The following is a 57,671-nucleotide window of genomic DNA, read 5'->3' as shown; positions in this document are numbered from 1 at the left end:
ATTGAATGAGATAAGAATGATTTTAGGACATGCACTACGTAACGCATTAATCCCTGTTGTTACTACTTCAGGATTGATGATTGCCGGGCTTTTAGGTGGGCTTGTTATTACGGAATCCATTTTCTCGATTCCCGGATTTGGGAGGCTGATTGTGGAGTCTGTTTTCAAACGGGATTACGTAACTGTACAAGGTGCGATACTGGTATCTGCTGTATTGGTTGTGGCGGTCAACTTATTGGTTGATTTACTGTATGCAGTCATTGACCCTCGTATTAAGGCGGGCAAGGGGGTAGAAGGATAATGAAAAAAGTGAAGCTGTTCATGCGTTCGGGTCTTGGTGTAATGGGAGCTATGATCATTTTAGCGTTGATGATCTGTGCCGTTTTTTCAGGAGTTATTGCTCCATTTGATCCTAACGCACAGGATTATGAACAAATTCTCGTACAACCAAATGCCCAGCATTGGTTTGGAACAGATGATCTTGGTCGTGATATATTCTCCCGTATTATCTATGGGGCACAAATTTCAATAAAAGCAGCGATTGTCTCAGTAGGAATCGCCATGCTAATAGGGGTGCCTATTGGATTATTTACAGGCTATTATCGTGGCTTTTGGGACGAATGGATTGTAATGCGTGTGGTAGATGCTATGCAAGCTTTCCCATTTTTGATTTTAGCTCTAGCGATTTCTGCTGTGCTTGGAGCAGGTTTTGGAAATGCGATGCTAGCCATTGGAATTGGATTTGCACCAGCTTTTATTCGTATTACACGAGGGCAGGTTCTCTCTCTGCGAAATATGGAGTATGTACATGCAGCTAAATCCGTTGGCGTAAAAGATAGTCGAATTATTTTTGCACATATTTTACCTAATGCATTAAGCCCCATTATTATTCAGGCTACGCTCGCTATGGCATCGGGCATTCTGGCGGAAGCGTCTCTTTCTTATCTAGGTTTAGGTGTTCAGCCACCGACGCCATCTTGGGGTAGTATGTTAAATCAAGCACAATCGTTGTTAAGTGTGGCACCATACGCCACATATTATCCGGGTTTGGCTATCTTCGTGGTTGTACTAGGCTTTAACCTTCTAGGGGATGGCCTACAGCTATATCTAAACCCGAGAACGCGCAAATAAGGAGGGAAGCGTGATGTCGGTTATTTTAGATGTACAAAACCTTGTAACAACCTTTCAAACCGACAATGGCAAGGTAGCTGTTGTGGATGGTATCGACTTTCAGATTAAGCAAGGCGAAACTCTTGGAGTAGTAGGAGAATCAGGATGTGGAAAGAGTGTAACCAGTCTTTCAATTATGGGTCTTTTAGCACGAAATGGTAAATCGGAAGGTCACATTATATTCAATGGTGAAAACTTATTACAACTATCGGAAAGAAATATGCAAAAGGTCCGCGGTAATGATATTGCAATGATTTTTCAGGAGCCAATGACCTCTTTAAATCCATTGCATACGGTAGGAAAACAAATTGAGGAAGCTGTTATCCTTCATGTAAAAATAGGCAAGACAGATGCGAGGGCACGAGCGATTCAGATGCTAAAAGCTGTAGGAATGCCGCGTGCGAATGAAATTTATGATGAGTACCCCCATCAATTATCAGGGGGAATGAGGCAGCGTGTGATGATCGCTATGGCGATGGCCTGTGATCCCAAATTGATTATTGCCGACGAGCCAACAACGGCTTTAGATGTAACCATTCAGGCACAAATACTAAATTTAATGCAGGATGTAAAAGAAAAAACAGGCACATCTATCATGTTAATTACCCATGATCTTGGAGTTGTAGCTGAGATGTGCGATCGAGTTATTGTGATGTACGCGGGGCAAGTAGTGGAAGAGACCGATGTCGAGACCTTGTTTGATGAACCGCTTCATCCATACACAGTTGGCTTGATGCAATCCATACCCGACTTAGATAAAGAGAAGGAATATTTAGACACAATACCAGGCGCTGTCCCTCTTGCCCATCAAATGCCAAAAGGTTGTCGCTTTTCGCCACGTTGTTCTAAAGTGATGGCTATCTGTCGACAAGAGCAACCTCCGTTACTCGAATTACCTAAACATAAATGCCGCTGTTGGCTGTACCAGGAGGTGTCAAGATGACACAACCATTATTAGAAGTAAAAAATTTGAAAAAATACTTTCCAATCCAAGCAGGATTTTTAAACAAAACAGTAGGGCATATAAAAGCCGTTGATGGCATTGATTTAACAGTCTATTCTGGGGAAACGCTGGGCATCGTAGGGGAATCAGGCTGTGGGAAATCCACCACAGGTCGAACTATTTTACGTTTATTAGAGCCTACTGACGGAGAAGTTTGGTTTGATAACAAAGATTTAGCGAAGCTCTCGAAAAAAGAAATGCGCCGGATGCGTAAAGATATCCAAATGATTTTTCAAGATCCTTTTGCATCGCTAAATCCACGTAAAACGATTAAGCAGACGTTGATGGAATCACTTAATGTCCATGGAATCGGTACGAAGGAAGAACGATTAAAACGTTTAGAAGATATGATACAGGTGGTAGGACTACGTCCAGAGCATTTGGCCCGCCATCCCCATGATTTTTCAGGGGGGCAACGTCAAAGGATTAGCATTGCTCGGGCGCTGGTGGTGAATCCTAAGCTAATTATAGCCGATGAGCCGGTGTCTGCTTTGGACGTATCTATTCAGTCACAGGTTTTAAATCTACTGAAAGATTTGAAAAAAGACTTTCAGTTAACCATGCTATTTATTTCCCATGACTTATCAGTGGTCAAACACCTGTGTGATCGGGTAGCAGTTATGTATTTAGGACGAGTGGTAGAAATTGCTGACAAGAACTCTTTGTTCACAAATCCTCGTCATCCGTACACAAAGGCTCTGTTATCCGCTATTCCTAAAGCAAATCCGAAGGTGAAGCGTGAACGCATCTTGTTACAGGGGGACCTGCCAAGCCCAGCAAATCCACCAAGTGGCTGCACCTTTCATCCAAGATGTCACTATGCAACAGACTTATGTAAAACAACACCCCCCACCTTAAAAGAAGGAATTCAAGGGCATATGGTTTCGTGTCATTTCGTTGAAGAAATCTTATAGAGATAGGAGGAGAGAAAATGGTTTATTGGCAATTATTTTTAGCGTTCTTCCGAATTGGCATTTTTGGATACGGTGGTGGCCCAACCATGATTCCGTTAGTGCATGCGGAGTGCGTAAAGAAATACAAATGGGTTAGCGAAGAGGAGTTTGCCGATAACTATGCACTTGGCAATACCTTACCGGGACCGATTGCCACCAAAATGGCTGCATATGTCGGGTACAAAGTAAAAGGGTGGCTTGGTGCCACCATCGCTATCTCAGCCATGGTCTTTCCTGTCCTCTTACTGATGGTTATCCTTATGCAGTTCGTAAATGTGCTGAAAACCTCTGAGACAGTACGGGGTATGATCGAAGCCATCCAGCCAGTCATCGCGGTCATGATGGTGGTAATGACCTATGACTTTTTTAAAAAGGGCTGGAATGATAGTAAAAAAAGGAAAGAAAAGCAAGGCTTTCTGGCGATGTTGTTCATTTCAGTGATTGCGTTAGTTCCTTTTCAAATTCACCCGGGTTTGTTTGTTGCCATTACCTTAGTGATCGCTTTTGCGTATTCCACCTGGCATACCAAACGACAAAAGAACCAGCAACAAATTTAAACAAAGGAGTCTAACGATATGATTTATGTACAGATTTTTTGGGCATTTTTTATTACTAATATTCTGGGCTATGGGGGAGGGCCTCCGAGCATCCCTCTCATTCAAAATGAAGTCGTTTCTCATTATAAGTGGATGACAGTTGAGGAGTTCGGGGAAACGTTAGCATTAGGGAATGCCCTACCTAGCCCAATTTCCACCAAGCTAGGTGGTTATATTGGTTATCAAGTGGCAGGTATTCCCGGAGCTCTGGTAGGTTTGTTTGCTACGATTGCCCCGACTGCTATTGCTATGATTGCTTTATTAGGCGTATTTCATTTATTCCGCCAAGCACCACAAATCAAAGCTATGACACACTCTATTCGTCCAATCGTTACCGTTTTGCTTGGTACGTTGGCTGTTCAATTTCTTCTTGGTTCCTATGAACAAATTGGCTTATGGCACACGCTAATACTAGGTGGTGCATCTTATTTTTTGATGGAAAAACGTAAGATCCATCCGGCCTTCGTTATTTTACTGGCGATGGGGTACGGAGGATTTTTTATTAAATAGTAGAGGCAAAACACAGAATTGATGACTGAACATACCGGAGGCACATTTATGCACAAATTCGATTCACTATCCTATCCATATGCTTCAAAACGAATGGCGACCTATGGGAGAAAAGGAATGGTTGCAACCTCACAGCCACTTGCTGCACAGGCAGGGTTAGATATTTTAAAAAAGGGTGGTAATGCGATCGATGCAGCCATTGCTACAGCTGCTTGTTTGACAGTGGTAGAACCTACCTCGAACGGGATTGGGGGAGACGCCTTTGCACTCGTTTGGGTAAAGGATAAATTACATGGTCTAAATGCTAGTGGCTGCACACCGGCATTGATTTCAAGAGAGGCAGTAAAGGCAGCAGGACACGAGAGTATGCCGACATATGGATGGACACCGGTGACTATCCCGGGAGTTCCAGCAGCTTGGGCTGAACTTTCAGAACGTTTCGGTAAATTATCCTTAGTTGAGGTATTGCAACCCGCTATCGATTATGCTGAAAATGGATACCCTCTTTCGCCTACACTAGCTAAATATTGGAAGATAGCCTACGATAAATTTAAACAAAATGGCCAGGGAGAAGAATTTCAAGCTTGGTTTGAGACGTTTGCACCTGAAGGGCGCCCACCCCAAGTCGGAGAAATTTGGAAATCAGTGGCACATGCACAAACATTACGTGAGATTGCAGAAACGAAAGCAGAATCGTTTTATCGAGGCGAGCTTGCTGAGAAGATGGATGCTCACTCGCGGAAATATCAAGGCTACTTACGTAAAGAGGATTTATTTCGCTTTAAAGCAAAGTGGGTAGATCCGATTAAGGTTAATTATCGAGGATATGATATCTGGGAAATCCCCCCAAATGGTCAAGGACTTGTGGCGTTAGTAGCGCTAAATATTTTAAAAGGTTATACGTTTGCGGAAAGAGACACCACTGACAGCTATCATAAGTCATGGGAAGCAATGAAGCTGGCCTTTGCCGATGGGCTACGCTATATTACCCAGCATGACAAAATGAAAGTAAGCATTGATGAATTACTGTCAGATGAATATGCGGCAAAACGTCGAGAGCTTATCACAGATAAGGCACAGCTACCTGAGGCTGGAGAACCGGCGAGTAGTGGTACGGTCTATCTAGCAACAGCTGATGAGGAAGGGAATATGGTCTCTTTTATTCAGAGTAACTACATGGGTTTCGGTTCAGGAATCGTCATTCCAAATACGGGGATTGCCATGCAAAATCGTGCTCATACCTTCTCGCTTGACCCTCAGCATGATAATTGCTTAGAGCCTAGTAAACAAACCTACCATACCATTATTCCAGGTTTTATTACAAAAGGAGAACGTGCAGTAGGTCCCTTTGGTGTCATGGGTGGATTTATGCAGCCTCAAGGTCATGTGCAGGTAGTTATGAATATGATCGACTTTCAGTTAAATCCACAAGCGGCGTTGGATGCCCCTAGATGGCAATGGACTGAGGGCAAAACAATTGAATTGGAGAGTTCCTTTCCCGAACACTTAGCGCTTACACTAGAGGCTATGGGACATGTAGTCAAATATATAGTGGGTTCAGGAGGATTTGGGCGTGGTCAGATTATTATTCGTGACGAGAAGGGTGTATTAATAGGAGGTACAGATCCACGAACCGATGGAGCTGTGGCTGTCTGGTAAACAACAAAGAGGAGTGAACCTCATAGATAATTTTAGATACAGCAAAAAAGGGGTTGCCAACTCTCTGGGGTGAGATGGCAACTCTTTTTTGATGACACGTTTATTGTTGCGTGTGGTAGGAAAAAATAAAGTTATAAAAGTTGCTGAATTTTTTTCTTAATACTATCAATCCCAATGGCAAAACCAAGACATTGACTAGACTGGATGATAAATGCGTTTAGACCTATTACTTCCCCGTGTAAATTAATTAAAGGACCTCCGCTATTACCTGGGTTAATAGCAGCATCTGTTTGGAAGATTTCATCGTACAATCGTTTAGATACCTGAATACGCCTATTTTTAGCACTGATAATTCCCGCGGTAACGGAATTCTCTAGGCCAAGGGGACTCCCGACACTAATCACCCATTCACCTACGCGTGCCTCACCTGAATTACCTAGAGAGAGTGGGCTAAGACGTACGTCGGATTCAATTTTTACGATAGCATAATCCCGCTGAGGGTCACTAAAAATGAGTTTCGCTTCAAATACCTTTCCATTCCACATTTTTACATAAATTGATTTAGCTTTGCCTATAACATGCTCGCTGGTGAGAATATAGCCTCTGGGATGGAAAATGAAACCGGAACCAAAGCTCTTTTCTGTCTGGCCTGCTTCGAGTGGTTCCATATCCAAAAAGCTTTGCAAAATTTGATCGATGTCGGGAGGGGAGGTGTTGTCTTCGCAGATAAGGGAAACTACGCCATGCTTTACCTGTTCCACTAACGGAACAAAGAAGTTGAATGGATGTAGATTACTCATCTGCTGATATTTTGTATTCGTATAGGACCAGCCTCTAGGTTTCACAACTTCATCTCCTTACTTCCCTGCAGATAGGTATACATCATCTTATGGAGGAGAGGATAAAGGTGGAACGCCCAATTATCGGGAGAAACCGGTACTATAGTCTCACAATCAAGCAGAAGTAATCAGATATCACAGAAAATTCCTGAAAATAGAGACAAAAACTAGGAATATAGGATGCTTTTACTATATGAAAGAGAGGGAAATAAGCCTAAAGAAACTTGTGCTATAACGATTTAAAGCGTTACTCTCGTAGGAAGGGGGAGAAGGATTCATTTCTTGCTATAATGTTGCTAATATGAAGTTAAACATTTTATAATATTGAAATAAAGAAGGAATAATGTAAGTAAATCAGTGAAATTTTGTACCAAGCCTACATCCGGAGGAAATGTTATGGACGTCAAATCAATTATTTTAGGCTTATTACATTATCGTGAAATGAGCGGCTACGATATAAAGCAGTTCTTTACGAGTAGCATCGGTTTCTTTTACGATGCGAGTTATGGCGCGATTTATCCAGCTCTTAAAAAGTTGGAACAAGAAGGGTATGTTACAAAAGAAGAAGTTCTACAGTCAGGAAAGCCAAACAAGATCATGTATCGTCTGACGCAACAAGGACGCGATCAATTTCATCAGGAATTAAAGATGGAAATTGAAGGACCAATTGTTCGCTCTGATATGTTAACGCGTTTATTCTTTTGTGATTTGCATTCAGCAGAAGATCAAAAGCACTTTTTTGACGATTTGATAGCGTATCAGGAAAAGCGACAAGAAATTATTCGAAACAGTTATCAGAAAAGCATGCAGGAATTAAATGAGTATCAGAAGATGTGCTGGGAGTATACCCTCCATCAACTAGAAGGGGCTATTCAATTTCTCAAGAATAAAAAACAGATGATGGACAATGGGCAAAATGTTGCTCATATATCCTGAACTGATTACGCCTCCTGCTCAAATTGAAAACGGTCACAACAATAAAACCTCGGGGATTCTAGTCCTCGAGGTTTTATTTGTTTTCTGCTATTTGAGATTTTCAGGGTTAAGACACTCAAGCTCTGGTAGAACAAAACGACCATCTTTACGGATTAAAACATCGTCGAAGTAGATCTCTCCGCCACCCCATTCAGGACGTTGAATTAATACCATATCCCAGTGAATGGAGGATTTATTTCCGTTGAACGCTTCATCGTATGCTTGTCCTGGCGTAAAGTGGATGCTTCCGTCAATTTTTTCATCGAACAGGATGTCTTTCATTGGATTTTGAATATAAGGATTCACGCCAATAGCAAATTCCCCAATGTAACGTGCGCCTTCATCCTCATCGAAGATTTTATTAATACGCTCTGTATCGTTAGCCGTAGCCTCCACGATTTTTCCATCTTTGAACGTCAGCTTTACATTTTCAAAGGTAAAGCCTTGATATGGAGATGGCGTGTTATAGGAAAGGGTACCATTAACAGAGTCTCTCACAGGAGCAGTGAAAATTTCACCATCTGGAATGTTACACTCACCTGCGCATTTGATTGCTGGGATGTCTTTAATTGAGAAGGTTAAATCTGTTCCTGGGGCTGTTAAGCGAACCTTATCCGTTCTGTTCATAAGCTCTACCAGGCTATCCATTGCTTTGGACATTTTACTGTAATCTAAATTGCAAACATCAAAGTAAAAGTTTTCAAACGCTTCTGTACTCATACTAGCCAATTGAGCCATGGATTCGTTCGGATAACGCATAACTACCCATTTCGTTTCAGGTACACGGATGTCTGTAACAGGTCTTTGTAATTGACGAGAATACATACTCATCTTGTCGCTTGGAACATCAGAGAGCTCCGTGATGTTATTGCTTCCACGAATTCCAATGTAACAGTCCATTTTTTTCATAAAGGCAACTTCAGCTTCTCGCATGACAGCTAGATGTTCTTCGTTTGTGTTCAGTAATAATTCTCGCTGAATAGCAGGATCTTGAAGTTGAACATATGGGTGAGCTCCAGCTTCATATACTTTGCGAATAAGGGCTTTTACTAACTCAGGTTGATGCCCTGTAGAATGAATGAGAACGTGCTCGCCCTTTTGAGCACGAATGGAATAATTGACCAAATTATGTGCCAATTTCTCTAAACGTGGATCTTTCATATATGTATCTCCTCACTTTCATGATCTTGCTCATATTGTACACAAAAAAATTTGGAAAGCGAAGTATCTCGGTAAAAATATTTTTACTGATGTTTATTATTCTGAAAATGTGGAAAAGCTGAATGATAATAAAGACATTCACAAAAAGGCAGGGGATGGATATGATGAATCGAGATATCAATGCGTTACAACCGAACGAACACTTGTATATGACTATTTGTGTGGGAGAGAATTTTAAATCGATAGCTTGGAAAGCTCAATACGATATGGAATTTAACTCGGAGTGCCTGTTTTGTTTCTCAGAAAAAATTACCGGTTATCGAGTAGAGGATGAAATTGGGCGTTCGGGTAAAATTGCTATTTGTCCTACATGCGAGAAAGTAAATGCTATTTATCACTAATTGTTGATGCAAGAATACTGGTATCTTTGGCATTTATCTACCAAAAACAGTGGATGGATGCCAAAGTTTTCATCTAGTTACAGAAAGTATGACATGTAAAAGTGAAAGGAAACCCCTACAATGTGTAGAGGATACGCTTTTACATATGGGGAAAGCGTTTGGGCGTTTAGAGTTAAACAATGACTGCCATCATGTACCAATAGATCTTCAGCAGGATTATGATATCCTTCACTCGAAATGGGTGACACAGATAAAAGACAAATAAACAGACATAAAAAAGCTGAAGGGAAGGCAGTTTTGAGAGAGGAGAAGAAGTACAAATGAAATATTGCAGCAAATGTGGCAAAGAAATGGACATCGCGCTGCGCAGTGTAATCTATCGCAGTCGGGTGAAAATTTGTAATGTGCCTATTCATGTCTGCAAAGATGAAGCATGTGCTTGTACATCGGTTGTTGATCTCGTCAAGGATGATCTTAAACAACTGATGAATAACCTAGGGGACCAACCGGAAGATCAAGAGGTTGCTTTTGAAGCAATCAGTGAATTTGCCAATTTACTCGTCCTCATCGCTGAACAGAGTGAAGATGAGGAATTAAAAGATAAGATTGATGAAAGAGTAAATGAACTACTTGATTTATACTTATTGGCTAAGTCACTTAATGATCAGCAATGGATAAATGAAATCCAAAGAAAGCTGACTCAAATTAAGATAGAAGTGTAATGTAAATAGGAAAAAATTTGCCTTTCGCTCTCTTTCTCTTTATTATAATGATCATCTAAGGTATTGAGAAAGGAGTGGGCTTATTTGGCATTTCAACAGTTGCAATCCCAAGAAGACCTGCAAGCATTCTTAAAGAAAACAGGCAAACTATTGCTGTTTAAACATAGTACGGTTTGTCCAATCAGTACGTCTGCTCATGAGCAATTCCATGCGTATTTGCAAGCAAACAGCGATGTAGAGGCAGCTGAAGTCCTCGTTCGTGAAGCTCGCCCTGTTTCAAATGAAATTGCCGAGCATCTTCAGATTAAACATGAATCACCTCAAATTTTCCTTATTGAGGACGGTGCAGTATCATGGCATACTTCTCATTGGAAGATTACGAAGGATGCTATTGAGCAAGCTATGAAATAAGCAGACATGAGAAGACCCCATATTAGCTATGGGGTCTCAGATTGAAGAGAAACCCCACATTTGTTGGGGTTTTTCTTAGTAATAAAGAGAGTAAATAAATCGATGAATATAACATAATGAGACCGTGTAGTCTTTTACGCTTAATAAGTTTGAAAATTCCGACAATAAAAAGTTCGTGTTAATACAATCTTCCTTTTACCGTATTAACAATCGTAAGACTCATCAAAACAAATTGCGCAATTTGTTAGGTAGTCATCAAGTGAAGGGAGGTGAAGTAGATTGGAGATTGCTCGAGTGAACACAGGAATCAGTCAGAACCCAACTAGCAAACCCAAGTATGAAATCCTGTCGACTGAGAGATTTGCGGAACTATACGATGCGTACTATATGCGTGTCTATCACTATATTTGCTATCGGGTCAACAACCACTATACGGCTGAAGAAATATGCAGCCACGTATTTGAGATGGTAATTTCCAAATATAGTAGCTTCAATCCGGATAAATCCAACTTTGAGGTATGGTTGTTTGCCATCGCCAGAAATGCCGTGACGGATTACTTCCGCTCGCAGAAGAAAAAAATGAGCTTTTCACTTGAATCTATCTTGGATATGGTCCTGCCCAAATCATCTCCCGAAGAAATTGTGATCCGAGGCGACAATAACCAAGCCTTATTCAAGGCGCTTGCTAAGCTGAGTGACAAGGAACGTAACATCATCGCAATGAAATACGGAGCTGGCTTGAAAAATACGGAAATCGCAGTCTTGCTTGGTGTCAGTGGTTCAAATATAGGCGTCGTTCTCTACCGATGTTTAAAGAAATTACAGACTGAATTAGAAAGAGGGGGCTTTCAGTATGAGGAGTAAGCACAATTTGGAAGAATTTCGAAACCTAACAAACATACTGACAAATTTAGAGCTAGATGACTCCGCCTCGAAAGAGAGGATTTATAACCGCTTAGTCTTCAAAATGAAAACCGGAACGATCCAACCAAACCATACGAAAAAGGGAGAAATCCATATGAAAAATACTAAATGGAAGTCTATTGCGGTAAGTGCCATTGCCATAGTTTGTCTATGCGGTGCTTTCTCAACTACATCGTTTGCGCAAGGGATGATCCAATCGATATTGGCACGTTTCCAAGTTGGAAATATGGAGATTACTCAATTTGACCGAGAGCTGCCTACGAAAGTAACCCCAGCGGAAGTGAAGAAACCAGGCAGTGAAGCAAGAGAAATTCAGAGGGAAACTCCTCCACAAATAACAGTGGAAAAGGCACGTGCCGCTACGGGAATTGACTTTCCGACACCCCAATGGCTGTCTGATCATTATCAGTTCGTAAACTGCGTGGTCCAAGACAAACAAATGATTGAGGTGCAGTATAAAAAGGAGGGAGACTTCATTTCCTTGTTAATTTCTCGTGGTGGAAAAAACGCAATCGGCACTACAGATGAGGTCAAAACAGAAACCATCGATGGTACAAAAGTCTATTTTGCAAATGGAATCGTCCTTTGGGAGCACCAAGGCTTTACTTATGAATTGTACCAAATGACAGAGAAGGATTTTGATACAAAGACGCTTGGCCAAATCATCAAATCATTGTCTTCGGAAAGTAAATAAGCGTTGAATCGATGACAATCACCCACCGGTAATGTAAATGAAAGAATATTATAGCACATTAACGCTGTGTTGTCTTAAAATATAACAAAATAAAAATGGCTGTCGACTTTCTCGACAGCCTGAGACCCCATAGCTAATATAGGGTCTTTTTTTACTCCCAATATAGTTTTACTTTATCCCCACTTACTAAAGGGGTTTGGAAGGAAGCTACAACATGATTGACCTTCATGATGAAATTGGGTAGCTGGTTGGTCCCAATCGGCTGAGCGGGAATGTCTATATAACGAAATATATCACTTACTATAGGTGCTTCTCCTACTGCCGAGTGTATGGTTACAACATCATTATGTTGTAGCTGCGTTTGCATGGTAGCGGAACTGCCATTTAGCTGTATATCCATGTGACCTGTTTCTAAGGATATGAGTTGGTCGTTTACATAGACATTTACGGTTTCCTGAACCATATCCTCTGGAGTTATCAAATCACCAATAGTAGGAATTTTTAACTCGTGAATCTCACAATGGATGGTATCTTGTGAATAAACAGAATCCAACAAAGTAGCTTTTTTCCCATTTAAAAGAATATGTAATTCTTTGCGAGGAAGGGAATAGGGTTGCTTATTGCATGTAACCGTAAATAAGGGAGCTTCAGCTACTTCCTGTATCAATGTGGCAAACTTGCTAGACTGAATAGCTTCTCCGACGGTTTTAGGCAGACGCATCTCTAGATCCATGCGGTCAGTTAGCACGGCATCGTGTTGTAGGATTAAGCTATTATGCAAAACAATAGGGAGTTGTAAAAACTCCTCACCATTAATTGTGAGAGGCAATGCTGTGCTTGAATCAATTAGATCCTGTGCTAAAGCAGTTGCTTCGCTACCATCCTCACCTGAAACTACGCTAATGATGTCCCCATCAGAGATGAGAGAGTCGAGCGAGCCTGGTCGACCATTAATTAAAATGGTAGGAGAAGTACCATGTTCCCCCGGAATGATTTTAAGACGTCCATTCACATTGACTGACATCGCTAAACCTGGACGACCATGTAGGCGTTTCATGTCCATACCAGCCGTTAGAAGTGCATCACCTAATGTCATTTTACGAAGGTCAAAGAGCCTTACTGGAGTATCATTAATAGTCACTGTTACATAACGAATCGGTTGTGAATGTGCAGCGAGAGCAATTCCAACAGGTGTTACAAATGCAGGCCCATTTAGCAAGGGATGTTCACCAACAAATTGCTTGATTGCATCAGCACCTCTAACAGCAACACGGTTAGCTGGCAATCCCAAGTGCTGAGCTACTTTTGTTGGCAGGGTCGGAGTTAAGCTTCCGCCCCCAATTAACATAACTGCTTGAGGAGCCTTACCATTAAGTTCTAAAATTTTATGAGAAATCTGTTTAGCAAGGGATTCGATTTCAGAATCAATAGCCGCAATGATTTGATCTGCACCTACGTCATGTTCGATTCCCAAAATGTCGTGGAATTGTACGGTTTCTTGATCATGTAAATGACGCTTTACTTCTTCTGCAACAGGGAAATCAAGTAAATATGCATTCATAAGAGCATCTGTAATCTCATCCCCAGCCGTTGGTACCATACCATAAGCCGTAATACTGCCCTCTTCTGTTAAAGCAATATCAGAGGTACCAGCACCAATATCAACTAGTGCTATATTTAATCGTCGCATCGTGGTAGGAATCAACACATGAATGGCAGCAATCGGCTCTAAGGTAAGGGCCTTCATCTCTAGGCCACTTCGTTTGAGGGCTGCTAACAAGGAATCCACAACCATACGTGGGAGAAATGTTGCGATAACATCAACAGAAGCGTTCGTTCCACGTTGATCGATTAGGCTACCGATAATTTCCTCATCTAAATGGTAGTTAACCACACTGTACCCTACGCAATAATAGCGTGTAATATCCATTTCATTCAGCTCTTGAGCTAATTCAGCTTGCGCCTTTTGTACAGCAGAAAATTCGAGAGTAAGCACATCATCTTTGGTCAACACAGGTAAATGGGAGATAGGAAGCTCGAAGCGCACGCGCTTTGTTTTCAGCGAGCGTCCTGCTGCTGCCACTGCTACTTCTTGTAAGGGACCATGCTTTTGAGATAAATGCTGCTTGATCCTCTCTATTACTTCAGCGACTGCAAGAACATCGTGGATTTGTCCATCTAGCATGGAGCGTTCCTTATGCTCTAAAATGTAACAATCTTTAATTTGAAATTTGTCTTTGTCTGCAAGTGGTTCTACAATGAGTCCTACTACACTACGAGTACCAATATCTAAAGCAAAAAGAGTGTTATTTTGCTTATCTACATGTTCTTCTAACAAATGAATTGTCTCCTTCCCATCTGGAATGGAAGATTTACGTATTTTCTCTATCATATACTAGCTTCTAAAGATAATAAAACCCTATTAAATTAACCTTTTTCAAAAAAATTATGGCTTGTAACAATTACTTTCGCGCTTTTTGGTACTAAAGGGCTGGTCAAACGTCTAATCATCTACTATAATAACAGATAACTCAGAACGTATTATGTATAACCATACTGTGATTTGCAAACGATAAGGGAAAAAGTAGAAGGGTGGAGTAGAGATGAGAAATGAACAAATTGAGGCCATTCGCCGACAATTAGACACAATTAATTTGCAATTATTAGAATTAATCAACAAGCGTGCCTCTTTGGTTCAAGAGTTAGGCCAAGAGAAGAGCAAGCAGGGCGTAAATCGTTTTGATCCAGAACGTGAGCGCGACATGTTGAATCTAATTGTAGAGAATAATAATGGACCGTTCAGCGACGAAGCCATTCGTCATTTATTCAAACAAATCTTCAGCGCTTCTCTTGACCTGCAAAAGGACGAGGACAAAAAAATTCTACTAGTTAGCCGTAAAAAACAACTAGAGGATACGGTCCTTACGATTAAAGGTGTGGAATTTGGTGGAAAAGAGAAGGTTCTGATTGCTGGACCATGCTCGGTTGAAAGCTATGATCAAGTTCGTGCTGTGGCTGAAAATCACGTGAAACAAGGACTACGTGTACTTCGCGGTGGAGCATACAAGCCACGTACTTCTCCATATGACTTCCAAGGACTTGGAGCGGAAGGATTAGAGATCCTGAAACGTATCGGGGATGAGTTTAATTTAGTGACCATTAGCGAGATCGTAACACCAGCTGATCTTGAAATGGCAACAAAATATGTGGATGTTATTCAAATTGGCGCACGTAACATGCAAAACTTCGAACTGCTAAAAGCAGCGGGTCGCACTAACCATCCTATCCTATTAAAACGAGGGCTTTCAGCGACCATCGAAGAATTCATTTACGCTGCTGAATATATTTTATCAGAAGGAAATACGCAGGTTATGCTTTGCGAACGCGGTATTCGCACGTACGAAAAAGCGACTCGCAACACCCTTGATATCTCTGCTGTGCCAATCTTAAAACAAGAGACTCATTTACCTGTATTTGTAGATGTGACCCATTCGACTGGTCGCCGAGACCTATTGCTTCCAACAGCGAAAGCTGGTTTGGCAGTAGGTTCTGATGGTATCATGGTTGAAGTTCATCCTGATCCAGATGTAGCATTGTCCGATGCAAAACAACAGCTGACTATCCCGGCTTTCAATGAAATGCTAGATGAACTTTATGCTTCTGGTCTTTACAAACCAGAAATCGCTATTGTGAAGTAAAAGCAGAACCGAACTGTGTGTAACCGTAGCAGGCCTCTCATCGGAGTGGTCTGCTTTTCTCTTATGGTAGGGTGAGTTAGAAGTATAGTTATACATAACTTGAGAATGCAGCGTGTAAGGTGGTGGTTTCTTTCGGACTCTTTTCTATCGAAACCATCAGATCAAGAGACAAAAGGACCAAAACTGCGAAATCATGCCGTTAATAGGAAAAATGTAGACCGAGAAAACGGTTGCAACTATGGGTATCATATCGTATTATATGGCTATAAATTTATGAAAATAATACTGAAAGGTATAATCTGGAAAAGATAGGTGGACGTAATATGCCAATTACAATATATGATGTAGCACGTGAAGCAGGAGTATCGATGGCGACCGTATCAAGGGTCGTTAATGGCAATCCGAATGTTAAGCCATTAACACGTAAAAAAGTGATGACAGCTATTGAACGCCTAGGTTATCGCCCAAATGCAGTAGCCAGAGGGCTAGCAAGTAAGAGAACCACAACAGTAGGGGTTATCATTCCGGATATTTCCAGTCAGTTCTTTTCTGAGCTAGCACGGGGGATTGAAGATATCGCTACCATGTATAAATACAATATTATTCTTTGTAACTCGGATCACCGTTTAGAAAAAGAATTGCAGTTAATCAATACCTTATTAGAAAAACAAGTAGATGGATTGTTATTCATGGGAGCTGAGATCAAAGAAGATCATTTTCATTCATTAAAAACGGCTTCCATTCCAACGGTTCTAGCAGCTACTCGTGACCCAGAAGGAAAACTACCAGCAGTGACAATTGATCACTTCCAAGCGGCTTATGATGCTACTCAAGCACTCATTAAACGTGGGCATAAACGCATTGCAATCATTACAGGTCCAATGTCATACCCATTAGAAGGACTGGTGCGCTTTGAGGGTTATAAACAAGCGTTATTGGATGCGGGTCTATCTTATGATGAACAATTGGTTGCCAATGGTTCATTCCGCTATGAATCAGGTTTGCAAAGTATGGGGGACTTCATGAAACTCGCAGAACCACCAACAGCCGTATTCGCGGCTAGCGATGAAATGGCAATAGGAGCGATTCATGCTGTTCAGGATTTAGGACACTCTGTACCCGAAGATGTGGAAGTGATTGGTCATGACAATGTGCGGTTAGCAGAGATGGTACGTCCTCGTCTGTCTACAGTTGTCCAACCAATGTATGATATTGGGGCCGTTGCTATGAGATTACTAACCAAGTATATGAATAACGAACAAGTTGAAGATCATATTGTATTATTGCCACATCGGATTGAGTATCGTCAAAGCACAAAGGAATTGGCAGAAGACGAGTAACCAAGATAGAGGTGAGAAAATGATTATCGGAATCATGGGAGCGATGGATGAAGAGATTGCTCTGTATTTAGAAGACATGCGAAATAAAGTAACCGTAACAAAAGCGGGTATAACTTATCATATAGGTGAATATCAGGGGAAGAAAGTAGTGCTCTGCAAGTCGGGTGTAGGTAAAGTGAATGCTGCTGTCTGCACACAAATCCTCATTCAAGAATTTCAGGTGAGTCAGGTGATCTTTACTGGTGTGGCAGGCGCTGTCCATCCTGATTTACACATTGGTGACATCGTTATCTCCACAGATTGTATGCAGCATGATATCGATGCTACTTCACTTGGCTTCAAACCTGGGGAGATTCCTTATGAGAAAACATGGTGTTGGATTGCAGATGATAAATTAAAGGAATTGGCAATGAATGCGGGTCGTCAGTTAGAAGATGATATTCAGATTGTTACAGGACGTATCCTATCAGGGGATCAATTCATTGCAGATCGTCAAAAAGTCCAACAATTATCGGAAACATTTCAAGCAGCATGCACGGAAATGGAAGGTGCAGCAGTCGCTCAAGTATGCTCCATGAACGAGGTGCCTTTTGTTATTGTACGAGCGATGTCTGATTGTGCAGATGGTTCTGCACAAGTTAATTTCCTTGAATTTACGCAACTCGCTTCCAAGCGTTCCTATCAAATGGTAAGTAATATGCTTCATACTATGGAAAAAGAGGGGGCTTAATAAGAATGAGTCAATCAACGGCAATTGTTTATTCCACAAAAGGCTGCATTGAGTGCGATATGGTTAAAAAAATGCTAGATGAGAAGTCAGTTTCTTATGAAGTAAGAGATGTCATGAGCAGTAGTCAGTATCAGGAAGAAGTAGAGGCATTCGGATTTATGGGGGTTCCTGTTACTGTAGTGAATGGAAAAGCAGTAAAAGGCTACCAGCCTGATGGTATTTTACAAATGTTAGGGAAATCAAAATAACATAAAAATAAGCAGATTCATTCATACTTACTAGTAAGGATCGCTTACATTACAAAAGCGGATTTGTATCGTATGCTTCATGCATCGTACGAATCCGTTTTTCCTTTCCGATCGGAGTGGGAGAATCCCTCTTGGTACGTTACGATAGATAATAAATTGACAAGAACTTTGTTATTCTGTATACTTACAATAAGTAATCAACTTACTTTTAATTAATAATAAAAAATGTAAGATCATATATGAGCAAAAGGGGTTGGAAAGAATGAATTTCCATGGCTATCCATATACATTTGTAAGTCAGGTTCATCTTATCATCGAAAATATAGAGCGTTCTATAGCATTTTACAAAGATATGTTGGGATTTCAGATTCTCGATCGTACGGAAACAAAAGTAGTTTTTACTGCTAATGGAAAAACACCACTGGTAACAATTGAGCAGCCAGATAATGTAGCACCGAAAGAACCATGGAAGACAGGATTATATCATTTCGCACTCTTAGTTCCTAGCCGTGCTGATTTGGCTAATACTCTGTTACATCTTCTTCAAGAAGGCTATCCGTTACAGGGAGCTTCTGATCATCTTGTTAGTGAGGCCGTTTATTTAGCAGACCCTGATGGGAATGGAATTGAAATTTATGTAGATCGACCATCTGAAACATGGGTTTGGGAGGGCGACTCTGTAGGAATGAGCACAGAACCCTTGGATATCGAAGGTCTTTTGCAAGAGAATAAAGAAGAAAACTGGAAAGGACTACCAAGTGGTACGATCATGGGACATATCCATTTACAGGTAGCGAATTTACAGCAGGCAGAGGAATTTTATACACAGGGGCTTGGGTTTGAAGTCGTATCTAGATATGGGAGCCAGGCACTCTTTATATCAACAGGAAAATACCATCATCATATCGGTTTGAATACATGGGTAAGCGCTGGAGCATCTGCGCCAAGTCCGAATAGCGTTGGATTACAATCTTATACGCTGGTATTACCTGACGAGGAATCGAGAGAAAGAATGGTTCAGCAGGTGAAAAGTTTCGGGGCATCCATCAAAGGAGAAAACGGGATAATGATTACGAAAGATCCGTTTGGCAATACTATCCGTTTAGTAGTGTAATAGTGTAGGTGCTATCGATATGGTAAGAGAAGAGGTATGCGGTATCTGCATACCTCTTCCTATTTTTTAGAAAGGATACGTAAAAATCTTTCCTCTTAAAGAGATTGAATTTTAGAGAAAAATAGGAAAGTTAAGATAGTAAGTCACCGATGAGGAGCATGCAAGATTGCTTTTCCCAAAGATAGACGATTTTTTTCGCTAATTTCACCACGCCTTGGAATCGTCATGAAAGTACTCACATCATCAAACAAACAGGTAGGTAACTCCAAGGGGCTGTACGGCAGCCATTTTTGTAACCATTCAGTGGGAAGTGGACCGTCTGATAGCCATTGATCTGTCATCTCGCTCCATAGTAGAGTCCAAGCACGAGGAACAACACGCCAAATATCATAGCCTCCACCGCCAACGGCTACCCATCTTCCTTGACATAACTCATGAGCTAGTTTATGGGCAAGTCGGGGGATGTGCTGATAGATACGCATAGAGCAACTCAAATGTGTGAGGGGATCGTAGTTGTGGGCATCGCAACCATTTTGAGTAATGATAATATCAGGTTGAAAACCATGTGCGATTCTAGGGAGGAGGGCTTCGTAAATTTCTAGGAAAGAGTCATCTTCGGTGAAAGCATCAAGTGGTACATTTACACAATAACCAAAGCCTTGGCCATCTCCACGCTCCGTTACATTTCCTGTACCTGGAAAAAGATATTTTCCTGTCTCATGCAGGGAGATCGTCATGACATTGGGGTCGTCATAAAAGGCCCATTGAACGCCGTCACCATGATGGGCATCTGTATCAATATACAAGACGCGGGCATTCCAATGTTTGCGTATGTATGCGATTGCTACAGAGCAATCGTTGTAAATACAGAAGCCGGATGCTTTCCCACGAAAGGCATGATGCAACCCACCAGCAGGATTAAAGGAGTGTTCCGCCTGTCCATTCATCACGATATCGACTGCCGAGATAGTTCCTCCCACAATAAGAGATGTGGCTTCATGCATATTTTCAAATATGGGGACATCTTCGGTACCTAAGCCATAGCTTGGTGCAAGCGGTAATTCTTCTTGTTGGGTACCCTGTCGCTTCACTATCTCTAGGTATCGTGGATCATGTACGAGCAGTAATTCTTCGTCGGTGGCATGGCGTGGAGCCATAATATTTTCTGAAGTTAGTAATCCATAAGCTTGCATGAGGTCATATGTGAGTAATAGACGTCTTTGATTAAAGGGATGTTCCTCATGAAAAAAATATTTGGTATAGTCAGCTGAATAGATTAGACGGGGGGTACTAGTCACGTAGGAATTCCCCCCTGATCGGGTCGAGTACATGAAAGCCTTTGTCACGTAACATGCTTGTCACCGTGCGAGTATCCATGGTTGTCACTCGAAAAACCAGAATTTTTTTACCTTCTGTGGCTGAGGGAAATACAATAACACTGCTCACATTTACTTTAGATTCACGAATAACCTGACTTACCTCCGCTAACACACCGTAGCGATCTTCTACTTCTATTTCTATCTGAGAGCTTGCTTTGTTTACACCAAACAGTTCAATCATTTTATATAAAATATCAGATTCTGTAACAATGCCAACTAATTTGTTTTCTTCGAGCACTGGCAATGACCCCACTTTGTACTCGTACATGGTTTTGGCAGCCTCCTCAAGAAAATCAAGAGGGTGAGCGGTTATAACCTCTGTATTCATAATCTCTTGTACTGGTTTGGTCATGATAATATGGTCATCGGATCTGGCGTATAGAGAAGAGGGGAGTGCATCACGTAGGTCTCGGTCGGAGACGATTCCGACAAGAATTTGATTATCTAGGACTGGTAGATGGCGAATGCGATTTTGCTTTAAGAGGGCTAATGCTTCGCGTATACTTGTGGTTGCGGTAGCTGTGACTACCTGTTTGCGCATAAAATCTTCTAAACGCATAGACAAACTCCTTTCAATCAAGAGTATAAATTCTTAATACATATAACGTGATTGAAAACGCATGCTGTCAAAGGTAGTCATACTTTCAAGAGGAACTCGTTTACCGATTCGAGTCATTAGACAGTTTGCTGGATGCGAGCAAATTTCGGGATCATCGGTGGCCATCCACATCATACCAACACTCCCCATCAATTTCTCCATCACTTTGCGATAGTCCCAGACACTTAATCCTGTTCCTTGTAAATCCCAATGCCAATAGTACTCGGTTGATAAAATAATGTAATCTTCCAATGCATCGTCCATAAGAGCCACTTCTAGCATCTGTTTTGCTATACCACCCTTACGTATCTTTGAGCTTACCTCAATAGCTCCTAGCTCAAGTAAATCATCCATTTTAATCATGGACCAACGCTCCAGTGGGTCAGGATGTAGGAAGGTGACGTAAGCCAAGACTGCATTTTCATGGCGTGCCACAATAATTCGTCCTTCGGGTAGGTCAGCAATTTCAACTAGAGCTTCGTGTTGTTGTTTGGGAGAGCGAAATGCTTTTAAGCCTTCATCAAATTCCATATTAGCCAAGTCTTTAGAGCAAACTGGGCCTTCAATTATAATTTGGTTATTATTAACCCATACTTCTTTTTGATAAAATGTTTTCCTATGAATCACTAGGCCTCACCATCGCTTCCCACGAATCTTCATGCTTAGTATATCTTATTCCATACAAAAGGAGTCTTATCTTTTTGAAAATTCAAGAATCTGTCATGGATGGAAAAAAGACTGCTGGGGGGATACCCCAACAGTCTTTAGATGGTTATTTATTTTACTTTTGCATGAGCTGAGGGAGCAGATTCACCATAGGTATTAACTGCAGTGATGTAAAAACTACCTCCAGGTTCGTTTGTAGTTAATACAAAGCTTGTTTCGGCTACTGAATCCATCAATTGATAGTTGGTTGTGCCATTCATAGCATAGTAAACGTTGTATGCAGTAATGTGATCTTTTTCTGGCGCTTTTTTCCAGCTAACTTTAATTCCATCTGCGGTTTTAGAAGCACTAACACCTTGAATTTTACTAGGTGCGCTTGTAGCTACTGGTGGTTGTGTAGTTTGACCGTTATCAGGTGGAACAATAGGGTCCACTTCAGTGCCTGGTTGATTGTGGTCAGGGTTTGGCTGTACAGGTGGATTACTATCACCTGGGATAACTATGTTTCCGTCCACACCACCTGACGTAGAAGAAGCTTGGGACTCGTTGCCTGAGAGGTCAACAGCTGTCACATAATAACCATGGTCATTACGGCCAGTATCCGTATAGCTTGTTGTTTTTGGGTCTTTAACGGTTGCGATTTTTTCAAATCCGCCGTTTACACTTGCGCGATAGATACGATAGCCAAGTACATCTTCCTCTGGGCTGGCATTCCATGTAAGGGTAGTGCCACTACCTGATCGAGCAGTAGTAACGCCTGCTGGAGCGGAAGGTGTACCATCCACTGCTACACGTGGATCTTCTTTTTCTGGCATCCGCTCTGCCCAATCCGCCGGTTTGGTGCCAACCTTGCTATTTTTTGCGGAAATTTGATCAGAGGATGGAAGAGGCTCTGGACTCTTAAAGAAGACGCCCTCTGTAACAAAATCATCTGGTGTATTTTCCTGAGCTAGATAGAGAACTTCACCGACTTGAACGACACGGACTTTTTGATGAGAATCGTCCACTTTGGTTGGTACGAATCTTTGATTAAACAAATCGGTAATAACGTGGCCGGTTTGTTTAGATAGCTCACTTGGTAATAAGCCGGACTTACTATCAATTGTTGCGCTGACAATACCGCTTGGTTTATTGAACTTCGCTGATTTATCGGCCACTTTTGGATCAATTTTAAAGATCTCTGTCATCACCTTGCCCCAAATTTCCATTGGTCGGCGTTGTGCCGAACCAGGAATGGTAGTTGGAACATCATAGCCTGTCCATACACCAAGGGTAACATCCGGTGTGTAGCCTACGAACCAAAGATCGAAGGAATCGTTGGTAGTTCCCGTTTTTCCGGCAATATCTACACCTTTTGGTACATATCGTTGTACAGAAGCACCTGTACCAGAGTTAACGACAGTACGCATCATGTCTGTCATCAGGTAGGCGGTCTGTGGACTAAATACCTTAACAGGTGAGACATTGTGCTCATAAACAGTATTTCCACGGCTATCCACGATTTTTTGAATCATGTAGGCATCTACAAAGTTTCCATCGTTAGCAAACGTAGAAAATGCATTGGTAATTTCTTCACTGTTGAGACCATACGCTAGCCCACCGATAACTCCGGTAGCCGCATAATTATCACTATCGACCAGTGTGGTGACACCCATTTTTTTCACATAGTCTAAGGCGGTCGGAATTCCGACTTTCAAATACGTTTTAATAGCTGGTACGTTCCAGGATTGACGCAGAGCTTCACGAGCACTCATCATCCCATGGTATTTACGATCCCAGTTAAGTGGCAAGTGAGTACCTTTGCTGCCATCTGCCAATAGTACAGGTGAATCGTCAATCGGGCTACCAGGCTGTAAGAGACCCAGCTCAAGTGCCGGCGCATATGCGGCAATTGGTTTCATAGCTGAACCAGGCTGTCGTGGTGCGGTTGCGTGATTGGTTTGTTCAACATTAAAGTCACGCCCACCCATCATGCCGATTATGGCACCTGTCTTGTTGTCAATGAGCGTAGCGCCTACTTCTTCTAGGGCGTTTTCGATCTTTTCCTTTTTTCCACCACGTGTTACATAATATGTACGATTACTACCAAAGTTTTTTGGATTGGCAGCGATCTTTTCCATGGCGGTATTGATTTCTTTGTGCACAGTCGTGTACACATGATAGCCCTTTTGTAGAATCTGACGTCGTTGTTCCTCTAGAAGCTGACGATATTCATTACGGCCAATTTGTGATTTATCACGACCGTCTTTTAATAGCTTTTGGTCCAACAGAACCTCAGCTGTACGTTCTTCTATTTCCATCATGAGGAATGGGTGCTCTGCGTACGCACGTTTTTCTGGTTTGGCGAGATGTGCTTGTAAATTAGTGGAGAGAACCTGTTGTTGTTGAGCAGCTGTTATGTAATTGTTCTCTCTCATTCGTTCTAGCACCATTTTCTGGCGCTCTAGTCCACGACGGTACCCTTCTTTATTAAAAGGAGAGTAGGCCATAGGACTTTGCGGAAGTCCAGCTAAATAAGAGGCCTCGGCTAGATCAAGATTGCTAGCATCTTTGCCAAAAATCCCTTTTGCGGCTGCTTGAACGCCATAAATGTTAGAGCCATTGGCGTCTTTACCAAAATAAACGTCATTCATGTAAGCTTCTAAAATCTGATTCTTGCTAAACATTCTTTCAATTCGTATGGCATGAAGAATCTCTTTTGCTTTTCGTTTATGGCTTACTTCAGGTGAGAGGATGGTACGTTTAATCAATTGTTGTGTAAGCGTACTACCACCTGTTACAACACTTTGTTTAGTAAGCTCTTGAATGGTTCCACGTAAGGTAGATTGAACAACTATTCCACTATGTTCATAGAAATACTTGTCCTCTGTGGCAATGATGGCGTTAATGAGTGCGGGTGAAATCTCCGAAATTTTGACCATCCGGCGATCTTCTCCCTTGGCTCGAAGCTGACCGATCAAGGAACCATCTTGATAGTAGGCAAACCCTGTTTGAAACTTGCTAAACAAGAGTTCTTGAATCTCTTCTTTGCTTCGGACCGGTTCATCTTTCACAAGAGCAGCTATGTAGCCCGTAGCAACCCCACCTACGAGAAACAGCCCCATAAATCCTAACAAAAAACAGAATGCAAGAACTGCTTGCACAGGGTGCTTCTTTCTGCCGCGTTGCCCTATTTTACGTCTAGGCCTCTTGGCAGAAGCATCTTTATTCTGCATATACGTCCTTTCCCCCTTAAAAGATCAGCCCCATTATACCATAAGTAAAAATACTGGGGTAGAATCATGTCGAGCCATAGATAATTTGGCTGGAAAATGACCGAAAACCAAGAATGATGGCGTTTTTAGGTCAGAATAATATCCACACCTGGTATTGTTTATATTCAGTGTGGAAAAATAGAACGCAGAGTAAGCTGAACGTACCTCTTGTAGAAACAGCTCTTCTATACTAGATTCTGCGTTTGATAAGTTATTGTTGCATGAACGAAAAGCTCTTCCTAATAATTGACGCAAATGTAACGTCAAGGTTTCGAAATACTAGTCTATTCCTCTAAATTTTGATGTTTTCTGACATTACATCAGGGGTGGCTACCAACAGCCAAGCTTTTAAATACGCAATAGGCCTGAGGGAAAGAAAGCGTTTTTTTATCGAACATTGTCGTGTAACCATAAAAAAGCTCCACACCCAAAGGATGTGGAGCTTGATGTTTCCAAGTAAAGACTAACGGCTGTACCACTCAACGATCAGAGTTTCGTTGATTTCAGCAGGCATTTCAGAACGGTCTGGTAGACGTGTGAAAGTACCTTCTACTTTGTTATCATCGAAAGTGATGTAGTTTGGTACGAAAGAGCGAGCTTCCAAAGATTCTTTCACGATAGCAAGGCCACGAGATTTTTCACGAAGAGTGATAACATCTCCTGGTTGTACGCGGTAAGAAGCGATGTCAACTTTTTTACCATTAACAGTCATGTGACCATGGTTAACCAACTGACGAGCAGCTGGGCGAGTTGCAGCAAAGCCCATACGGAAAACTACGTTATCAAGGCGGGATTCAAGAAGCTTCATGAAGTTCTCACCCAATACGCCTCTCATTTTTTGAGCGTGTTCGAAAGTGCGACGGAATTGCTTTTCGTTTACACCGAACATATGACGTAGTTTTTGTTTTTCTTGCAACTGAATACCGTACTCAGTCAATTTACGGCGGCTTTGTCCGTGTTGTCCTGGTGCGAAGTTGCGTTTAAGATCTTTTCCTGTTCCATCTAGAGAGATACCTAGACGGCGAGCCAGCTTGTGGCGTGGTCCTGTATAACGAGACATATGCTCATTCTCCTTTAATTTGGATTCGTAGGTGTTTACTTCCAAAAGGCAAGTTTCATCTTCATACACGAACTTCAGACGGTAGCGTTTCCGCATCGTGCTCCTCTTGAAAAACAGCCGCAGTCAAAAGGCAAAGGGGGTGAAACTAAAAGGCAAGCCTCGTATTCCTTCTGTTTTTACCTACAATCAATGCTACCCTATTCAAACATAACTCTTATTCTATATGTTGGCTCTAGGTAAAGTCAAGAGAATGTCTTAGAATAGCAGTCGGAATTAGCTGGCAAAATCAAGCTTAGCTATAAGACTAATACCGAGACTTAATAAATAGAGATTCTTCAGGCGCCTTTTTATTGTAAGCCTCTAAGAATTTTTGGAAATAGATAGCGGCTTCTTCACGAGTCACTGGTGCATCTGGCTTAAAGCTTTGATTAGTCGTTTCCATAATACCAAGTGCGGTGACGATTGAAATAGAACCCTTTTCCTTTACATTGGCTGTATCTGTGGCAGATGCTACAAAGAGATTAGGCAACTCAGCTAGGGAATGATAGCCTAAGGCTCGGGTGAACGATTCTGCTAATTCAGCTCTAGTAATCGGTTTTTCTGGTTGTAGGGTCTTGTTTTGGGAAGGAGAAATGTATCCGCGTTCAAGGGCATACTCAATAGCGCCAAAGTAAGGGGAGCTAGTGGGTACATCATGAAAGCTAGGCTTTTTAGGTATAAAATCATCATCATAATTAACATTGCTAATGATAGCTACTAGCATCTTGATTATCTCACTGCGTTTTATGGGTTCTTTAGGCTTTATCTGTCCATCTATAAGTTCGATTGCGTTGTATTCGTACATAATCCGTAATGCTTTTTGCCTGTCAGTAGGAAGCTTATGTAAATCCTCTGGTTCTGTGCGATTTACCTCAACGGGTTTATTTGTATAAAAATTAATCCACTTACCAGTGACTGCGTCTAGCGTATAGTTTTTTTGGTTAGAGGGTTGTAATGTATAAGTAAGGGTCAAGGGTTGTGAATTTGACGCTTGTTGTTTTTTTTCACTATTATCCTCTTCGTTCATTTGATAAGTTAATTTTACTTCCAGTTGTTGAAGCCACTTTTCTTTTGCTTCTTCTAGGGAGAGGTAAGTCGGTAATTTTTGGGGGAAGCTATCTTGACTGATTGTTGAGTAAAATGAAAGTAATTCCCCAGTCTTCTGATCTAGGTAGACACCTGCACCTTCTGAAACGATTATTCCATGAATATAGCGCTGGAACTTAAAAGAACTTTTCATAGTACCGTCATATCTTGGTTCATCTTCATGATCAACCGTATCTAAATATAAGGATTGAGCTTTATAAGGAGCTAGTCTTTGTACAGTATCTATAGCAAGCTTTTGTAATTTTTCTGGAGCTATTGGAGTTTTGTTTGTATCTTCATTCATTTTCTCCTCTAAAGAAGGGAGGAGGGTGTAATTTAGTACGTTACCGTTTTTTGCATCAATCGTGAGAGAAATTGTGTCAATCCTATCGTTTTGCTTTTTCTTTTCAAAGGATAGTTCCCAGGAACTCCCTTCCTCTATATTTTTCTGATAGCTTGCTTGTGTTAACTTCCAGTTCTCCAACGACATTAATTTTTTTGCTAGCTCGATTGCTTGGGCTTGCGTCAATGGTGTTCCTTTATGCAAAGGAGGCAGTGGTTTGTCGACTACAGGTGAACGTTTGTCGGGATTGCTTGAAATAAGGGAAGAAGGTTCTTCTAAAAATTTACCTGTGTTCGCATCTATGGCTAGTTTCTTGTCATAATCATAGATTAATTGAGGCTCAGTTACTTCAGTTTCCTTAGGATAAGGTACGTTGTATCTTAAAGTAATAAAAGGGCTTTCTTTAAAAGTTTTGGTGGCTTCTTCAAGAGATATTTTTTTTGAATCAGGAGGGAAATTCAAATCTTCACTCCATGTAAAATAGTAGGATACAATTGTTCCATTAGGGCTGACTCTAACTGTTATGGAATCCTCGGGAAATGGTATTCCATTAATTTGTCTTTGGTATGTAAAATAATATTCTGTAGAGGTGAGTGCTGTTCTGTCATCTGAAACAGGAGTGGGCTTCAATGAAATACTTGATAATTTCTTACCGGCATGCTTACGTAGAAACGCTTCCGCTACTTGTTGAGCTTTCTCTAGTGAGATAGGTTCCTTTCCTTTCGTCGCTAAGAGAGAAGGGTGCGAAAAAGAATAGTTGATTAGTTCGCCTGAGTTTGCATTAATTTCTACTAGTAAGAAGTACGGTTTTCTTCGATCAATGTTGTCACTACTCTCCCAAGTAAAGCTCCAAGTGGGAGACGAATCAGTATCTTCATTGGACTTAAAGGAGCTATCACTAAGAACTGGATTCATGCTAGGCCATTCCTTTACGAACTCAGACGCAAGAGAGAAGGCTTGTTCTTTTGTTAATTTGGACTGGTTAACATTGTGAGCTACAGGCTGGACATACTGTTGAGTTGATTTTTGTGTTGTTTTAGCCTCAACCATGGATCCCGGAAGAAATAATACTCCTGATATGCTAAGCAAGCCTACTGAACGTATCCATGAATGCATAAATAAAACCTCCTAAATCTGAAATAGGTAATGTAAGCACATGGAACTGCCATATATATAACGGAATCAACAAGGAGGTAAGTACCACAAGGAAGTCATGATGGCGTTCTATAAAGGGTGAAACGAAAGAGGAGTTTTGAGCGTTTCAGTGGAAATTAAAAAATAGGAAAAATGTGTTATTAGATTTTGAAGATTCTAGTATCTCGTGATTATATCCATTATAATTAAATTGTACATATTCATGCAAGGAAAGTAGGGTGTCTTACTAACATGGAAACCATCGTATACTTAATCCGACATGGAGAAACGGATTGGAATCATATACAGAAAATACAAGGTCATACGGATACCGATTTAAACGAACTGGGGTATAAGCAAGCGGAAAAGCTAGCGAACCGACTTGCCTTAGAAGGCTTTACTCATGTGTACTCAAGCGACTTAAAACGTGCCTTTGAGACGGCGAAACGTGTAGGAGAACATCAACAGATTCCTGTTCCTGTAACGAAAGTACGCGGATTGCGTGAGCGTTGCTATGGCGATTGGGAAGGGCGCCACCTTGCTGATGTACAAAAAGATATGTTAGAGGTTGAGCCACATCAGTCTATCTGCGGGATCGAATCCTATCATGCTATGCAAGAACGGGCTGATCGCGTCCTAGGCGAAATAATTGAGCAACATCCTGGCCAAAAAATTGCAGTGGTAAGCCACGGGGGACTGATTAATGCTTTTCTGCATTATATTACAGATGGCCAACTTGGTACGGGCATCACTAAAATTGGCAATACCGGAATCACCATTCTGCATGTGGAGAATAAATCGTGGAAAGTTATGGAGATAAGTCGAGTTGACCACCTAGAGGAAACCATAACCGATTAATATAGAGGAAGAAGGAATCAGCATTGCGGACACGAACGCAAATAGGAACAGTAGGTAAATTATTTGATAGCGTTGTTCCCTTTTTTCTGCCTTCTTGGCCCATACAAGCACCAGGGCTCCTTTTCTTTGCTACTCCAGAGCGTGGTGTAATCGCTACCTATGAATTGGGAACACTCCCGGCACATTTGCCTCCAACTTTTTTTCAAGATGCCATGGAGGATTTAGTTAAACAGGAGATACCTGAGGCTTGGAAGAGCGGTCAGGTGATTAGTAAGGAGCGAGTTACTACTGAGTGTGGTGATTACGAATGGCTGTTGCAAGTCTTAGGTCCTCAACCAGATGACATACATGCGATCGCGGGTATTCTTACTTGCGTAGAGGAAGCTGTGGTCAATATACAAACCTACGGTGAAATGGTAAAAGGATTATATTCGCTTGGGTATAAAGGGTTTATTCAGCGTATGGCTAGTGAAATAGTAGTGGAAGCAAGCAAATGTAAGGATGCCACCCCATTTATGAAGACAGTTGTTAACGGTTTACATGCTACGGTAGGGAGGGGGCATTGTTCGCTTATTAAATTGGATGAAAATGGTTTTTTGTTGCCCCAAGAACGTTTCACAACAGATCCCGCTGTATATACAGGGTCCAAATTACATCAGGTATTAAACTGCTTTGTATCTAAAAAAGCAGAGGTTTATCAAGAAGACTCGTGCGTTGCGATGTACCCAATCTATGTGGAAGAAGAACCAATCGCGGCACTCATTCTCCATGTATCCGATAAAGAAGAGCAATGTCTAGACAGATTGGATATAGAGATGCTACATACGACTGGGGAGCAGGTTAGCCATCAGTTGCATAGGACTTTGCACATGCACGATATCTTGCGGGAAAGTCAAAAGAAAGAACTTCTTTATCAACTGACAAAACAAATTCACGCCTCGATTGATGTAAACGATGTACTAGCTGGAGTACTTGCAAGCATAAAGCAATTATATCCGTATTTTTCAGCGGAATTGTATCTTACTATGGAAATGGAAACAAATTTACCCATCAAGACCTTCTCTTTACAAAAACAACATAATCAGGTCAGCCAGCAGGCTTACCTTGAAGGAAAACTAATGATGGGTCAAGAGATCATAGAAGAGCAAGCGATTACTTTTGTCGCTGCTCCATTGCATGGTAGACAAGGGATTTATGGCATCCTTCAATTAGCAACGCATGAAATCATTAATTTGTCTTCTAAAGAGACCGAATATATCTCTATTTTAGCGGAAACAGCAGGTAACGCTTTTGAAAACGCTCAGTTGTATCAGCAATCACGTGACATGGTCCGTGAGTTACGTTTAATCAATGAGATGGCCCAGCAGATTAATCGTAGTTTAAACATGATAGATATACTTGAATTCGTGACTAAGATGTTGCACAGAACATTTAATGTGAGTTATTCTGCTATCCTACAAAAAGCACCAGACGGTGAGCGAATGCAAATCATCTCTTCATCGAAGAGCGATCAGATCGGACAATTAGTACCTATTTCAGCTACACCGATTGCTGAGATTTTAATTGATAAGCGGAAAATTCTGCCTTCTTTAGACTGCTTTACTAATCTACCTCATCATTTGTTTCCTTATGATTCTGTGATGGGGTGCCTTTATTACAAGATTCAGAAGTATCAGGACTCTTACTGGTGGCAGATCATAAGCCTAATTTCTTTACCTATGATGACTATAAATTACTCGAACTATTTGGACAACATACTAGCCTAGCTATTACGAATGCTCTATTGTTAAGTGAAGTGGAGCGTATGGTTATTACCGATAATTTAACAGGGCTTTTTACACGTAGATACTTAAATGAAAATGTGAAAAAATCCTTACTTGCTGATGAACAGGGCTCCTTAATTTTAATCGATATTGATTACTTTAAGAAAATTAATGATACCTATGGTCATCTTGTTGGGGATGAAATTTTGTATAAGGTAGCTTCTGTTATTAAAAACTGTATTAGAGACAGCGATATTCCAGCAAGATGGGGTGGAGAAGAAATAGCTATCTACCTACCACATGTTGATGTGCTGGTAGCCAGTAAAATAGCAGAACGAATTCGCATCCGTATACAGCAAGAAAGTAAACCAAGTGTTACGGTTTCCAGTGGAGTTGCTATGTGGAGTAGGGATGTTCAACAAAATCGTTCAGCCGAAGAACTATTTCACGATGCAGATGTCGCTTTATATAAAGCAAAGCAAGAGGGGCGAAATCAGGTAAGAAAGAGTGAATCAAGAAAAATATGGTAGGCGATGAGAAAATGCTATCTGTAAAAATCTGGGGGAGATAGAATGTCTGCCGTATCAAAAAAAAATAGATTGTCAAAGACTACGACAGAGGTTGCAAGGGGAGTGTATCAAATTCCGATACCCACTCCATTTTCTGTAGGAGATGTGAACGTATATGTGATTGAAGGCCAAGAATGTATCACGTTGGTAGATGTGGGTCCGTTAACAGAAGAGGCGTGGATCAGTCTAGAGAATGGACTAAATACGATTGGATATCGTGTGGAAGACGTTAGGCAAATCGTGCTTACACATCACCATGTGGACCATATTGGACAATTGGAGAAAGTAAAGAACATATCGAAAGCAAAGGTGTATGCTCATCCTCTAGCAGCCCCATATGTAGAACAAGATGAGGAGTTCATGCAATTTCATGATGAATTTTTTATTGCTCTGTATAAAGAGTGTGGCCTACCAGAGAAACTACTATCGATTGTAGAAAAATTTCGTGGCACGATGGCAATCTTCCAAGAAAAAAGCACAGTGGAAGAATCACTTGTGCATGAGCAAGCTCTGCCTCATTTTCCAGAGTGGCAAGTGTTGTTTACACCAGGACATTCTCAATCTCATTTATCCCTGTACCGGGCCTCTGATCAATTATTAATAGCAGGCGATCACTTGATCTCTTCTATTTCCTCAAATGCTTTTATTGAACCACCACAAGATCGGAGTACGACTCGACCACTAACATTGGTGCAATATCGGACCGCATTGGAGATGTGTGCGGCGATGGATATTAAACTGGTGGTTTCTGGACATGGGGAGCCGATCGAGAATAGTCGTGAGCTCATTTTTGAACGATTACAGAAAACCTGGGAACGTACCAATGCTATTCGTCGATTTTTGCTTGATGGCCCAAAGACTGCATTTGAATTAGCTGTCCTGTTATTTCCCCTTCTTTATCTCAAGGAATTACCGCTCGTTATTTCTGAAACCTTGGGACACATTGATTTATTGGTGATGGTTCATCAGGTACATGTACAAAGCAAAGAGGGCGTTCTCTATTATTCACTATAAACCTTTCCTTCAGTAAAAGTCCTTTCCTGTTAGACAAAGCGGGTAAGGACTTTTTATTGAAATGAATCCTCTCATTCCTATCATGCGTCTTTCTAAGTAGAGAGAGTGAGTAAGGAGCTCGTAATAAAGTAATCTTATACATAGCTTTTATTGTCGAAAGAACAGGGAAGTACCCTTTTTTTGCATGCCGATCTGTACTATAATAAATGAGTTCCTATTCAAGGATAGGAAAGCTGGATGGATGATCAAAATCATTCTTCCGCTACGCTTACTTCTACTAGTCCTTTTTTATTAACTCAGACTAAGTTAGGTAACGTGTTACGTACAGGTGATCTGCAACGTATTGCTCATTATATACAATCTTTTGGCATTTAGGTGCTTGTGGTAAGCTGTTTTATCACCGTTCTACAAACCTTCTTTCCGTTTGTCCCCTATTTTTTTGATTGCAGGTGTAAATGTTCTGATATTTGGCGGGATACCCGGTTTTTTATTAGGTGGCTGTCTGCGACTATAGGGGCTACTCTCAGCTTTTTTATGGCTCGTTACGTGACATTTGATTGGGCTAAAAAAAGTGGAACAGCAGCCTTTTTTGCTAGATGAATGAAGGGCAAAACAAAGAGGCTTTTGTATTATTCTGATGGCTCGGTATATTCGAAGTTATACCATCAATCACCATCTAAGAGGCTACAATGGGACATGATTTATGAGAATTTCACGCTCATACACTACGTTTTTTGCTGATGATTGCCATTTTAGGTAAGTTGAGATGTGGCTTGGATCTGTAGTAGGAAAAAAACGGAGAAGAAGTAGCCTGAGGATGATAAAGATGAGAACTGAACAGCATAACACGAAAGAAAGAATACTGGTAGCAGCAGCCTCACTGTTTTATTCACAGGGGTATGATCGTACCACTGTGCGTCAAATTGCAGAGAAGGCTCAGGTTAATGTAGCATTAATTTCTTACCATTTTCAAGGCAAGCAGGGAGTTTTGGAAAAGCTGATCAGCCACTACTATGATCATTTTTTCAAAATTGTACAGGAACAATGGGAGAAAGAAAAACCACAGGATTCGATGGGGCAGTTAGAAAAAATCGTAAGGTTATTTGTTTTTTATCAACATGAACATGCGTTGGTAACTAGGTTGATTCAGCGGGAGTTAAGTGTGGAATCTATGCTCGCACGAGAAGTAATGACCGTCTATATACATCAATTGAAGCACCGCTTTGCTAGCGTGATAGAAGATGGAATACAGACAGGGGAGTTTCGGAGTGTCAGCGTTGATGCTGTTCTGATGAATCTTTCCAGTATTTTGACCTATCCGTACCTGAATCCACAGATTGTCCGTGAAGTATATTATTTAGAACCGGGTTCTGCTGATTTTTGTGAATGGCTTGTCACCTCAAGCGTTCAATTTTTGCGTTCCCTCTTAGTACATACAGGATTGAATGAGAAACAAGTTGGTAAAGGGGTTGTCCAACCGTGAAAAGAAGGCTGTTGTTGTTATGTCTTGCCGGTACTCTTTGCTTTCACAATGTGGCAATGGCGTCTCCATTTCCTAAGAAGACGAGTGACATTGTACAAGACCAAGCAAAGATTTTTAAAAAAGATGAACGAAAAAATCTTGAAGAATCACTTAAACAAACACCGGGTATTTATAAGGTTGTTGTAGTTGAGAGTACTGAGCCAGAAGCAAAGTCTCCTGATGAGTATGCGCAGAAGCTATTTGCTGAGTATAAATTAGAGGAAGACTCTATGTTGATGGTGTTGGACAAGCAAAAGAAGGATCTGGGTGTGTATGCGGGCCCTAAGCTTGTTCAACAAGGAGCAAAATCCGAGCTATTAAAAGGAAAATTGACAGCTTATTTTGACCCTTGGAAGAACACTGATAAATTTGATCAGGGCATCTCTCAGTTCGCCAAAGAGGTACAGAATGAATTGAGTAAATTGCCAAAGCCTGCGGAAACAGCGACCGCGACTGACGCAGACCCTAACATCGAATCTCAAGAAAATACGCTGTTGAATTGGTTACCTTGGTGGGTATTTGTCTTGGCAGGAGCCTTGTTTATAGGACTCCTCTATTTGATGACACTAACGATGCGTCGTCGTACCCTCATGCGTGATATTGATGAACTAGAGGATTGGAAAGATGAATTGCTAGAGAAAATTGAAAAAATAGAAGTGGAAAAAAATAAGCGTCGCGTGTCAGGAGTGACTGAAGAACGTTATGTAGCACTCGCATCACGTAAGGAAAAGCTGCTTGGAACCAGTATTCCCGATATCGAAATGTTGATTATAGAAGCGGATGAAGCTTGTGATCGTTTCCGTTTTAAAGCAGCCAATAGCTTAATTCTTGAAGGCGAATCGATGCTTAATGATATTGAGGATGAACTAGAAGACCTTAAAAATGATACAACCCAAGTGGTACAAGCAAAAAATGAGAATAAGCAAGCCATACCAGAGCTTGAAAAGATGCTAGAACAGGTGGAACGAAAATTATCTGATGTGAGACTTGAATATGGACTTTCCTTCCATGAACTAAAATCGGATCTGGATCGCATTGCCGACATGAAGGCAACAATCAAATCTGCTATTGCTAGTGGAGATAATGTCAAAGCGGCTGAAGTAGCTTTTGAAGCTCATTCAATTTTAAGAGAAACGAGCAACTTATTAGAACAGCTACCCACATATGTAAATCAAGTGCGTACCGAAATGAAGGAAGAATTACATCAGCTTGAACAGGATATCGAGACTGCATTAGGTGGTAAGTATGACCTGAACCAAACGGCTCTTGATGAGGAATTATTGCAGGTAAAACAATTGGTGACCTCTGCTGGAAATGCCTTAGAAGAGGGAAATTTTCACATGTTGCAAACACATGTAAAAGCATTCGTCTTAAAGGTGGAATCTATTTATAGCAATCTTGAACAAGCAGTGCTCGGAGAAAAAGGGGAAGAGCCTACGGATCAGGCGCAAGTAGTACAGCATTCATCTACTTTAACACGTGAGGATACTTTCAAAGAGCTCGCTGATGACCAGCAAGAAGCCACAGTAGAGAATGCAGAGGAAAGTATTCAAGAGTATGCGGAACAGAGTAATGAAGAACAGAGGAAAGAGACAGATCCTCCTGCTATCCAGCCATCTGGGACGGCGGATACGACTGTAGCATACCGGGAAGCCGCGGCAAGTGACACAGTGACAGTGGAAACACCTGTTGCTAAGAAAAGTGCTCCCCCTTTGCAAAGTGATCTACAAAAGAGCCGTTCCCATGTAAGTGATAGGAAGCGGGAACGAGCGGACGGAGAAGAGCATCACGAGTATGAGTTGGTTATGCCGAAAATCCCTAAACCAATGTCACACGAATCTGAGAAGCTGGTTAAGATTGAGGAAAAACCATTTATTGAAACAGAAGATGATATTTTAGATGAGATGGAGCGCATTTCGGGTGAATTAATTTGTATCCGACAGCGTATTAAGCGTAGCTACTTGCCTGGAGTTCCAGATGATTTGAAAACAAAGTTTGATACAGTTGTCGGTCTATTAGGGCAAATTCAGCTACGAATGGAGAATACTCGATATGACATTCGTGAAGTTGCTTATTACCTTGAAGAGGCTCATGAACAGCTAATGGATACACATTACATGGCTGAAAATACAATTGCGGCTTGCCAATCGGCAGAGGGTGCTATTCAATATACGAATCGCTACCGACGCTTAAATCGTCAAGTAAATGAATTGCTAACGAAATCAGAGCAAGCTTTCCGTCAGTTGTATTTTACCGAAGCGTATCAGTTAGCAGAAGAAGCCCGCTTAATTATTGAGGGAGATCATGATGACGATGCCGGAGGTCGCTGGATGCTACGTAAGAAAAAAAGAGGAGAGCGTTAGCCGATGGTTGATCCTATGCCGTATTTCCTGATAGGAGCAGGTTTAGTAGTTGCTATCCAGCCTAAAACCAAACGCTGGAACCGACGCTTGAGCGCCCACTTTGCAGGTAACGAGAAACGAATGAAACAACGAGCGAATACGTTTTATCTGTTGGGTGTATCATGTGTGGTAGTGGGATGCTTTTTGCTATTACGTAAATAAATCTACTAGCAAGAGGGACAGATCTTATAAGAGTAGGTTGCTAATCATAAAGGAAGGCACGTCTTTTTTAGGCGTGCTTTTTTGTATTATCTAGACAAAAAAAGAAGCGTCAATGATCGACGCTTCCAAAGATAAAGATAAAGGGAGTAGAGGTGTGAGAATCAGTAACCAACTACTTTTAGGGGGAGTAGGGTTCTGAGACGCTCTTCTGGGAGGAAGAGCAATTAGTAATATATTCCCCAATAAAATAGATAGTTAAACATGTATTTTAAAAAATTGTATGGTAATCTGCTATTTTTCTATAAGATACATAGTTTTACAGGATAATTAGCTAGTTAAGGTGTATTGAGCCGCATGTAAGCCGGCTACATAGCCAGAAGAAAAGGCAATTGTAATGTTATATCCACCTGTATGTGCATGGACATCAAGCACTTCTCCAGCAAAGAATAGTCCAGTCGCTTTTTTAGACTGCATAGTTCTCGGATCTACTTCCTTAGTATGAATGCCACCACCTGTAATAAAGGCTTCTTCCAGTGACAGAGTTCCAATGATTGTTAACGGGAATGATTTCAGAAGACGAGTGAAATTTTGCCATTTTTGCTTATTGAGATGGCTAAAGGTAATTTCTTCTTCTAGCTCTGCTTTCTGTAAGAGAACAGGGATAAGTCGTTCGGGCACATAGCCCTTCAATGCATTCTTGATCGTTTTTTTCGGTTGTTCCTCACAAAGCTTCCATGTTTCCTGGGAAATGATGTCGATGGAACGCTCTGGAAACAAATCAATTGTCAATTGGAGAGGAACGATGCCGAATTTACGCTGAGTAACAGATACAAAATGTCCTAACCGTAGGACAGCTGGACCAGATACGCCGAAATGGGTAAAGATCATATCTCCCTCTTGTGTAGTTACCCGTTTTCCTTTTGGATCAGTAAGGGTCAGTTCGACTTCGCGTAAAGAGAGTCCTTGTAATGTTTTTTGTTTAATGATCTCATCGCTTGCTCGCAATGGTACTTCAGTGGGATATAGATCAGTAATGGTATGACCAGCTGCTTTCGCCCACTTATATCCATCCCCAGTCGAGCCTGTTTGCGGTACGGAACAACCACCTGAGGCTACAATAACAGCTTTTGTCTTCAGTAATTCCCCATTTTTTAATTCAACCCCTGTACAAGCATCTTGTTCATACAGGACACGCTCTACCTCTGCATGCAGACGGATGTGAACTCCCTCCTGTTTTAATTGACTAACAAGAGCATTCGCTACGGTAATCGCTTTATCTGTCGTGGGAAACATTCGGCCACGATCTTCCTCTTTTAATGAAACTCCTATCCCTTCAAAAAAGTAGATAATATCTTGATTGTTAAATTGGGCAAAGGCACTGTGCATAAATCGACCGTTTCCAGGAATCTGTTTAATCAGCTCTTCTAAATCTTTAGCATTAGTGACATTACAGCGTCCGCCACCTGAAATGATCAGTTTGCGTCCTAGTTTTTCACCTTTTTCAAGTAAGCAGACACTGGCTCCGTGTTTGGCAGCTGAATAGGCAGCCATAAGTCCCGCGGGGCCGCCACCGATAACAATGCAATCAAATCTTTCTTTCTTCATTAGATGTTCATCCTTTTATTTACTGTATAGGGTAATGTGCACCTTTTTCTCCACCATTACACAAGATGTGATAAGGAGATAGTGACTGGGTAAACTAGACGTAAGTCAGATGAAAGGGGTACTCCTCAGGCTTCCCTTACTTACATGGTTGCATAACTCTAACAGGTAGTCGATAATGGAAAAGTATACAATTGTCTCTACATAGAATACAACAAAAAAGACTCAGTTTGGGAGGATCAAGGTAATGGCCGATCAATTTCAATTGGATTTATGGGAAAAATTAACAGAGGCGCCTGGTGCTTCGGGATTTGAAGGACCTGTCCGCTCCATTATGAAAGAATATATCTCCTCTTATACAGAAGAAGTCACCTATGATAATATGGGAAGTATTTTTGGAGTGAAGCGTGGGGATGAACAAGGGCCTCGCATTATGGTTGCAGGGCATATGGATGAAGTAGGGTTTATGGTAACCCAAATATCTGATAAAGGTTTTATTTCCTTTCAGCCATTAGGTGGTTGGTGGAGTCAAGTATTATTGGCCCAACGAGTTCAAATTATTACAGAAAACGGTCCGATTATCGGGGTAATTAGTTCCATTCCACCACATGTATTAAGTGAAGATATGCGCAATCGCCCAATGGATATCAAGAAAATGTATGTTGATATTGGTTGTGATTCTAAAGAGGATGTTCTTAATGTCGGTGTAAAACCAGGACATCCAATCGTACCGATTTGCCCTTTTACTCAAATGGCTGATCCGAAAAAATTCATGGCGAAAGCTTGGGATAACCGTTATGGATGTGCCCTTTCTTTAGAGTTACTAAAAGAATTACATGAAAACCCACAGCATCCTAATGTAATCTATGCCGGTGCTACTGTACAGGAAGAAGTAGGTTTGCGTGGTGCAAAAACAGCCGCTCATATGATTGACCCTGACATGTTTATTGCATTAGATGCTAGTCCAGCTGGTGATATTCCGGGTGTGACAGACGGTATGGGTAAATTAGGTGATGGTCTACTATTACGTATTTTGGATCGTACGATGATTATGCAGCCTGGTCTACGTGATTTGTTAATTGATACATGCGAAGAACTAGGCATCAAATATCAATACTTTATTAGTCAAGGCGGGACTGATGCAGGGGCTGTCCATATGCATGGTAAAGGTGTTCCTTCGGTAGTAATTGGTATTCCGTCTCGTTACATTCATAGTCATGCATCTATCATGCATGAAGATGATTATCAAAATGCGAAAAAGCTACTGTTTGCTCTAGTTAAAAAGTTGGATTGGGCTACGCTGGAGGCTACTCGTCGCCGGTAAGCGTATGCGAAAGGAAGCGTGATTTTTTATGAATGCCATCAAATTTTATCGCCATGCAACGGCTACAGATGCCGTACTGGAATATAATTTTTATGACCATAAATTTGCTCCGACGAATTTAGTGGTACGTAAGGTATTGATGGCTATGCTTCATTCTGTCCAAAATCATCTTACTGATTTAGAGGTGGAGTATAACGACAATATGCTGGTGGAAAAAGTAGGGGGAAATGCAGCGAGAATTCTTAAGCTATTGGGAGCTTCTACTGAAAATGTACAGGATAATTATCGAGGTGAAACGGTTGTAAGCCGAACTTTTACTGCTAAGATGACGCCTGAACGCTTTCAATATTTTTATGAACTAAAAGATGTTGGTGAGCTCTCGTGTTTTGCCCTAAAAGAACAGGCATTAGATCGAATTGTTTCGTATTTTAATCAGTATTTGTTAGTAGTGATTCCTCTTCAGGAGGAAAAGAATTTCTTTGAACAATTACAGGAAATGCACGTTCCATACCAGGTCCAAGCGATCAATAAGTAGCTGAAGGATGTATTTCATCCCTAAAAAGTTTTTCATGGGCATCCCTTTTTATTCTGTAGGATTTTTACAGGAGAAAGAGGGATGCTTTTTTGCTAATTATATGTTGGGTTAAATTTTGTTCGACTACGTATTGATTGCTTGAGAATGTAAAGCATCGGTCGTGAAGTAGGGAAGCATTTTCATCAAGGATAGGGTTTTTCTCACATAAAAAAAGCTTTCCCCTGCCTCAACATTAGGCAAGGGAAAGCCACTTTGTATTACGTGGAAGGACGATCTGGTCCTTCTAATTTTTTGTCACCAAAGCCTGGACGATCGTCTTGGGTTTTCTTTGGTTGTGTATTGGCCTCACTGCGTTCATTGGAGTTATTGGAAAAACGTTTTTTATCCATACTCATCTTCTCATCATTCCTTCCAGAATCTTATTATTCCCAAAACAAAAACTTGTACTCAGGTTTATATTTTTTTTGTTCCTCAAGGATTGCTTCGTGAGCTTCATTTTCTATATGAAACAATAGTGACGAAAACGGTGCTTTATCAAGAAGGCTGGCTCCCTGTAACTTATTATCATCAGTTGAAAAATTCATCGTGCACGCTCCTTTTTTGGTTGTAGAGATGGGGAAGAGCCCTTTTTTTTGTGTCGGGCGTTGGCATAGATAGCAAAAGCGGTCAGAATAGCAACAGAAATTAATGTAATAATGCCATACATATACCATGGTCGCATACTTCCTATGCCACCAAGCGACTCAATCATATAGCCACCGACTGCATTACCTATAGCACCGCTAATACCTGTGACTACGTTGCCGATTCCGTAATAGGCTCCTAATAGAGGAGGTTTAGCAAAATGTCCTACTAAACTGTCGAATACTGGGACAGCCAGCATCTCACCAATAATAAACACAACGGCAGCTGCACTAAATGTCCAAAACTGATGAGCAAAACCCATAGCGAATAAGCCAGCACCAAGGAACAAGGTACCACTGACCATTGCCCAATAAGGACTAATTTTTTCTAAGATATAGCGGGTAATAACACCCTGAAATAGGACCACAAAGGTTGAATTAATGGTCCAAATCAAGCCTACTTTGGCACCTGTTCCCATAATATGTTGTCCACGTAACGGAACAACAAGCGGAAATTGAGCATACAATCCCCAGACTAGCAAAGAAACCAAACAGAAAAACAAAAAGCTACGATGATCCAATAAACGTTTATACTGGCTCCATGATAAGGAATCCTTTTTAGTCGTCTCTTGACGGGCTTTCGGTAAGGTAAATAGAAGAAAAAAGGTCAATAAAATATAAACACCTGCTGCGTAAATGAAGACAAGTCGATTCGTACTTAGAGCAAGTAACGTAACCGTAAGACCTCCAATGATAATTCCAATGTTGGCTGCGATGCCCCGCCAGGAAAAAGCCGTTGTTCGATCTTCTTGTTTCACTCCATCAGCTATTTTTGCTTTTATGGCAGGGGCTAATAAACCCATACCACTGCCATTAAGGGCCGAAAAGAGCATAAATAACAGAAAGGTTTGGCTTACACTATAGCCAAACATAGCACATGCCTGAATAGCCGCTCCACTTACCATTACAAGTTTACGTGACACACGATCACATAAAAATCCACCAATTAGACTGCCAATTTGGTACATCAAGCTAGCTATAGCTAGAATGAAACCAATTTGACTTGCATGCAAATGCCGGGCCTTTTCCAAAAAAATAGGAAAAATAGGCGTCACTAGAAAGATTGCAATATGCATAAAAAGAGCTGCAACTAACAGAAGGAGAAATGTGCGGTTACCAAGTAAGTGACGGGCAGTCGCCAATGTATTTGTTCCTCCTCTCTCTTCTGATGTCAGACTTAGTATGTGAAAAGAGGGACTCCCTTTATTCGTAGCCCAAAATGTTTGAAAATGGGCAGGTACCTAGAGTCTTTTTTGAAACCGTGACATATCCCTATAAAAAGAGGCGAGTAGGAGGGAAATTTATGAGTAGCATGCTTAAATTGGGTGGTTTTGAGGTTGTCATTGGGATCGCTGTTGTAATTTTTCTTGTCTCCATCGTTATTGATGATGGATTTGAATAAATGGAAGAGAGATGCTTGTACGCTCTTTTGTAGGAACAATCATATTTGGCTCTATCCGTGCGTAGGGTAGAGCATACACAAAATTGGTACAAGTATGAAGCAAGGAGCGTGAGATAGTGGCTCAAGTCATTTTAACGTTTTGTGTTGCTTATGGCATCGTGATTGGAGGATCAGTCCTAGGGGGTATGGGGGCTTTTTTTAGCGATCGAGCTCCGTTACTTGTAATGTCAGATCTAGCCATCCAGCTCAAAATTATGGGGCTGGTTGGAGCCCTCGGAGGAACATTTGACTCATTTTTACAAATTGAAAAATTATTTGTAGGAAATGTCTCACCTGTTTTAAAACAGCTCATTTATATTTTTGCAGCGTTTATCGGAGCGCATCTCGGAACTATTTCAATGTTATGGCTGACACAGGGGAGAGGGTCATGACAACAGTACATGAGGAGCAATCACCTAAATTACGTCGATATCTTCGGTATATCAGCTTGTTTATTCTAGGAGCTACCGCAGGAGGAGCTGTATTTCTGTTTTTGTTTACGCAAAGAATGGAAGATTTAATGTTAGAGAACAAAAATTTATATGTATTAAATGATCGTCTCCAAAACGAGATGGATAGTCTTAACGAGTTGCATAAAGTGGCACGAAAAAAGCAGAATGTCGTGATTGAAGATGTTGAAATCACTTTTTTAGGACAACGCCCTAATACCTTTGTAGAAGAAGAATTAAAGCATAGCCTAGAAAAAGATTTAGCCCAATTGAAAAGGAAAAAAGTGGAGCAAGTGGGCGAAATGCATGAACTATTGCATGAATTACTGCAAAAAAAAGAGTACATCATTCAAGGAAAGGTCTTAGAGGTAAATATAAAAACTCTAGTGATTTCGCGAGTTTTGCACTTATACGTAGTGGCTAAAGAACAGCCGAAAACAATTGGATAGCCCATTTTATGGATTGAGAAAAAAATGCAACAAAACCCCAGCTTGTTCGTATATAGTTATAGCAAAATAAAGAATTGCTTTTGGAACGAGGGGGTTTGGGGGATGTCGTTATTTAAAAAAATGATGGCGAGTGTAGGTATTGGAGCAGCTACTGTAGATACACGTCTTTTCAAGGAAACATTGCTTCCTGGTGAGCTAGTAAGAGGCGAGGTTCATATTACAGGAGGAGATATTCAACAGGAGATTGATGAGATTTACATTTATGTTATTACTCATTATGAACGAGAAAGTAATAACAACAAAACAAAGGAAGAATGTATCCTGTTACAACATCGTTTGACAGAACCCTTTACCATTGAACCACAGGAAACAAAAGTTTACCCGTTTACTTTTCAATTACCTCATGCGACGCCTCTTACGATAGGTAGACAGCCAGTCTATTTACGTACAGGCCTAGATATAAAAAATGCAATTGATCCGGGTGATTCGGATTACATTGAAGTAAAACCACATCCTCTGATGGTTAACGTTCTAGAGGCAATCACTACATTAGGCTTTCAGTTATATAAAGTAGATTGTGAATTTAATCGTCGACTTGGTCAACCTTATCCATTTGTACAAGAATTTGAGTTTCGCCCACAAGGGCAATTTCGTCAATATGTAGATGAATTGGAAGTCATTTTCTTTTTACAGGAAAATGAAATGGAGATCCTTCTAGAGGTTGATAAACGAAAGCGTGGATTTGCAGGAATGTTGGAGGAAGCCTTTGATATGGATGAGCGATATGTGAGATTTCGTTTATCTGAAAATGATCAGAATAGATCAACACAAGAGCTGACAATATGGATTGAGCAGATGATTATGAAAAGCATTGGATAAGATATAGCAGCTGGTAGCTTCTTTTGGGGTATGAGATACAGGATTACTTCATACACTAGTCTTGACCTCATCCCCAAGGAGTAGTGCATGGTATATATGATACGTAAAGGATTAGCAGTGATGATCGGCAGTGGCTTACTTGCACTTGGTGTAAACGGTTTTATTATCCCACATCAATTAATGGATGGCGGTTTGACAGGTATCGCTTTAATAATCAACTATATGGCTGGCTATAAGGTAGGGTTGGTAATGATCGTAACTAGTATACCAATCTATCTATATGCTTGGTTTACAAAGCGATCTTATTTTTACAATAGTATTAATGGATTATTACTTTCGTCCTTTTTGATTGATTTATTTTCGCCGTTACAGCATGTTTCCGTATTTACTTCCTTTTCCCCATTATCCAGTAGTATTTTGGGGGGCTTATTTATTGGTATGGGCATTGGATTGTTACTTAAATTTAATACAACGACTGATGGATTTGATTTGGTAGCCAAATTTTTATCTGATGTAACACGAATTAATATTGGGATTGTGATCTTTGTTTTTGATATTGTCATCCTGTTTATAGGCTCGCAGTTAGCGGATACACCTCATTATTTTTATTCGTTTTTAGCGATTTCGATCGTGTCAGTAGTCACATTTTTGTGGAATCGTCAAGGAATCATACATGTAGAATAACCTGTATTCGTTAGTCAGAAAAGCTTGGCAGATGCCAGGCTTTTTCTAGTTGCATAACCCAATTTATAATCAAAATTCAACTCAAAATGTAATGCATGTACAAAGTCTGAAAAAATTTTTTTTGAATACGAGGTATCAAGGCACATTTTTCAGACAATACTGTGAGCATGAAACATTTAGAGGAGGAATTTACCAAATGAATTTGTTAGAAAAAACGAGAAGAATAAATGCGATGTTACAAAAGACGATGGGTGGAAACGGGGTATCTTATCAAGATATTGCTAAATTGCTCTCTGATATCATCAATTCCAATATGTATATCATCACGGCAGATGGTCAGATTTTAGGTAGTGGTTTTGCACAAGAGATTTCGATTCAGGAAACAGGACGTTTTACGAGCTTTTTGCCTGAAAACTATAAGGAAAAATTATTAGAAATTCATTTCTCAGTAGCTAACGAAGCAGTTCACGGTAACTATAGCATGGTTCCTGCTGAGTGGAAAAATCTGTTTCCTCAAATGATGACCACAATTGTACCGATTAATGCTGGTGGCAGTCGATTAGGAACATTAGTATTAACTCGTGCATTTGGTGCTTTTGAAACGGACGATCTTATTTTAGCTGAGATTGGTGCAACTGTAGTTGGAATGAAAATTGTACGTCAGCGTACAGAACAGATTGAAAATGAGGTTCGTGATAAAACATTTGCTAAGATTGCATTGTCTTCTCTATCCTATAGCGAGCAAATTGCAATTGAAAAAATTATGGAGCAATTGGATGCAAAAGAAGGCTTGCTGGTAGCTAGCCAACTAGCCGACCAAGCTGGTTTGACCCGCTCGGTGATCGTTAATGCATTACGTAAACTTGCCAGTGCGGGTGTTCTTGAGTCACGTTCTCTCGGTATGAAGGGAACCTATATTAAGGTGCTAAATGATAAATTCCATTCCGAATTGGAAAAATGGAAAACATCATAATCACATAACCCAGTAGTTAACCGTTTCCATGTTCTCCTCCCAGTTGTAAGACATGCCTATTTCCGGCATGTCTTTTTTTTATTTTTTTTAATGTTTCATGTGAAACTTTATTGCACTAAAGAAATGGTATTATGTTTCATTAATACTAAATATTATTACTTATTAAATTTTTTAATGTAAAAAGTCTTATAATTATGATATCTTTTAAAGCAGGAGGTGTACAGCATGAAAGAGCTTTGGAGAACACCATCATTTCGCTGGTTCTGGCTTGGTATCTTTTTATCAGCTGTCGGAAATTCATTCGGATCATTTGGAGTAAGTTGGTATTTATTACATCGAACAGGTTCTGGAGCTATTATGGGTACTTCTATCTTGTCCTATTATGTACCGGCTCTACTATCTGGATTAATAGCTGGTGTTTTATTGGACCGCATTGATCGAAGGAAACTGATTATTTTTGATAATGTGGTAAGAGGCTGCTTATATGGTTTACTTGTTTTCTTGCTGTCTTTACCAACCGTACCTGTCGTAACGGTTTATATCATCATGGCCTTAGCAGGTATGCTTTCACCATTAAGCAGTACTGGACAGCAGGCTATGTTACCGAATCTTATCAAGGATAAAGAACTACTAATTAAAGCAAATAGTGTAATGAGTGCTCAATGGCAGATTGTTTGGCTTTTTGGACCTATGCTAGCTGGTTTGGCGGTTACGTTAATCGGGCCTGCCAACGTAATTATTATTGATTCGATTAGCTTCTTTTTATGTGCAGCATGTTTTTTACGAGTTTCCTATACATATAAGCCAAACTCTAACATACCGAGTCAGACAAAAAGAGAAGCATTACTGAATTTTTGGCAAGACCTTGTGGTAGGTTATCGATATATTGGAACGCATTCGATGTTACTTTCTCTTTTGTTCTTTAGTTTATTTTTTAATATGGGATATGCACCGGTAGAATTATTACCAGTATACATACAGCAAGTGTGGGGGATTGGAAAAGAGGCTTATCAAGGGTATATGCTTACAGCGATGGCTATTGGATCATTGTGTGGCTCAATGTTATTTATCGCTAAGAATTGGAAGTATCCGATTGGAGTGACTGTAGGGGCGATTATTTGCTTGTGGGGTTTGGTTACATTCCCTCTAGGCTTTACTCAGCGTATGGAGGTTGCTGTTGTGTGCTTCTTTGCTGCGGGGATTGTTTTTGCTCCATTTAACGTATTGGTTTCAACCTATATTCAAAAACAGGTGCCGAATGAGATTTTGGGACGAGTGCTAACTGCTAATCGTTCCATTACAGGATTTGGTCTACCTGTTGGAAGTTTCTTATCCGGCCTCCTGGCTTCTTCATTAGGAATGGATCGTATCTTTGTCTATTGTGCAGCGCTATGTATTTTGGTTGGAATGATAGCGATAGTAAGATTGCGAGCTTTGCAGTAATTGATTGATTATTTGCGATTTAACAAGGGTGCAACTCGTCTCATGATGAAATCTGGTAATAAAGGATAAATGAGCGACAGTAGGTGGAGACGCTTTGGTAGAGCAACTTCAAAGCGTTTCTGTTTTGTTGCTTTTATAATCGCTTTTGCAGTCCTTTCAGGAGATAGCAGGTAGCCACTTACTTTTTCTTTATATGTGCCAGTGTTGTCCGCATACATGAGAAATGGCGTATCAATAGGACCAGGTAAGGCACAGGTGACTGAGATTCGAGTAGCAGCAAGCTCATGTCGAAGTGATTCACTGAATCTTATTACAGCGGCTTTTGAGGCAGCGTATACAGCAGTTTTAGCAGAAGCAACCCGCCCCGCTAGAGAAGCAATATTTACAATCCTAGCTTCTGATTGAGTGAGCATCATAGGTAGGAAGGCACGAGTCATATATAATGTACCCAATAAATTTGATTCAATGGTCTGGTGAATTTCTTCCAGGGAGTGATCTAAAAAGGGCTTAAATAAAGCAGAACCCGCGTTATTAATGAGAATATCACATCGACCAAACCGGATTTTTACCCAAGCAGAAAAAGCTCTTACTGCTTCATTGTCGGAAAGATCAAGTTTATAGATATGGAGAACAGGAGGGCGGTTCCATTCACGCTGGATCCTTTTTAGTTTCATGTGATCTCTACTTGTAATAACCACATGGTACCCCTCACGAATATATTCCTTGGCCAGTGCCATCCCAAGTCCACCGGTACCGCCTGTAACAATTACTACTGGTTTACTCATAATGCTAGTCATTCACCTCCTATAAACATCCTACCATTAACGCTATTCCATGTAAAAAAAACCTGAAAGGAATGGTTATAAAAGTCCTCATATGGGTGCAGTATAGCCATAGGAGGTGACCAATATGCCAGTAGTAAAATGTAGTGTAGCGAGCTGTACGTACTGGGGACAAGGAAATAATTGTAATGCCGAAGCCATTATGGTGGACATTGATCCTCATGCAAACAAACAATACGATGCTGAATTTGCAGACGAAATCGGTTATGATACCGAGCACCGTGATTATGCAACAACGTCTCGTGAAACCTGTTGTCATACGTTTAAACCAAAGGCGTAATCGCTTCCTAAGTTGAAATGTTTTCCCGGTGGGGAAATCAAAAGTAACGTTTTCAAGGGGATAACAATTTCAGTGTGTAACGACAGATAAAAAGACGTAACCACTCATAAGGTTACGTCAGACTGTCGGGAAACCTATTTATTTTCCTTAAACAGTATATGGTTATACTGGAGATGGACGAAGTGCTATAAAGAAAGATCGTTCTCTACCTTAGCTACTCTTAGTAAGGTGAAGAGCGATCTTTTTTATTCTGTACAGTTGCTGTCTGTAGCGCCTGCTCCTGTATAATTGTTTGTTCTGTAAACGCGATGTAGAGAAGACTGTTTAGTTCTTTTTCAATCTGCAAAACTTCGTTCAGGTGTTTCATATCGCGGATTTACTAAATCGGTTCTGACAAATCTATTGTTCTTAAACATGTGAATGTATGACCCCATCCATCTGATATTTATGAAACACCGACAATGAAATAAAAGATATGCCGGTGTTTGAAAAAGTGATAAGGAGTTAGGTTACTATAAATTCTACAATGACTGGTGTACCTGGATCGAGTACGTCGCCACCTGGAATTGTGATTGCTGTAGTCGTAACAGAAGAAGTATCGGCTGTCTGAAGTACGCCATTGATATAAAGATTGTAGTAAGAAAATGATGCTGGAAATGCTGTCGCAGCTGCACCAGCGTCATTAGTGAAAACTGTTGCCGCGATCGCAAATGTAGCACCTGTTCCTGTTCCTCCTCCTGCAGTAGACGTAAATCTCCTACCGGCAATAAAGGGTTTTGTAATAGCCATTTTACAGGCACCTCCTCTCTATTATAGTAAATGTAAATACTTGGATAAAGGTGAGGGCAGATCGATTGATTGATATGAATCATTTTTATAGAACTACCTGAACCGTAAACTGAACAATTTCGACAACGATTGGACTTCCTAAAAAAATAGTGTTTCCTTTTGGATTAATTGTAAGAGCATTTGCACTTATTACATATAGGCTACCTTCTTGCAATATCCCGTTGATGTACAGATTGTTATAGCTATTTTGTCCGAGGCCTATAAATTCTGTTATCAAGTTACCTAAATCGTTAGTAAATTGAGTAGCTGGAATAACTACAGGGATAGTTAGCTGGATATCTGAGCTTGCAATAAAAAAATATCTATTAACAGTTGGTAAAATGCTGATGGTGCCGATAGGCCCGGTAGGCCCTTGAGGCCCGGTAGCGCCTTGAGGCCCGGTAGCGCCTTGAGGCCCGGTAGCGCCTTGAGCACCAGTAGTGCCTTGAGGTCCAGTAGCGCCTTGGGTTCCAGTAGCGCCTTGAGCACCAGTAGCGCCTTGCGTTCCAGTGGCGCCTTGAGGTCCGGTAGTGCCTTGAGGTCCGGTAGTGCCTTGAGGCCCGGTAGCGCCTTGAGCACCAGTAGTGCCTTGAGGTCCAGTAGCGCCTTGGGTTCCAGTAGCGCCTTGGGTTCCAGTGGCGCCTTGAGCACCAGTGGCGCCTTGAGCACCAGTAGCGCCTTGGGTTCCAGTGGCGCCTTGAGGCCCGGTAGTGCCTTGAGGCCCGGTAGTGCCTTGAGCACCAGTAGCGCCTTGAGCACCAGTAGCGCCTTGCGTTCCAGTAGCACCTTGGGGCCCGGTAGCGCCTTGCGTTCCAGTAGCACCTTGGGGCCCGGTAGCGCCTTGGGTTCCAGTGGCGCCTTGAGGCCCGGTAGCGCCTTGGGTTCCAGTGGCGCCTTGGGTTCCAGTGGCGCCTTGAGGCCCGGTAGCGCCTTGAGCACCAGTAGGTCCCTTAGGCCCAGTAGCACCTCTAGCTCCGGGCGGCCCTTGAGGCCCAGTAGCCCCTTGAGGACAGCAAATTACTACTTTTGAAGGTCGACATGTTACACAGACTTTGATTTTCTTGCATTTTTTTCTCTTTGAAGAACAAGTTCTATCTTTACATTTACGTTTTCTTCTTCGATCATGATCTGCCAATTAAACCACCCCCTAATATTTACACTATTATGTATGCTACGTTTTTTACCTATTAGGGAGTTGGACTTTCAACTAATAACTGGTAGGTTTAAATCTATTTTTTTGTATAATAGGCTAAATTAGGTGATGGATATCCCTTTATATGGAAATGTTAGTTGAGCATAATAGAGCAATATGCCCTTATGGAGGAGAAAAGGGATTGCTAACTAAGGAAATGGACTGATTTACTATATATCGTCCTTGTATGGATACGTTGTTTCGCTTTACATGCCCGAAGGATGAATGTAAAGGTAACGGACGCCTTTTTGAAAACAATATCTTCGTTACGATTTTTTGGAAAGCTGTAATTTAAACTTTTTTTAAAATGGGTCGGTATATGGTGAGTAAGCCTTTTTATGTAAAAAATATTATTTGTACCTTTCATTTCAACTATCATCATCTGCAATGTATTTGTAGAAGGCAATGGTAATTCTTCTGCGGTTATTACACGCAATTCTATAAGTAGTACGAAAATCATTACTACTGAGGCGTCCATTTTAACGATCAGGAATAAAGATATTTATCAGTCAAAAACAAATCGAGTACAATTTCGCATGGATTATATATCGTTTAGTGTAGATGGGACCAGATCAACGATTATTCGTTTAGTCAAGAATGCCACTTTAGGAGGCACTCCAGTCTTTACTGATATTTCTATTGATACAAGCGTCATGGAATTCGATACGGACACACAACTGTTTCAGACGGGAGAACCGTACTTTTGATTGGCCTTGGAAGGGTTGATTCAGGAGAACTCGTTTTGGGAGAAATAGACATTGAGTTGAGTCCAGGTGACAGTTTGACAGTCTCAGCAGTGTCTACAGCTTCCTAGGAAGTGAGCATAGCCGTATCATGGCAAGAAATGTTTTAGTGTTAGAGGAAAAATTTAATAAACATAAACAGCAAAGGCAAAATACAGCTAATATACTAAGTTGGTTGTCCATTACAAAACTATTGAGGTTTGTATATTATAAATCAAGGAAATTCGAAAGAGGTTCCCGTATATTGAAAAGGGGTGAAGAAAAATGGCTATTACCAAACCCTTCGTTACATCCAGAAGATTTGTGTCCACAGCAGGAGCTGGTACAGGTACAGCATTTGCGATTGCAGCTACAGCTTTTACCGATGACGCTGGTGCAGCTGCTACAGCATTTCCAACATTTACTTATTACAATCTTTATATTAATGGTGTGCTTCAGTTGGCTAATACCTCGACTGCCAGCACCACTGGAATTGGTATTCCTGGAGGTAACGTTCTCGATTCAGGGGTACCTATTATCGTTGTTTTTGTAATAACCTAGTTCTGTAACTTTTCTCAAAAGCTGACTTTTGGAAGTTATAATGGATATCTCAATAAAAATACTACCGTAGCAAATTGTAATTATATCTATATTATAATAGATTAACGCGGTAATTTATAAAAGTAATGTAATATAAAAAAGGTCGCCGAAAACTTCTCGACAACCTGACGTACCCTCTTATTTAAGGTTACGTCTTTTTTGTTTAGTACTTCTTGACTAAATTATTTTAATTCTCTTCACTTACAAGGCTTGTTTTTCTAAAGTTGAGGTATGCTCCATTTCTAGACGGGTAATGAAGGAATTAGCTTCATCCCAGTTCGTAATACGATGGACTAGTGATGGAAGCTCTCCTTGATTATAAGGTGTGTCAAACAATAGCACAGGAATTCCAAGCTCACTAGATAATTGCAAGGCATTTTCTAATCGATCTTCCATAAACAGATCAATGCTCCATGTTTTTGCAGCACGAACTTTGTCATGAGAGCCTACCAAATCTATATGATGATAAGGGATATGATGTTTAGCAAACCAAGCTTTGGTTACCTGCATATCATCTAAAGCTCTAGCACTAATATAAATGAGTTCATGGGTCAAGTACCAGTTTTGCAAAATTTCGGAGGCGTTACCATGTAGAAGAGAATGCGAGTAAACCTCTTGGCTATTTTGTAAAAGCCAGGTAGTAAACTCTTCATCCGTGATTTCATACACATTTGCTAAATTATATTCAAAGCAATCTTGTAGTGTTAAATTTTTGCCAAAGGTTCGATTCAAAAATGGGACAATACTGCCCGGATCGGTAACTGTACCGTCAATATCAATACCAATTCTTAGTGATTTATTGTTTGTCATCTTCTCGCCTCCTGATTAAATTGTACACCGAAGACAGAGAATAAGGCTACTTCCTTCATTTCATCCTGATTAAAAAGGGGTTGGAGCACAGCATGGGTAACGATCAGAAACGACGTTTACGTGGTGAGCAGAAGGAAGCGAGGACTGCTCAAAACCGCATGGACAAAATTGATACCAAGTCGTATGATACGGAGCTAGCCCAGGATTCATGGATGCGAGCTTCGTTGGAGCCAGGCGCTACTCAATCGCAGGGGGATGTTGAATATAATCCTCTGACGCAGACGGAGCGCTATTCAGGCGATCAATATCAATCTACACAAGCGGTGGCGAAATCTTCTCAGGGCGATAATAATGATTCAATGTCTTATCGAAATGATGTCTCTACGGAAACGGCTGCGGAAATCGCTGAGCCATACCGTCCGACACGGTTACGGAATGGTGATGATTCTAGCTTGCGAGAAGCTAGACAAGCAGAAGATAAAGATGGCAATTTAGTTCAGGGAAGCGGAATAGGAATGGTGGGGTTAGGTTCTTCCATCTTGTCCTTGTTCCTGTTACCTTATGTTCTAGGGCCATTGGGAATTGTGCTAGGGTTCCTTGCTTACCGTCGTGAGGCAAAATCAATGGGGACATGGGCAATGGTTATAGGGGCTCTTGCATTTGTAGGAGCACTCTTAATCTATCCTTATTACGCTGCCCGGTAGATCATTATTATCGACCAATTGGCAAAGCGGGGGGCTGTCTTGTAGGTATTTAACCTGCAAAGTCAGCCCTCCTTTGTGTTGAACAGCCTATACACCTATACAAAACGATGGAGGATCAGGAAGTATTGATGCGATAACAGGCAAATTTGAAGAATAACGTTTGTATCCTAAGTAGATTAGATTGGAAAAGTATCACGATAGTCCTCATCCTCACGTGGGGTGAGGACTTATTATCAGCGATACAAAACTGATTCAAACGGTGTAAGGGCAGCGATCACCGCTTCTTTAAAGACATGAGCCCGAGTGATTTTACCATCTGTAAAAAGTCCGTAGGCTCCCTCTTTATGGTTACTGTTCTTAGTCCCTGATAAGCTATCAATCACTTCGCGTAATTCTCTACCCGACGTTTTCATATCTTCTCCTATATGGTTGGGGATGGGAAAAGCAAGCCCTTTACCTATATGTAATGCTTCCCCGTTCCAAGCGGCACAGATGGAGATGAGATACCACTGTTTTGTATAGATGGCATCAAACGTCAGACCACCTTCTAATCCCAAGCCTATCTCAGCATCAGGAACTGCCTCAAGGGCTTGTTTCGCTCGCGCAATAGCTCCTCTAATCGTCTCATCCTCTGATAAAGGCTGCTCCGATACTCCAGAAGGTACACTTACACACTGAGGCTGAATGCCAGTAGCTAAAAAGATGGCTTTCTGTTTAGCCTGATTATGACTTCCTAAAGCAAGCTGCTTACACAATAGTTTTCACTCCCACTTTTTGTTTCTTGATTATTATATCAGGTTGAAAGTGTACCTATTTAAAGCGCAAGAAAGCTTGTCTAACAGATTTTTTAGTATAAAACAAAGTAGGCTGTTAAGAAGAAATCATGAAATACATGGCCTGTGATACAATGAGGAAAAATCTCGGAATGGTGGGAGTCGGGCATGAAGTTTACTAAAATGCATGGGATAGGCAACGATTACGTATATGTCAATTGTTTTGAAGAGTCTCTTACTGATGTAGATTTGCCGGAACTATCAAGAAGAGTAAGCCAGCAACACTTCGGCATCGGGTCAGACGGTTTAATTCTGATCATGCCTTCAAAAATAGCAGATTTTCGGATGAGAGTATTTAATAATGACGGTAGCGAGGCCCGCAATTGTGGCAATGGACTACGCTGTGTCAGTAAATATGTTTTTGACCATGGCTTAACGAGTGAGACATCCTTTACCATTGAAACAAATGGGGGCATTGTTACACCAGTTGTACATGTGGGTGTGAATGGAAAAGTGGAAAAGGTGACAGTAGATATGGGAAAACCACGTTTATTGCGAGGACAAATCCCTATGGCAGGGAATCCTGACACCGAAGCGATTGGTGAGCAAGTACAAGTCAATGGTCGAATCTTTACTTTCACAGCTGTCTCTATGGGAAATCCTCATGTGGTAATTCTAACGGATAAAATTTCCGAAGAAGAAGTAACGACCTATGGACCATTATTGGAAAAGCATGCTTTATTTCCTGAGAGAGCGAACATTGAATTTATTTCAATGAATTCGCCTTCTGATATTAGCTTTCGTGTATGGGAGCGTGGCTCTGGAGTAACACTTGCTTGCGGAACTGGAGCATGTGCTGCATTGGTAGCCGCCGTTTTAGAAGGGAAAGCAGAGCGGATGGCAACGATTCATTTGCTAGGAGGCGATTTGCAGATTGAATGGCGTGAAGACGATCAGCATGTATACATGACAGGTGCAGCTACCGAAGTATTTGCAGGTGAGTATTTTGGAACATTGCCGTTGCTAGAACAGTAGAATTCTTCTCAAAGAAAGGAAGACAAAAAAGTGGTTATTTCCTCGTAGAGTGAATAACCACTTTTCCTATATAGCCTAATGATTAGGCATATGCGAATTTCTATGTTCATCTTTAGTTGTATACCTCTGTTAAGACATCGTGGGAGGTTTCATCATCAATATAGAATGCTTTGGATTGTTCCGCCTTTTCAACCTCTTGTTTTAGCCGCTGTAACTCATCCTCCATTTGTTTGATCTTTTCCATGACTGTCATAATAATATCCCCTTCCCTCTGAATTTATTGATAATTCTAACAAGTATAAAGAAGAGTGTAAAGTGGTGATATTCGTTGAAAACGCTTGCAACTATGACTTAAATGTGAACGAGCGCTTGATAGGTTCATTCAACTGATGGTTAGGATAATACAAGAAGTCATTTCTTATACCAGAGGATGAATAGAGACCTACAGCAATTACCAAGCCAAAGTAAAGAAGTACAGCATGAAGGTAGTTGTAAAAACAAACAATATGGTATGATGTAAGACAGTTCGACCCAGATTTGAATTGTAGGAAGGGTGTCTTTGCCGTGATTTACCTGGATAATAGTGCCACGACCCAACCCCATCCGCAGGTGATTGACACCATGAAGCGGACTATGGAAGCTTACTATGGGAATCCTTCTTCCTTGCATCGTTTGGGAGTAGAAGCAGAGAATGTTTTAAAACAGGCTCGTCAAATTGCTGCCCACGCTTTGCAAAAGAAACCAACTGAGATTTTCTTCACTTCCGGTGGCACGGAAAGTAACAATACAGCAATTAAAGGTGTAGCCATGCGCTATCGTGAGCGTGGTCGCCATATTATTACCAGTCAAGTAGAGCATGCTTCTGTATTGGATGTTTGTAAACAGCTAGAGGAATTTGGTTATGATGTAACTTATCTCCCTGTTAATAAGGAAGGGAGAGTTTCCCTAGAAGATGTGAAACAGGCTATGCGATCCGATACGATCCTTGTTTCTATTATGCATGTTAATAATGAGTTAGGGACTATCCAACCGATTAATCAGATTGGTACATATCTGAAGCTGTTCCCGAAAGTTATCTTTCATGTCGATGCGGTACAAAGCTTTGGTAAGGTACCTCTTCGAATAAATGAATGGGGAGTTGATTTGTTAAGCTTGTCTGCTCACAAATTTCATGGTCCCCGTGGTGTTGGTATCCTTGTAAAACGTGAAAATATGTTGATTGAGCCTTTATTAAAAGGTGGAGGTCAGGAAAGTGGGCTTCGTTCTGGTACGGAAAATATACCAGGAATTGCAGGAATGGCAAAAGCCATGCGCTTAATCGAAGAGACCGCTAATCAAGATATTCCACGATTGAAAGAGATGCAACAACGTTTGAGAGAAGGAATTCAACAGATTCCTGGATGCATCATTAATTCACCTGAAATAGAAGCGGCACCTCATATCATAAATATTTCTGTGCAAGGGATGAAAGCAGAAGTTTTGTTACATGCCCTAGAAGCGGAAGGGTTCTGTGTGTCTACTCGCTCTGCTTGTTCAGCTAAGTCAGATGAGCCAAGCCCAGTATTGGTAGCAACAGGAATGAGCCGCGAACAGGCCAAATCTTCTTTGCGAATAAGTCTAAGTAAGCAAAATACAATGGATGACGTGGAGCAATTTTTAGTAGCGCTGTTAACATGCAAAAATCGCATTTTACCATATACAAAAGTGTAGAGGATGACAACAATGAACTATGATGTAATTTTGATTCGCTATGGCGAATTAGCACTAAAAGGACGTAATCGTGATCAATTTGAAGATACGTTGATGAGAAATGTCCGTAATGTATTGGAGGTTCACTCTTCAGTGGAGGTATATCGTCGCTACGGACGGATGTACGTTCAACTGAATGGAGAGAATGCATATGAGGTTATGGAGAAGCTACAAGCAGTGTTTGGAATTACTTCCATAAGCCCAACGATTCAGGTAGAACAAACAGAAGAAGCTATTAAAGAAGGAACGCTTCGTTTGGTTCAGTCTCTGACACCGGTTCCGCGTACCTTCCGTGTAGATACACGCAGAGCTGATAAACGTTATCCAATGGCTTCGATGGATGTGAATCGTATGGTGGGGACTCATCTGCTACGAAATATAGAAGGGCTAAAAGTGGATCTTCACCAACCAGAAGCTTCTGTGAAGATTGAGATCCGTACGGAAGGGACCTTTATTAGTAGTGAAACCCTACCATGTGCTGGTGGATTACCTGTAGGCGCTAGTGGAAAGGTCTTGCTTTTATTGTCAGGTGGTATTGATAGCCCTGTAGCTGGCTGGATGACAATGAAACGTGGTGTAAGATTAGAAGCGATTCATTTTCATAGCTACCCGTATACTAGCGAACGAGCTTTAGAAAAAGTGAAGGATTTAGCCCAAAAGCTAACCAAATGGGGTGG

General features: G+C 41.0%; 60 protein-coding genes (2 of these 60 cut by a window edge). 41 read left to right on the top strand and 19 right to left on the bottom strand.

Annotation, left to right across the window (positions count from 1 at the left end):
• The 7 genes in view from BrL25_RS06165 to BrL25_RS06135 are tightly spaced (at most 48 nt apart) and all read left to right on the top strand, a layout consistent with a single transcriptional unit that may run on beyond the window.
• Positions 1-301 carry the end of an ABC transporter permease gene (locus tag BrL25_RS06165; protein WP_018672707.1) on the top strand. Its footprint begins 656 nt before the window's first position, so 301 of the gene's 957 nt are visible here — the last part of the coding sequence; the start codon falls outside the window, past its left edge; it ends in the stop codon at positions 299-301.
• A complete protein-coding gene (locus BrL25_RS06160) occupies positions 301-1,131 on the top strand; it encodes an ABC transporter permease (RefSeq protein ID WP_018672708.1) in 831 nt (276 codons plus the stop codon). The genes BrL25_RS06165 and BrL25_RS06160 overlap by 1 nt, the downstream gene beginning before the upstream one ends.
• Positions 1,132-1,144: 13 nt before the next feature.
• Positions 1,145-2,113 carry an ABC transporter ATP-binding protein gene (locus BrL25_RS06155; RefSeq protein WP_018672709.1) on the top strand — a complete coding sequence of 323 codons (969 nt, stop codon included), beginning with the start codon at positions 1,145-1,147 and terminating at the stop codon, positions 2,111-2,113.
• A complete protein-coding gene (locus BrL25_RS06150) occupies positions 2,110-3,087 on the top strand; it encodes an ABC transporter ATP-binding protein (RefSeq protein WP_018672710.1) in 978 nt (325 codons plus the stop codon). The genes BrL25_RS06155 and BrL25_RS06150 overlap by 4 nt, the downstream gene beginning before the upstream one ends.
• A 17-nt stretch (positions 3,088-3,104) precedes the next feature.
• Positions 3,105-3,683 (top strand): chromate transporter, encoded by a 579-nt coding sequence (locus tag BrL25_RS06145; protein ID WP_018672711.1) that lies wholly within the window; start codon positions 3,105-3,107, stop codon positions 3,681-3,683.
• An 18-nt stretch (positions 3,684-3,701) separates the two neighbouring features.
• Positions 3,702-4,232 (top strand): chromate transporter, encoded by a 531-nt coding sequence (locus tag BrL25_RS06140; protein ID WP_018672712.1) that lies wholly within the window; start codon positions 3,702-3,704, stop codon positions 4,230-4,232.
• A 48-nt stretch (positions 4,233-4,280) separates the two neighbouring features.
• Positions 4,281-5,891, top strand: a complete 1,611-nt coding sequence (locus BrL25_RS06135) for a gamma-glutamyltransferase family protein (protein ID WP_018672713.1) — start codon at positions 4,281-4,283, stop codon at positions 5,889-5,891.
• Positions 5,892-6,022: 131 nt separating this feature from the next.
• Here the strand turns inward: BrL25_RS06135 and BrL25_RS06130 are convergent, their stop codons facing one another.
• A complete protein-coding gene (locus tag BrL25_RS06130) occupies positions 6,023-6,736 on the bottom strand; it encodes a S1C family serine protease (protein ID WP_018672714.1) in 714 nt (237 codons plus the stop codon).
• Positions 6,737-7,126: 390 nt separating this feature from the next.
• Between BrL25_RS06130 and BrL25_RS06125 the strand changes: the two genes are divergently transcribed.
• Positions 7,127-7,666 (top strand): PadR family transcriptional regulator, encoded by a 540-nt coding sequence (locus BrL25_RS06125; RefSeq protein ID WP_018672715.1) that lies wholly within the window; start codon positions 7,127-7,129, stop codon positions 7,664-7,666.
• Positions 7,667-7,753: 87 nt separating this feature from the next.
• Here BrL25_RS06125 and BrL25_RS06120 read toward each other — a convergent pair whose 3' ends face one another.
• Positions 7,754-8,866 carry an aminopeptidase gene (locus BrL25_RS06120; protein ID WP_018672716.1) on the bottom strand — a complete coding sequence of 371 codons (1,113 nt, stop codon included), beginning with the start codon at positions 8,864-8,866 and terminating at the stop codon, positions 7,754-7,756.
• A gap of 161 nt (positions 8,867-9,027) precedes the next feature.
• Here BrL25_RS06120 and BrL25_RS06115 point away from each other — a divergent pair, with 161 nt between their 5' ends.
• From BrL25_RS06115 to BrL25_RS06095, 5 genes are all read left to right on the top strand, one after another.
• On the top strand, positions 9,028-9,267 hold the full coding sequence (locus BrL25_RS06115) for a hypothetical protein (RefSeq protein ID WP_236848096.1): 240 nt from the start codon (positions 9,028-9,030) through the stop codon (positions 9,265-9,267).
• Between the two features lie 320 nt (positions 9,268-9,587).
• On the top strand, positions 9,588-9,989 hold the full coding sequence (locus tag BrL25_RS06110; RefSeq protein ID WP_018672718.1) for a hypothetical protein: 402 nt from the start codon (positions 9,588-9,590) through the stop codon (positions 9,987-9,989).
• Between the two features lie 84 nt (positions 9,990-10,073).
• On the top strand, positions 10,074-10,400 hold the full coding sequence (ytxJ, locus tag BrL25_RS06105; RefSeq protein WP_018672719.1) for a bacillithiol system redox-active protein YtxJ: 327 nt from the start codon (positions 10,074-10,076) through the stop codon (positions 10,398-10,400).
• A 279-nt stretch (positions 10,401-10,679) separates the two neighbouring features.
• Positions 10,680-11,264 (top strand): sigma-70 family RNA polymerase sigma factor, encoded by a 585-nt coding sequence (locus BrL25_RS06100; protein ID WP_018672720.1) that lies wholly within the window; start codon positions 10,680-10,682, stop codon positions 11,262-11,264.
• On the top strand, positions 11,254-12,018 hold the full coding sequence (locus BrL25_RS06095) for a hypothetical protein (RefSeq protein ID WP_018672721.1): 765 nt from the start codon (positions 11,254-11,256) through the stop codon (positions 12,016-12,018). The genes BrL25_RS06100 and BrL25_RS06095 overlap by 11 nt, the downstream gene beginning before the upstream one ends.
• Positions 12,019-12,169: 151 nt before the next feature.
• On the opposite strand, the gene BrL25_RS06090 is transcribed toward BrL25_RS06095, so the two are convergent.
• Positions 12,170-14,410, bottom strand: coding sequence for a cell division protein FtsA (locus BrL25_RS06090; protein ID WP_018672722.1), 2,241 nt, complete (start codon positions 14,408-14,410; stop codon positions 12,170-12,172).
• A gap of 211 nt (positions 14,411-14,621) precedes the next feature.
• Here BrL25_RS06090 and BrL25_RS06085 point away from each other — a divergent pair, with 211 nt between their 5' ends.
• The 5 genes from BrL25_RS06085 (at position 14,622) to BrL25_RS06065 (ending at position 19,148) form a co-directional block, all read left to right on the top strand.
• Complete coding sequence (locus tag BrL25_RS06085; protein WP_018672723.1) at positions 14,622-15,716, top strand: bifunctional 3-deoxy-7-phosphoheptulonate synthase/chorismate mutase; 1,095 nt, start codon at positions 14,622-14,624, stop codon at positions 15,714-15,716.
• Between the two features lie 323 nt (positions 15,717-16,039).
• Positions 16,040-17,056: a catabolite control protein A gene (gene ccpA / locus BrL25_RS06080; protein WP_018672724.1), complete on the top strand. Its 1,017-nt coding sequence runs from the start codon at positions 16,040-16,042 to the stop codon at positions 17,054-17,056.
• A gap of 19 nt (positions 17,057-17,075) precedes the next feature.
• A complete protein-coding gene (locus BrL25_RS06075; protein ID WP_018672725.1) occupies positions 17,076-17,786 on the top strand; it encodes a 5'-methylthioadenosine/adenosylhomocysteine nucleosidase in 711 nt (236 codons plus the stop codon).
• A 5-nt stretch (positions 17,787-17,791) separates the two neighbouring features.
• Positions 17,792-18,034, top strand: a complete 243-nt coding sequence (locus BrL25_RS06070) for a glutaredoxin family protein (RefSeq protein WP_018672726.1) — start codon at positions 17,792-17,794, stop codon at positions 18,032-18,034.
• A gap of 262 nt (positions 18,035-18,296) precedes the next feature.
• Positions 18,297-19,148, top strand: coding sequence for a VOC family protein (locus tag BrL25_RS06065; RefSeq protein ID WP_018672727.1), 852 nt, complete (start codon positions 18,297-18,299; stop codon positions 19,146-19,148).
• 143 nt (positions 19,149-19,291) lie between these two features.
• Here the strand turns inward: BrL25_RS06065 and BrL25_RS06060 are convergent, their stop codons facing one another.
• The 6 genes from BrL25_RS06060 to BrL25_RS06035 form a co-directional block, all read right to left on the bottom strand.
• Positions 19,292-20,479, bottom strand: coding sequence for an acetoin utilization protein AcuC (locus tag BrL25_RS06060; protein ID WP_187350143.1), 1,188 nt, complete (start codon positions 20,477-20,479; stop codon positions 19,292-19,294).
• Positions 20,439-21,086, bottom strand: coding sequence for a CBS and ACT domain-containing protein (locus BrL25_RS06055; protein ID WP_018672729.1), 648 nt, complete (start codon positions 21,084-21,086; stop codon positions 20,439-20,441). Before BrL25_RS06055 ends, BrL25_RS06060 begins: the two co-directional genes overlap by 41 nt.
• A gap of 33 nt (positions 21,087-21,119) precedes the next feature.
• Positions 21,120-21,752 (bottom strand): GNAT family N-acetyltransferase, encoded by a 633-nt coding sequence (locus tag BrL25_RS06050; protein WP_018672730.1) that lies wholly within the window; start codon positions 21,750-21,752, stop codon positions 21,120-21,122.
• A 149-nt stretch (positions 21,753-21,901) separates the two neighbouring features.
• A complete protein-coding gene (locus tag BrL25_RS06045) occupies positions 21,902-25,006 on the bottom strand; it encodes a penicillin-binding protein 1A (protein WP_018672731.1) in 3,105 nt (1,034 codons plus the stop codon).
• A 502-nt stretch (positions 25,007-25,508) separates the two neighbouring features.
• Positions 25,509-26,105 carry a 30S ribosomal protein S4 gene (gene rpsD / locus BrL25_RS06040; protein ID WP_026315256.1) on the bottom strand — a complete coding sequence of 199 codons (597 nt, stop codon included), beginning with the start codon at positions 26,103-26,105 and terminating at the stop codon, positions 25,509-25,511.
• Positions 26,106-26,409: 304 nt separating this feature from the next.
• Positions 26,410-28,689: a YcdB/YcdC domain-containing protein gene (locus BrL25_RS06035; protein ID WP_018672733.1), complete on the bottom strand. Its 2,280-nt coding sequence runs from the start codon at positions 28,687-28,689 to the stop codon at positions 26,410-26,412.
• Positions 28,690-28,959: 270 nt separating this feature from the next.
• Between BrL25_RS06035 and BrL25_RS06030 the strand changes: the two genes are divergently transcribed.
• The 8 genes from BrL25_RS06030 to BrL25_RS06005 all read left to right on the top strand — a co-directional run bounded on the left by BrL25_RS06030 (position 28,960) and on the right by BrL25_RS06005 (position 36,997).
• A complete protein-coding gene (locus BrL25_RS06030) occupies positions 28,960-29,565 on the top strand; it encodes a histidine phosphatase family protein (RefSeq protein ID WP_018672734.1) in 606 nt (201 codons plus the stop codon).
• A 23-nt stretch (positions 29,566-29,588) separates the two neighbouring features.
• On the top strand, positions 29,589-31,331 hold the full coding sequence (locus BrL25_RS06025; protein ID WP_236848095.1) for a GAF domain-containing protein: 1,743 nt from the start codon (positions 29,589-29,591) through the stop codon (positions 31,329-31,331).
• Positions 31,253-31,858 (top strand): GGDEF domain-containing protein, encoded by a 606-nt coding sequence (locus BrL25_RS25510; RefSeq protein WP_236848094.1) that lies wholly within the window; start codon positions 31,253-31,255, stop codon positions 31,856-31,858. The genes BrL25_RS06025 and BrL25_RS25510 overlap by 79 nt, the downstream gene beginning before the upstream one ends.
• A gap of 42 nt (positions 31,859-31,900) precedes the next feature.
• A complete protein-coding gene (locus BrL25_RS06020) occupies positions 31,901-32,911 on the top strand; it encodes an MBL fold metallo-hydrolase (protein WP_018672736.1) in 1,011 nt (336 codons plus the stop codon).
• A 237-nt stretch (positions 32,912-33,148) separates the two neighbouring features.
• The gene (locus tag BrL25_RS24710; RefSeq protein WP_018672737.1) at positions 33,149-33,286 is read left to right on the top strand and encodes a hypothetical protein; all 138 of its coding nucleotides are present in this window, start codon (positions 33,149-33,151) and stop codon (positions 33,284-33,286) included.
• A 451-nt stretch (positions 33,287-33,737) separates the two neighbouring features.
• Positions 33,738-34,394, top strand: coding sequence for a forespore capture DNA-binding protein RefZ (gene refZ / locus BrL25_RS06015; protein WP_018672738.1), 657 nt, complete (start codon positions 33,738-33,740; stop codon positions 34,392-34,394).
• Positions 34,391-36,796, top strand: a complete 2,406-nt coding sequence (locus BrL25_RS06010) for a septation ring formation regulator EzrA (protein ID WP_018672739.1) — start codon at positions 34,391-34,393, stop codon at positions 36,794-36,796. The genes refZ and BrL25_RS06010 overlap by 4 nt, the downstream gene beginning before the upstream one ends.
• A 3-nt stretch (positions 36,797-36,799) precedes the next feature.
• On the top strand, positions 36,800-36,997 hold the full coding sequence (locus BrL25_RS06005; protein ID WP_018672740.1) for a hypothetical protein: 198 nt from the start codon (positions 36,800-36,802) through the stop codon (positions 36,995-36,997).
• A 327-nt stretch (positions 36,998-37,324) separates the two neighbouring features.
• Here the strand turns inward: BrL25_RS06005 and BrL25_RS06000 are convergent, their stop codons facing one another.
• Positions 37,325-38,602 (bottom strand): BaiN/RdsA family NAD(P)/FAD-dependent oxidoreductase, encoded by a 1,278-nt coding sequence (locus BrL25_RS06000; protein ID WP_018672741.1) that lies wholly within the window; start codon positions 38,600-38,602, stop codon positions 37,325-37,327.
• Between the two features lie 244 nt (positions 38,603-38,846).
• On the opposite strand from BrL25_RS06000, the gene BrL25_RS05995 reads away from it, so the two are divergent.
• Together BrL25_RS05995 and BrL25_RS05990 are read left to right on the top strand one after the other, a co-directional pair.
• Complete coding sequence (locus BrL25_RS05995) at positions 38,847-39,923, top strand: M42 family metallopeptidase (RefSeq protein ID WP_018672742.1); 1,077 nt, start codon at positions 38,847-38,849, stop codon at positions 39,921-39,923.
• A 28-nt stretch (positions 39,924-39,951) separates the two neighbouring features.
• On the top strand, positions 39,952-40,458 hold the full coding sequence (locus BrL25_RS05990) for a hypothetical protein (protein ID WP_018672743.1): 507 nt from the start codon (positions 39,952-39,954) through the stop codon (positions 40,456-40,458).
• Positions 40,459-40,715: 257 nt separating this feature from the next.
• Here the strand turns inward: BrL25_RS05990 and BrL25_RS24705 are convergent, their stop codons facing one another.
• The 3 genes from BrL25_RS24705 to BrL25_RS05985 are packed head-to-tail and all read right to left on the bottom strand — an operon-like array spanning position 40,716 to position 42,283.
• A complete protein-coding gene (locus BrL25_RS24705; protein ID WP_018672744.1) occupies positions 40,716-40,853 on the bottom strand; it encodes a hypothetical protein in 138 nt (45 codons plus the stop codon).
• A 27-nt stretch (positions 40,854-40,880) separates the two neighbouring features.
• Positions 40,881-41,042, bottom strand: a complete 162-nt coding sequence (locus BrL25_RS25125; RefSeq protein WP_018672745.1) for a hypothetical protein — start codon at positions 41,040-41,042, stop codon at positions 40,881-40,883.
• A complete protein-coding gene (locus tag BrL25_RS05985; protein WP_018672746.1) occupies positions 41,039-42,283 on the bottom strand; it encodes an MFS transporter in 1,245 nt (414 codons plus the stop codon). The genes BrL25_RS25125 and BrL25_RS05985 overlap by 4 nt, the downstream gene beginning before the upstream one ends.
• A 376-nt stretch (positions 42,284-42,659) precedes the next feature.
• On the opposite strand from BrL25_RS05985, the gene BrL25_RS05975 reads away from it, so the two are divergent.
• The 6 genes from BrL25_RS05975 to BrL25_RS05950 all read left to right on the top strand — a co-directional run bounded on the left by BrL25_RS05975 (position 42,660) and on the right by BrL25_RS05950 (position 47,459).
• The gene (locus tag BrL25_RS05975) at positions 42,660-42,974 is read left to right on the top strand and encodes a YtrH family sporulation protein (protein WP_018672748.1); all 315 of its coding nucleotides are present in this window, start codon (positions 42,660-42,662) and stop codon (positions 42,972-42,974) included.
• Positions 42,971-43,480, top strand: coding sequence for a sporulation membrane protein YtrI (locus BrL25_RS05970; RefSeq protein WP_018672749.1), 510 nt, complete (start codon positions 42,971-42,973; stop codon positions 43,478-43,480). Before BrL25_RS05975 ends, BrL25_RS05970 begins: the two co-directional genes overlap by 4 nt.
• Positions 43,481-43,582: 102 nt before the next feature.
• Positions 43,583-44,359 carry a sporulation protein gene (locus tag BrL25_RS05965; RefSeq protein WP_018672750.1) on the top strand — a complete coding sequence of 259 codons (777 nt, stop codon included), beginning with the start codon at positions 43,583-43,585 and terminating at the stop codon, positions 44,357-44,359.
• Positions 44,360-44,446: 87 nt separating this feature from the next.
• On the top strand, positions 44,447-45,043 hold the full coding sequence (locus BrL25_RS05960; RefSeq protein ID WP_018672751.1) for a YitT family protein: 597 nt from the start codon (positions 44,447-44,449) through the stop codon (positions 45,041-45,043).
• Between the two features lie 196 nt (positions 45,044-45,239).
• Positions 45,240-46,016: a GTP-sensing pleiotropic transcriptional regulator CodY gene (gene codY / locus BrL25_RS05955; RefSeq protein ID WP_018672752.1), complete on the top strand. Its 777-nt coding sequence runs from the start codon at positions 45,240-45,242 to the stop codon at positions 46,014-46,016.
• Between the two features lie 225 nt (positions 46,017-46,241).
• On the top strand, positions 46,242-47,459 hold the full coding sequence (locus tag BrL25_RS05950; RefSeq protein ID WP_018672753.1) for an MFS transporter: 1,218 nt from the start codon (positions 46,242-46,244) through the stop codon (positions 47,457-47,459).
• An 8-nt stretch (positions 47,460-47,467) separates the two neighbouring features.
• Here the strand turns inward: BrL25_RS05950 and BrL25_RS05945 are convergent, their stop codons facing one another.
• The gene (locus tag BrL25_RS05945) at positions 47,468-48,244 is read right to left on the bottom strand and encodes an SDR family NAD(P)-dependent oxidoreductase (protein WP_026315257.1); all 777 of its coding nucleotides are present in this window, start codon (positions 48,242-48,244) and stop codon (positions 47,468-47,470) included.
• Positions 48,245-48,368: 124 nt separating this feature from the next.
• On the opposite strand from BrL25_RS05945, the gene BrL25_RS05940 reads away from it, so the two are divergent.
• A complete protein-coding gene (locus tag BrL25_RS05940; RefSeq protein ID WP_018672755.1) occupies positions 48,369-48,581 on the top strand; it encodes a DUF1540 domain-containing protein in 213 nt (70 codons plus the stop codon).
• 504 nt (positions 48,582-49,085) lie between these two features.
• Here BrL25_RS05940 and BrL25_RS05935 read toward each other — a convergent pair.
• The gene (locus BrL25_RS05935) at positions 49,086-49,370 is read right to left on the bottom strand and encodes a DUF4183 domain-containing protein (protein WP_018672756.1); all 285 of its coding nucleotides are present in this window, start codon (positions 49,368-49,370) and stop codon (positions 49,086-49,088) included.
• Between the two features lie 85 nt (positions 49,371-49,455).
• Positions 49,456-50,544, bottom strand: a complete 1,089-nt coding sequence (locus tag BrL25_RS05930; RefSeq protein ID WP_018672757.1) for a DUF4183 domain-containing protein — start codon at positions 50,542-50,544, stop codon at positions 49,456-49,458.
• 593 nt (positions 50,545-51,137) lie between these two features.
• Here BrL25_RS05930 and BrL25_RS24700 point away from each other — a divergent pair.
• Complete coding sequence (locus tag BrL25_RS24700; protein WP_155803060.1) at positions 51,138-51,308, top strand: hypothetical protein; 171 nt, start codon at positions 51,138-51,140, stop codon at positions 51,306-51,308.
• Between the two features lie 300 nt (positions 51,309-51,608).
• Positions 51,609-51,884 (top strand): DUF4183 domain-containing protein, encoded by a 276-nt coding sequence (locus tag BrL25_RS05920; RefSeq protein WP_018672758.1) that lies wholly within the window; start codon positions 51,609-51,611, stop codon positions 51,882-51,884.
• 240 nt (positions 51,885-52,124) lie between these two features.
• Here the strand turns inward: BrL25_RS05920 and BrL25_RS05915 are convergent, their stop codons facing one another.
• On the bottom strand, positions 52,125-52,733 hold the full coding sequence (locus tag BrL25_RS05915) for a hypothetical protein (protein WP_018672759.1): 609 nt from the start codon (positions 52,731-52,733) through the stop codon (positions 52,125-52,127).
• 92 nt (positions 52,734-52,825) lie between these two features.
• On the opposite strand from BrL25_RS05915, the gene BrL25_RS05910 reads away from it, so the two are divergent.
• Positions 52,826-53,437, top strand: a complete 612-nt coding sequence (locus BrL25_RS05910; RefSeq protein ID WP_018672760.1) for a sulfite exporter TauE/SafE family protein — start codon at positions 52,826-52,828, stop codon at positions 53,435-53,437.
• Positions 53,438-53,670: 233 nt separating this feature from the next.
• Here the strand turns inward: BrL25_RS05910 and BrL25_RS05905 are convergent, their stop codons facing one another.
• Positions 53,671-54,192, bottom strand: a complete 522-nt coding sequence (locus BrL25_RS05905; protein ID WP_018672761.1) for a DUF84 family protein — start codon at positions 54,190-54,192, stop codon at positions 53,671-53,673.
• A 186-nt stretch (positions 54,193-54,378) separates the two neighbouring features.
• Between BrL25_RS05905 and dapF the strand changes: the two genes are divergently transcribed.
• The gene (dapF, locus tag BrL25_RS05900) at positions 54,379-55,245 is read left to right on the top strand and encodes a diaminopimelate epimerase (protein ID WP_018672762.1); all 867 of its coding nucleotides are present in this window, start codon (positions 54,379-54,381) and stop codon (positions 55,243-55,245) included.
• 112 nt (positions 55,246-55,357) lie between these two features.
• Here dapF and BrL25_RS25120 read toward each other — a convergent pair whose 3' ends face one another.
• Complete coding sequence (locus BrL25_RS25120) at positions 55,358-55,498, bottom strand: hypothetical protein (RefSeq protein WP_018672763.1); 141 nt, start codon at positions 55,496-55,498, stop codon at positions 55,358-55,360.
• A 368-nt stretch (positions 55,499-55,866) separates the two neighbouring features.
• Between BrL25_RS25120 and BrL25_RS05895 the strand changes: the two genes are divergently transcribed.
• Positions 55,867-56,955: a cysteine desulfurase family protein gene (locus BrL25_RS05895; protein ID WP_018672764.1), complete on the top strand. Its 1,089-nt coding sequence runs from the start codon at positions 55,867-55,869 to the stop codon at positions 56,953-56,955.
• A 12-nt stretch (positions 56,956-56,967) separates the two neighbouring features.
• Positions 56,968-57,671: the 5' portion of a tRNA uracil 4-sulfurtransferase ThiI gene (thiI, locus tag BrL25_RS05890; RefSeq protein WP_018672765.1), read on the top strand. Its footprint extends 496 nt past the window's final position; only the first 704 of its 1,200 coding nucleotides appear in the window; its start codon is at positions 56,968-56,970; its stop codon lies beyond the right edge, outside the window.

Source organism: Brevibacillus laterosporus DSM 25 (genome assembly GCF_002706795.1).
Classification (GTDB): domain Bacteria; phylum Bacillota; class Bacilli; order Brevibacillales; family Brevibacillaceae; genus Brevibacillus_B; species Brevibacillus_B laterosporus.
Note: the sequence above shows the minus strand (reverse complement) of the source record. Positions and strands in the feature narration are given on the sequence as shown.

What these genes read in the sequence shown, in the direction of transcription:
- BrL25_RS06160 (WP_018672708.1), top strand. Translation starts at nt 301, where the DNA reads ATGAAAAAAGTGAAGCTGTTCATGCGTTCGGGTCTTGGTGTAATGGGA.
- BrL25_RS06155 (WP_018672709.1), top strand. Translation starts at nt 1,145, where the DNA reads ATGTCGGTTATTTTAGATGTACAAAACCTTGTAACAACCTTTCAAACC.
- BrL25_RS06150 (WP_018672710.1), top strand. Translation starts at nt 2,110, where the DNA reads ATGACACAACCATTATTAGAAGTAAAAAATTTGAAAAAATACTTTCCA.
- BrL25_RS06145 (WP_018672711.1), top strand. Translation starts at nt 3,105, where the DNA reads ATGGTTTATTGGCAATTATTTTTAGCGTTCTTCCGAATTGGCATTTTT.
- BrL25_RS06140 (WP_018672712.1), top strand. Translation starts at nt 3,702, where the DNA reads ATGATTTATGTACAGATTTTTTGGGCATTTTTTATTACTAATATTCTG.
- BrL25_RS06135 (WP_018672713.1), top strand. Translation starts at nt 4,281, where the DNA reads ATGCACAAATTCGATTCACTATCCTATCCATATGCTTCAAAACGAATG.
- BrL25_RS06125 (WP_018672715.1), top strand. Translation starts at nt 7,127, where the DNA reads ATGGACGTCAAATCAATTATTTTAGGCTTATTACATTATCGTGAAATG.
- BrL25_RS06120 (WP_018672716.1), bottom strand. Translation starts at nt 8,866, where the DNA reads ATGAAAGATCCACGTTTAGAGAAATTGGCACATAATTTGGTCAATTAT.
- BrL25_RS06115 (WP_236848096.1), top strand. Translation starts at nt 9,028, where the DNA reads ATGATGAATCGAGATATCAATGCGTTACAACCGAACGAACACTTGTAT.
- BrL25_RS06110 (WP_018672718.1), top strand. Translation starts at nt 9,588, where the DNA reads ATGAAATATTGCAGCAAATGTGGCAAAGAAATGGACATCGCGCTGCGC.
- BrL25_RS06095 (WP_018672721.1), top strand. Translation starts at nt 11,254, where the DNA reads ATGAGGAGTAAGCACAATTTGGAAGAATTTCGAAACCTAACAAACATA.
- BrL25_RS06090 (WP_018672722.1), bottom strand. Translation starts at nt 14,410, where the DNA reads ATGATAGAGAAAATACGTAAATCTTCCATTCCAGATGGGAAGGAGACA.
- BrL25_RS06085 (WP_018672723.1), top strand. Translation starts at nt 14,622, where the DNA reads ATGAGAAATGAACAAATTGAGGCCATTCGCCGACAATTAGACACAATT.
- ccpA (WP_018672724.1), top strand. Translation starts at nt 16,040, where the DNA reads ATGCCAATTACAATATATGATGTAGCACGTGAAGCAGGAGTATCGATG.
- BrL25_RS06075 (WP_018672725.1), top strand. Translation starts at nt 17,076, where the DNA reads ATGATTATCGGAATCATGGGAGCGATGGATGAAGAGATTGCTCTGTAT.
- BrL25_RS06070 (WP_018672726.1), top strand. Translation starts at nt 17,792, where the DNA reads ATGAGTCAATCAACGGCAATTGTTTATTCCACAAAAGGCTGCATTGAG.
- BrL25_RS06065 (WP_018672727.1), top strand. Translation starts at nt 18,297, where the DNA reads ATGAATTTCCATGGCTATCCATATACATTTGTAAGTCAGGTTCATCTT.
- BrL25_RS06060 (WP_187350143.1), bottom strand. Translation starts at nt 20,479, where the DNA reads ATGTACTCGACCCGATCAGGGGGGAATTCCTACGTGACTAGTACCCCC.
- BrL25_RS06055 (WP_018672729.1), bottom strand. Translation starts at nt 21,086, where the DNA reads ATGCGTTTAGAAGATTTTATGCGCAAACAGGTAGTCACAGCTACCGCA.
- BrL25_RS06045 (WP_018672731.1), bottom strand. Translation starts at nt 25,006, where the DNA reads ATGCAGAATAAAGATGCTTCTGCCAAGAGGCCTAGACGTAAAATAGGG.
- rpsD (WP_026315256.1), bottom strand. Translation starts at nt 26,105, where the DNA reads ATGTCTCGTTATACAGGACCACGCCACAAGCTGGCTCGCCGTCTAGGT.
- BrL25_RS06035 (WP_018672733.1), bottom strand. Translation starts at nt 28,689, where the DNA reads ATGCATTCATGGATACGTTCAGTAGGCTTGCTTAGCATATCAGGAGTA.
- BrL25_RS06030 (WP_018672734.1), top strand. Translation starts at nt 28,960, where the DNA reads ATGGAAACCATCGTATACTTAATCCGACATGGAGAAACGGATTGGAAT.
- BrL25_RS06020 (WP_018672736.1), top strand. Translation starts at nt 31,901, where the DNA reads ATGTCTGCCGTATCAAAAAAAAATAGATTGTCAAAGACTACGACAGAG.
- BrL25_RS24710 (WP_018672737.1), top strand. Translation starts at nt 33,149, where the DNA reads ATGGATGATCAAAATCATTCTTCCGCTACGCTTACTTCTACTAGTCCT.
- refZ (WP_018672738.1), top strand. Translation starts at nt 33,738, where the DNA reads ATGAGAACTGAACAGCATAACACGAAAGAAAGAATACTGGTAGCAGCA.
- BrL25_RS06005 (WP_018672740.1), top strand. Translation starts at nt 36,800, where the DNA reads ATGGTTGATCCTATGCCGTATTTCCTGATAGGAGCAGGTTTAGTAGTT.
- BrL25_RS06000 (WP_018672741.1), bottom strand. Translation starts at nt 38,602, where the DNA reads ATGAAGAAAGAAAGATTTGATTGCATTGTTATCGGTGGCGGCCCCGCG.
- BrL25_RS05995 (WP_018672742.1), top strand. Translation starts at nt 38,847, where the DNA reads ATGGCCGATCAATTTCAATTGGATTTATGGGAAAAATTAACAGAGGCG.
- BrL25_RS05990 (WP_018672743.1), top strand. Translation starts at nt 39,952, where the DNA reads ATGAATGCCATCAAATTTTATCGCCATGCAACGGCTACAGATGCCGTA.
- BrL25_RS24705 (WP_018672744.1), bottom strand. Translation starts at nt 40,853, where the DNA reads ATGAGTATGGATAAAAAACGTTTTTCCAATAACTCCAATGAACGCAGT.
- BrL25_RS25125 (WP_018672745.1), bottom strand. Translation starts at nt 41,042, where the DNA reads ATGAATTTTTCAACTGATGATAATAAGTTACAGGGAGCCAGCCTTCTT.
- BrL25_RS05970 (WP_018672749.1), top strand. Translation starts at nt 42,971, where the DNA reads ATGACAACAGTACATGAGGAGCAATCACCTAAATTACGTCGATATCTT.
- BrL25_RS05965 (WP_018672750.1), top strand. Translation starts at nt 43,583, where the DNA reads ATGTCGTTATTTAAAAAAATGATGGCGAGTGTAGGTATTGGAGCAGCT.
- BrL25_RS05960 (WP_018672751.1), top strand. Translation starts at nt 44,447, where the DNA reads ATGGTATATATGATACGTAAAGGATTAGCAGTGATGATCGGCAGTGGC.
- codY (WP_018672752.1), top strand. Translation starts at nt 45,240, where the DNA reads ATGAATTTGTTAGAAAAAACGAGAAGAATAAATGCGATGTTACAAAAG.
- BrL25_RS05950 (WP_018672753.1), top strand. Translation starts at nt 46,242, where the DNA reads ATGAAAGAGCTTTGGAGAACACCATCATTTCGCTGGTTCTGGCTTGGT.
- BrL25_RS05945 (WP_026315257.1), bottom strand. Translation starts at nt 48,244, where the DNA reads ATGAGTAAACCAGTAGTAATTGTTACAGGCGGTACCGGTGGACTTGGG.
- BrL25_RS05940 (WP_018672755.1), top strand. Translation starts at nt 48,369, where the DNA reads ATGCCAGTAGTAAAATGTAGTGTAGCGAGCTGTACGTACTGGGGACAA.
- BrL25_RS05935 (WP_018672756.1), bottom strand. Translation starts at nt 49,370, where the DNA reads ATGGCTATTACAAAACCCTTTATTGCCGGTAGGAGATTTACGTCTACT.
- BrL25_RS24700 (WP_155803060.1), top strand. Translation starts at nt 51,138, where the DNA reads ATGGATTATATATCGTTTAGTGTAGATGGGACCAGATCAACGATTATT.
- BrL25_RS05920 (WP_018672758.1), top strand. Translation starts at nt 51,609, where the DNA reads ATGGCTATTACCAAACCCTTCGTTACATCCAGAAGATTTGTGTCCACA.
- BrL25_RS05915 (WP_018672759.1), bottom strand. Translation starts at nt 52,733, where the DNA reads ATGACAAACAATAAATCACTAAGAATTGGTATTGATATTGACGGTACA.
- BrL25_RS05910 (WP_018672760.1), top strand. Translation starts at nt 52,826, where the DNA reads ATGGGTAACGATCAGAAACGACGTTTACGTGGTGAGCAGAAGGAAGCG.
- dapF (WP_018672762.1), top strand. Translation starts at nt 54,379, where the DNA reads ATGAAGTTTACTAAAATGCATGGGATAGGCAACGATTACGTATATGTC.
- BrL25_RS25120 (WP_018672763.1), bottom strand. Translation starts at nt 55,498, where the DNA reads ATGACAGTCATGGAAAAGATCAAACAAATGGAGGATGAGTTACAGCGG.
- BrL25_RS05895 (WP_018672764.1), top strand. Translation starts at nt 55,867, where the DNA reads ATGAAGCGGACTATGGAAGCTTACTATGGGAATCCTTCTTCCTTGCAT.